Source organism: Kitasatospora sp. NPDC089797, from assembly GCF_040684795.1.
In the GTDB taxonomy this organism is placed as follows: domain Bacteria; phylum Actinomycetota; class Actinomycetes; order Streptomycetales; family Streptomycetaceae; genus Kitasatospora.
The window spans coordinates 269563-324446 of sequence record NZ_JBFBGS010000002.1 but is presented as its reverse complement, the minus strand read 5'-3'; the positions used below and the strand labels follow the sequence as shown (position 1 = coordinate 324446).

Here is a 54884-nt window from a genome sequence, read left to right as displayed (position 1 = left end):
GCTCGCGCAGGTTTCGGTGCCGGGCGGGTTGACCACCGCGCAGGAGCCGCAGCGCAGGCCGACGTCCTCGGCCGCGGTGGAGTCCGCCCTGGTGTGGCCGGGGGCGGCCGAACCGAGTGCCTCGCCGCACAGTTCGCAGGCGGTGACGCCGGGGGCGGCCGGGGTGCCGCACTGCGGGCAGTTGCCGCCGCGCAGCACGGTGGTGGCCTGCGACGGCCGGGGGGCGCCCGCCCCGGCGGCGGCCGAACCGGCCATCGAGCCGGCGCACTTGGGGCAGTCGGCGGCAGCCGGGTCGACCGGGATGTGGCAGGTCGGACAGGAGATCCGCTCGCCGCCGAGCAGCGAGGTGGCGCAGTTGGCGCAGTTGGAGGCGGAGAGGTCACCGGGGGCCCGGCACTCCGGGCACTCCACCTCGCCGACCAGGGCGGACTGCGCGGCCGCGCCGAGCGCCACGCACTGCATCGGGTTGACGCCGCGCTTGATCCGGCGCGGGCCGAACACCTCGCCGAGCCGCCGTTCGACCAGCGGGATCGCGGTCGAGCCGCCGACCAGCACCACCTCGTCGATGTCCCCGACGGTCAGGTTGGCCTGCATGATGGCCTTGTGGGTGAGCTCGATGGTCCGCTCGATCTGGGCCTCGATCAGCTCCTCGAAGCGGGCCCGTTCGAACTCCGTCTCCAGCACCAACTGGCCGGCCCCCAGGCCCGGCAGGATGACCTCGGAGGCCTCCTGGTTGGACAGCTCGATCTTGACGGTCTCGGCGGTGGCGGCGATCTTCGGGCGGTCGCGCAGGTCGGGCTGGTAGTCCGCGCCGTACTCCTCGCGGATGTCCTCCAGCAGCGCGCCGGTGATCGCGCGGTCGAAGTCGTCGCCGCCCAGCAGGTTGTCGCCCTCGATGCCGAGCACCGAGACCGAGCCGGGCACCAGCAGCAGGATGGAGATGTCGAAGGTGCCGCCGCCGAGGTCGTAGACCAGGACGGTCCGGCCGTCCTCGCCCGCGTCGGTGGTGAGCCCGTACGCGAGCGAGGCGGCGGTCGGCTCGTTGATGATCCGCAGCACGTGCAGGCCGGCCATCCGGCCCGCCTCCTGGGTGGCGGCGACCTGCCGCTCGCCGAAGTAGGCGGGGACGGTGATGACGGCCCGGTGGAAGGGCTCGCCGATGCGCTGCTCTGCGTCCTGCTTGAGCCGGTGCAGGATGATCGCGGAGATCTCGATCGGGGTGTAGGAGCGGCCGTTGAACCAGACGTTGACGTCCCCGTCGGTGCCCGCGGTGACCTTGTAGTCGATGTCCTTGAGCGCGGCCTGGACCTGCTGGTCCTTGAACTTGCGGCCCATGAACCGCTTCACCGAGCGGATCACGTTGGCGCCGTCGATGGCGATCCGGCTGCGCGCGGTCGAGCCCACCAGCAGCTCGCCCTTGCGGCCGCTGCCGACCACGGAGGGCGTGGCCTCCTGGTTCTGGCGGTTGAAGATGATCTCCGGCGCGCCCCGGCGCAGGTGCGCCACCACGGAGTTGGTGGTGCCCAGGTCGATGCCGAGTGTGCGGTACATGTCGTTCCCCTCTTGCCCCTCGTGGTCCTGGCTACTTCTTGCGCTTGGCCCGCTTGGCCGGGCGGCCGGTCGCCCTCACCTGCCGCCGGGCCCGGGGCGGAACGGACCGGGCGACGGGCTCGGCGGACTTCTCGGATTCGGCGGATCCGGGCTCCACGGTCGAGGCGGGCCCCGCGGATTCGGCAGAATCGGCGGATCCGGGCTCCACGGTCGAGGCGGGCTCAGCGGGTTCGGCGCGCTCCACCGTCGAGGCGGATCCGGCGGGCGCGCCGGATCCGGCTGCCCCGGCCGCCCCGGCCGGTACGACCCGCGGGTCGCCCGCCGGCGGCAGCGCGGACTCCGGTGCGGCCACCACCACCTGGGCCCGGCGCAGCACCTCCTGCTCCCAGAAGAAGCCGGTCACCACCGTCTGCAGCACGGTCTCCGGCGCCACGCCCGGCCGGACCTCGGTGCCGACGATCTCGGTCAGCGCCGGGTCCGCCGCCAGCCCCTCCAGCCGCATCGGTTTCACCCCCGCCCTGGCGAGCCGGCCGAGCAGCCGTCGACGGGTCGCCTCCAGCCCCGCGCCGCGGCCGTGGGCGACCAGCTCGCGGTCCAGGCCGAGGGCGGCGAGCGCGTCGTCCACCTCGACCAGTACGCCCAGCAGGTCCCGCTGGGCGGCCCGGGCCTGCTGCTTCTGCTCGGCCAGCTTGCTTCCCAACAGGGAGGCCCGGAACAGCAGTTGGGTGAACCTGACCTCCAGGTCGACGGACTCGACCCCCGGCGGGACCTCCAGCGGCCGGTGGCCGGCGAGCGGGGAGGCGGTCGGTGCGTCGGTCATCAGACCTCCTTCGCAAATTGACGACATATCATGTAATGCGTGACGACCTCCCCGGTGAAGCGGGCATACAAGTTCCGCTTCTATCCGACCGACGCGCAAGCAGCTGAGCTGTCGCGCACGTTCGGGTGCGTGAGGAAGGTCTACAACATGGCGCTCGCGGCCCGCACGGAGGCGTGGATCCTGCGCCAGGAGCGGGTGGGTTACAACGCAACGTCGGCGATGCTGACGCAGTGGAAGAAGTCCGAGGAGCTCGCGTTCCTCTCCGAAGTCTCCTGCGTGCCGCTCCAGCAGGCCCTGCGCCACCTGCAAGGGGCGTTCTCCAACTTCTGGCAGAAGCGGGCGAGATATCCGCGGTTCAAGTCGAAGAAGCGATCCCGTGACAGCGCCGAGTACACCACGTCCGCGTTCCGGTACCGGGGCGGACGTCTCACCCTGGCGAAGATGGCCGATCCGTTGGACATCGTGTGGTCCCGTCCGCTGCCCGAAGGGCAATCGCCGTCCACGGTGACGGTCAGCCGGGACGCGGCGGGTCGGTGGTTCGTCTCGTTGCTGTGCGACGATCCGGCCGTCGGACCACTGCCCGCCGCGGGTACGGCGGTGGGGATCGATGCCGGGATCATCTCCCTGGTGACACTCTCCACCGGAGAGAAAGTCACCAACCCCAAGCACGAACGCCGCGACCGCGAGCGGCTGGCCAGAGCCCAGCGGGAGCTCTCCCGCAAGGTCCAGGGCTCGGCCAACCGGGAGAAGGCCTGCGGGAAGGTCGCCCGGATCCACGCGAGGATCGCCGACCGACGCAGGGACTTCCTGCACAAGCTCACTACCCGACTCGTCCGCGAAAACCAAACGGTCGTGATCGAGGACCTCACGGTCCGCAACCTGCTCAAGAACAGAACGCTGGCCCGCGCCATCAGCGACGCGAGCTGGACCGAGCTCCGGACCATGCTGACGTACAGATGCGCCTGGTACGGCCGTGACCTGGTCATCATCGACCGGCGGTTCCCCAGTTCCAAGCTGTGCTCGGCCTGCGGAGCCATCCGCGACACCATGCCCTTGAACGTCCGCGCATGGGCGTGCGACTGCGGCGCAGTCCACGACCGGGATGTCAACGTGGCACGCAACATCCTGACCGCCGGACTGGCGGTTGCCGCCGGTGGAGACGGTGTAAGACCTCAACGGAGCACTCCGGGCGGGCAGTCGTCGGTGAAGCAGGAAGTCGTCCCACCGCAGCGCATCCGCGCGGCGGCTCAGCCGCGAGGCTGAGGGGGAATCCCCTCCCACGGGAGGGGAGGAAGTCAATCGGGGACCTCGATCTGCGGCAGCACGGACAGGTCGGCCGCGTAGCGGGCGGGCACGGGCGGTTCGGGGTCGGCCCCGCCGGGGGCGGGCTCGGCGAAGTCGGCGGCCAGCTCGGCCCGGTGCAGCGCCAGCAGGGCCGGGGCCGAGGGCGGCCCGGCGGGCCCGGACACCGGCAGGGGCTCGGCGAGCGCGGGGGCCAGCAGGTCGGCGGCCTGGTCCACCGGCCCGGGCGGCAGCGGCAGTTGGAGGTCCACCTCCAGGCGCCGGTCCGGGTTGCGGAGCAGCGCCGCGGCGTCCTGGATCTGCTGGCGGCTGTACCGGCCCGCCTTCAGCGCCTTCCCGACCGAGAGGTTGATCTCACGCGTCCCGGCCGTGAGCGGGACGCCCAGGACCTCGTACGGCGACGGTTCGTGCAGTGGCATGGCGGGCGGTCTCTCTCCTCACGGCTCATACGGGACAGCGGGGTTGACGCGGACGCTGCGCGGGCCCGGCGGGCCGGGCCCGCGCACCGGCTACGACGACGACGGCCGCCCGGCGGTTGCCGGGACGGCCCGTCAGCGGCGGCCGAGCTTGTTGATCCGGGCGGCCAGGTCGTGCAGCTCGGTGCTGCGGGGGTTGTACTGGAGGGCCATCTCGACCGCCCCCCGGGCCTCCTGGTAACTGCCCGCATTGGCCAGGGCGACGGCGTAGGAGCGCAGGACGATGCCGAGATCGGCCTTGAGCCCGGTGATGTCCTCCGGGGCGGTGGCGAGTTCGAGCGCCTCCCGCAGCAGGGCCACCGCCTCCCGGTAGAAGCGCTCCTCGAAGAAGGCGACCGCCCGGCTGCGCCAGACGTTGACCATCAACCCGCGGATCTCGGGCGAGTCGTCGTAGGACCGGGCCTTGTGGAGCACGGCGGCCTGCTCCTGGAAGGTGCTCTGCTGCATGGTGTCGATGACGTGGTTGGCGAGCATCACCGAGATCCGGCGGTCCGCCTCGCTCCCGGCGTCGCCCTCCCAGTCCGGGTCCATCAGGAGTGCCTGGAGCATCCGGCCGGTGGCGCGGTCGGGCTCGTCGGCGAAGGCGGCGGAGCGGGCGAGCTGGCGCAGCACGAAGGCCAGGCCCCGGCGGTTCTCCGGGTCGGCGTCGAGGTCGACCAGCCGCTGCCACAGCTCGACGGCCTCGATCAGCTCCGCGTCGGAGGCGTCGACCCGGCTGAGCTCGCTGGCCCGGTTGCCGAGCGCGGCGCGGAGGAAGCGCAGGGCGGTCGGGTCGTCCGGGACGAGGTCGAGGCCCTTTCCGACCAGCTCGATGGCCCGCCGGTAGTCCTTGTCCTCGTTGTTGATCTTGCGGGCCCACTGGGCGTAGGTCGCGCCGAGGTCGCCGCGCACCTCCGGATCGTCCGGGGCCAGTGCGAAGGCCTTCTCGAGCAGCTCGGCCGCGCCCGGCTGGTCGTCCTCGCTGCTCTTCAGCAGGGCGCGGGCGGCCCGGACGCCGGACTCGGCGGCGATCCGGGCGGCGTCGGCGGGCAGCACCGCGCCCGGGACGGCCCCGGCCCGGGTCAGGCAGTCCAGCGCCTCGCGCCAGTCCTGGTGGCGGTGGTGCTCCCGGGCCTGGCTGACCAGCGCCGCACCGAGCAGGTGCTGCCAGGGCCGGTCGCGCCGGGCCTCGGGCACCGCGTCCAGCCCGGCGACGGCGGCGGCCGGCCGGCCCTGGAGCAGCAGGTAGCGCTGGGCGCCGAGCCCGTCGAACACCTCGAGGGCCGGGGCCGGCGGGCGCCCGTCCGGGCCGGACGGCCCCCGGACGTCGGTCAGCGCCTCGTCGAAGGCCCGCCCCCAGCCGGGGAGTCCGGGCTGCGCTCCGAGCAGTCGGTGCAGCGTGGGGCCGAGCACCAGGCGGCGGGCCGGGCGGCCGGGCACCGCGATCATCACGTCCTGCCCGGCGAGGGCGTCGGCGGCGTGCACCTCGATGCCGAGCCGCAGCGTCCAGGCGTCGACCTCGTCACCGCTGCGCCCGGCGGCCCGGTCGAGGCCGCGGAGGTCCTCGCGGAGGCGGTCGACGAGCGCGGTCCGGGCGGCCGCCGTCCGCTGCGGCTCGGCCTCCCGGCCGGTGATCCGGGCGGTCTCGGACCACAGCTCCGAGCGGTGCAGGGCGGCCACCAGGCAGCCGAGGGTCCAGGCCCAGGCCTCCTGGTCGTCGCCGCCGACGGCGTGCCGGTAGCCGGCCAGGCCGAGGGCGTGCAGCAGCCGGGGGTGGGCCGGGTCCTTGAGCAGGAGGTCCCGGTAGGCCAGGTAGGCCTCGCGGTGCCGGCCCTCGGCGGCGTGCTGGTGGGCCTCGTGCTCGGCGAGCGGCACCAGCGCGGCGGCGGCCTGCGGGTGGGCGGGGACGAGGGCGAGGGCCTGGCGCAGGTCGCCGGCCGCCCGGCCGGGCTGTCCGGCGGCGAGGGCGGCGCCGGCCCGGCGGACCAGGACGGCGGCCCGGGCCGGGTGGGCGTCCTCCGGGAGTTCGGCCAGGGCCTCGTCGAGACGGCCGAGTTCGGCGTGCAGCAGGGCGAGGTCCAGCCGGACGGGGGCGGCGGCGGGGCTGTCGCCGAGTGCCCCGGCCCAGGCGGCCAGGACGGGTTCGGCCAGTTCGGGGGTGCCGGCCCGGCGGGCGCAGAGCAGGACGGCGCGCAGGGCGGGGCCGGCGCAGGGTATGCAGCGCGGCGAGCCGGCTCCGGCGGGGGCCGGCAGGTGGTCGGCGCAGGCCTCACGGCCGCAGCCGCCGCAGGCGCCGGTGGCGGGGCGGGGGCAGGAGGCGCACGCCCCGACGGGCGCCGCGGCGGGGCCGGGTGCGGCGAGGAAGTGGCGGTACCAGTCCAGCGCGGCGCCCCAGTTGCCGGCCCGTTCGGCGAGCACGGCGCGCAGCCGGGCGAGCGCCGGGTCGCCGGCCGGGTCGGGGTCGAGCGGGCCGAGCAGGGCGATGGTCTGGACCGGACGGCCCGCCAGCAGGGCGGCGGCGGCCAGGTGGTAGCGGTCCCGGGGCGCGGCGGCGGGGTCCAGCAGCGCGGCGACCGGTTCGGTGCGGCCCCCGGCGAGGGCGAGCGCGGCGCGCAGCCGGGACTGCCGGTGGGTGAGCGCGCCGGGCAGGGTGTCGGCCAGGGCGAGGGCGGTGGCGGCGGCGTCCCGTGCGTCGGCCCGGTCCCGGCCGGTGACCAGCAGGTGGGCGGCCTCGCGCAGGGCGGCCTCGCGCAGCGCGGCCCGGTAGCCGGCCGCGGCGGGGTGTTCGGCGGCGGCCCGCTGCCAGTGGGCGCGGGCGGCGGCCGGGTCGGTGGCCAGCGCGGCCCGGGCGAGTCGGTCGCGGGCCAGGGCCTGCCGGCCGTGCAGTTCGGGGTCGTCCAGCGGCTCCCAGCGGGCCAGGGCGCCGGCCGGGTCGTCGGTGCGGGCGAGCGCGAGGCCGTGGTGGTAGGCGGCGATCCGGCTCCAGCGGGAGTCCGGTTCGGTGTCGGCCTCGGCGCGCAGGACCGGTTCGGCCTCGGCGGCCCGGCCGGCGGCGGTCAGGGCGGCGCCGAGTCGGACCCGGGCGGGGCGCCAGTCGGGGGCGTGGCCGAGGCCGGCCCGGTAGTCGGCGGCGGCCTCGGCGGGCCGCGCGGCCCGCTCGTGGACCAGGGCCAGGCCGAACCGGGCCGGGGCGTAGGAGGGTTGGACGGTCAGGGCGGCGGTGAACTGCTCCCGGGCCCGGTCGTCGGCGCCGAGCAGCAGGGCGAGCCGGCCGAGGGCGTAGCGCGGCCGGGGGTCACCGGGGCTCTCGGTGGCGGCGGCGGCGAGGTCGGCCCAGGCGGCGTCGGTGGCGCCGAGCCGCTGCCGGGCCAGGCCGCGGAAGAGCAGGCTGTCGGTGCGCAGGGCCGGGCCGCGGCCCCACGGGGAGGGTTCGCCGGGGCCGCGGCGCAGCGCCTCGTCGAAGGCGGCGACGGCCGGTTCGTCCCGGTGCAGGGTGAACAGCCGGGCGCCCCAGCGGAACCAGAGTTCACCGCTGCCGGCGGGGGCGGCCGCGGCGAGCAGCGGCTCGGTCTCGGCGGCCCGGTCGGTGGTCTGCAGCAGGGCGGCGCGGGCGAGCACCGGCCAGTCCTGGCCGGGCAGCGCGGCGAGGGCGGCGGCGGTGATGCGCTCGCGCTGTTCGGGGCTGCCCTCCCGGCAGAGCTGCTGGAGTTGCTGGCGGGTGCGGGTGGCGGTGTCGGCCTCCGCGCCGGGTTCGGCGCCGGTGGCAGTGGCCCGCAGGAAGGCGAGCAGCGGGGCGAGTTCGCCGTTCGGGGAGCGCAGTTGTTCGTCGGCGAGGCGTTGCAGGCTCCACCGGGGCAGGTGCCGGGCGGGGTCGGTGAGCAGCGGGAAGGCCTCGCGGTAGAGGGCGAGGGTGGCCTGCTGGTCGCCGGTGGGGATGGTGGCCTCGGCCTGGCCGAGCAGGGCGAGGCCGCGCTGGGGGCCCAGTTCGGCCGGCCCGGTGGCGAGTCGGCGGGCCAGTCGGGCGTAGCGGCGGCGGGCCTGCGGGGCCTTGCCGGCCGTGAGCTGTTCGGCGGCCGCGGCGAGGGCCCTGGTGACTCCGGCCGCGTCCAGGGTCGTTCGTCCACGGGCGAGCGCGAAGACCGTCACCGCGGCCAGTGCCGCCACGATCAGCAGCACCGCGATCAGCAGCATGCACCGTCCCCCTGTGCGTCGAAGCCGTCCCACCCAATGATCAACATTCCCCGTACGACCATGAGTTGACGTGATGTCGTGATGTTGCTCGGGCGCCCATCAGAATAGGCCCTCGCCGGGCCGCCGAACAGGAAGGAGCACTATCCTGGGCAGCGCGCGGGCTGCGCGACGGCCGCGCGTCCACAGTGGTGAGGAAGCGTCGGGGGTCGTGTGTCCGAGTCTCGCTGGGTGCCCGGACTCCGCTTCGGGCCGGAGTTCGACCCCGAACAGTACGAGCTGCTGGAGTTCCACCACCGGGGCGGCGAGGCCGAGGTGTGGCGGGCGGTGCGCACCGGGCACAACGGGATCAGGGAACTGGTCGCCGCGAAGATCATGCTGGAGCGGGATCCGTCCGAGGTGCGGCGCTGGCTGGGCCGCTGGGACGACGTGTCGCACAACGCCCACCGGCTCGGCGTCACCGACCTGGTGGTGCCCAGCTTCCTGCTCGGCCCCTCCCCGCACCGGCCCGGCGCGGCACCCTCCGCCGGGCTGCTCGGCTACCAGATCTCGCCCTGGGTCGAGGGCGTGCCGCTGCACACCTGGGCCCGCGGCCAGCGCGGCGGGCCGGTCGCGCTGGCCGAGGTGCTGGTCCGGCTCTGCCGGATCGTCGACGAGCTGCACCGCAAGCGCTGGGTGCACCGCGACATCTCCCCCGCCAACGTGCTGGTGGACGCCCAGGGCCTGGTCAAACTGATCGACCTGACCTTCCTCGCCCCGCTCGACCACACCCTGACCGTCGCGGTGTTCACCCCCGGGCACGTCCCGCCGGAGGCCGAGCAGGTCGGCGGCTTCCCGACCACCGCCAAGGACCTGTTCGCGGTCGGCACCCTCGCCCGCACCCTGCTGCTGCCCGACCACGGCCGGCTCGACCACCGGCTCGCCGCCGAGCAGGCGCGCGCCGAACTGCTGGCGGCCGGCTACGGCGAGGAACTCGCCCGCTGGGCCTGCGAACCGCTCGCCCGCGAACCCGACCGGCGGCCCGCCCCGCTCGGCCCCTGGGCCGCCCGCGGCCGTGAACTCCTGCGCACCCACCGGCCGGTGGCGCGCACCACGGGCCTGGCTGTGCTGCCCGACCGGTCCGGCCGCCCGCTGGTCGTCACGGCCGGCGCCGACGGCACCGCGCTGGCCGGGCCCGGCCGCCCCGGCCGCCGGCTGCCCGCCGACCAGGGTCCGGGCCCGGTACGGGAGTTGGCGGCGGGCTGGGTCGGACACCAGGGCGAGCTGGTGGTCTGCGCCGAGGACCGCTCCGGCACCCTGTGGGTCGGTACCGCGGCCGGCTGGTGGGAGGCCGCGCGCGGGGTGAGCGGCCTCGCCGGGGCGGTGGGCGCGGCCGGCGAGCTGACCGTGTGGACGGCCTCCGCCGGGGCGGTGCGCTCCTACCGCTGGGCCCCCGGCCGCACCCTCACCGGCCAGGAGCACCCGGGCTGCCCCGCCGACCGGGTCCTCGCCGCCGAGGAGGAACGGCCCGGCGCCTGGCTGCTGTTGGTCGAACACCGGGAGCGCGTGCTCGGCTGGCGCCCGGGCAGCGGCGAACCGCCCGCCCCGCTCGGCCCGCCCGGCGCCCTGCGCGCCGGAGCCCTGGCCCGCGGCTCCGCCGGACCGCAGGCGGCCACCCTGCGGACGGACGGCTCGGTGCAGCTGCACACCGTCGGGTCGGCGGTCTCCGCCGGTACGGAGATCGGTGACGGGGAGCCCGCCCTCGGCGTCGCCATGATCGGCCACCGCGGCGGTCCCACCATCGCCCTGGCCGGAGCCGGCGGCGTCCGCCTGCGGCTGCCGGCCGGCGGCGCCTCCCGCCGGCCCCGCTGGTGGCGGCCCACCCTGCGCCCGGCCACCCGGGTCGCGCTCGCCATGGGCGACGACTGGCGGCTGTGCCTGGCGGCGGTGGTCGAGGGCGAGCTGCAGGTCTGGCAGGAGGACCCGGCGTACCGCTGGCAGGCGGTGGAGCTGCCGGAGGGCCCGTAGCGGCCCGGCCTTCCTGGGGGGCGGAACGTCGGGGCCCCGGAACCGGTGTCGGTTCCGGGGCCTCGGGGGTGGGGCCGCGATGGTGGGGCGGGCTCAGCGGAAGCGGCGCAGCCGGAGGCTGTTGCCGACCACGAAGACCGAGGAGAAGGCCATCGCCGCCCCCGCGATCATCGGGTTGAGCATCCCGGCGGCGGCCAGCGGGAGGGCGGCGACGTTGTAGCCGAACGCCCAGAACAGGTTGCCCTTGATGGTGCCGAGGGTCCGGCGGGAGAGCCGGATGGCATCGGCGGCGGCGCGCAGGTCGCCGCGGACCAGGGTGAGGTCGGCGGCCTCGATCGCGGCGTCGGTGCCGGTGCCCATGGCCAGGCCGAGGTCGGCCTGGGCGAGCGCGGCCGCGTCGTTGACGCCGTCGCCGACCATCGCCACGACCCGGCCCTCGGCCTGCAGCCGCTTGACGGTGGCGACCTTGTCCTGCGGCATGACCTCGGCGATCACGTGCTCCGGGGCGATCCCGACCTCGGCCGCGACCGCCTCGGCGACCAGCCGGTTGTCGCCGGTGAGCAGCACCGGGGTCAGCCCCAGGGCACGCAGCCGGGCGACGGCCTCGGCGCTGGAAGGCTTGACCGCGTCGGCGACCTCCAGGACGGCCCGGGCCTCGCCGTCCCAGCCGACCGCGACCGCGGTGCGGCCCGCCGCCTCGGCCGTGCGCTTGGCCTCGGCCAGCGCCGCCGGCAGGTGCTGCGACCACTCCGCCAGCAGCGCCACCCGGCCGGCCACCACGGCGTGGCCGTCGACCACGCCCTGGACGCCCAGGCCCGGCACGTTCTCGAAGCCCTCGACGGCGGGCAGGTCGCCGGCCCTGGCGGCGGCGTCGGCGACGGCGCGGGCGATCGGGTGCTCGGAGGCGTGTTCCAGGGCGCCGGCCAGCCGCAGTGCCTCGGCCTCGGTGGTCGTACCGGCGGTGTGCACGGCGAGCAGGGTCATCCGGCCGGTGGTGACGGTGCCGGTCTTGTCGAGCACGACGGTGTCGACCTTACGGGTGGACTCCAGCACCTCCGGGCCCTTGATCAGGATGCCGAGCTGGGCGCCGCGGCCGGTGCCGACCAGCAGCGCGGTCGGGGTGGCCAGGCCGAGGGCGCACGGGCAGGCGATGATCAGCACGGCCACTGCGGCCGTGAAGGCGGCCGTCCAGCCCTCGCCGGTGCCCAGCCAGTACCCGAGGGTGGCCACCGCGAGGGCGATCACGATCGGCACGAAGACCCCGGAGATCCGGTCGGCCAGGCGCTGGGCGGCGGCCTTGCCGTTCTGGGCGTCCTCGACCAGCCGGGCCATCCGGGCCAGCTGGGTGTCCGCGCCGACCCGGGTCGCCTCGACCACCAGCCGGCCGCCCGCGTTCACGGTCGCACCCGTGACGGCGTCCCCGACCGCGACCTCGACCGGCACGGACTCGCCGGTCAGCATCGAGGCGTCCACCGCGGAGGCGCCCTCGACCACGACGCCGTCGGTGGCGATCTTCTCGCCCGGACGGACCACGAAGCGGTCGCCCACCGCCAGCCCGGTGATCGGGATCCGCACCTCGGCCCCGCCGCGCAGCACCGTCACGTCCTTGGCGCCCAGTTCCAGCAGCGCCCTGAGGGCGGCGCCGGCGGTGCGCTTGGAGCGGGCCTCGAAGTAGCGCCCGGCCAGGATGAAGGCGGTGACCCCGGCCGCCGCCTCCAGGTAGATGTTGGACGCACCGTCGCTGCGGGCGATGGTGAGCTCGAAGCCGTGCCGCATCCCGGGCATCCCGGCGTGGCCGAAGAACAGCGCCCACAGCGACCAGAGGAAGGCGGCGCCCGTCCCGAGCGAGACCAGGGTGTCCATCGTCGCGGCGCCGTGCCGGGCGTTGGTGAACGCGGCCTTGTGGAACGGCCAGGCGGCGTAGGTGACGACCGGGGCGGCGAGGGTCAGCGAGAGCCACTGCCAGTTGTCGAACTGGAGGGCCGGCACCATCGCCATCGCGATCACCGGGACGGCCAGGGCGACGGCGGTCACCAGCCGTTGGCGCAGCGCGGCCGTCTCGTCGGCGGGCCCGGCCGGCCCGGTGGCGCCCTCGGCCGCCGGGGGCGCGGGCAGCGCGGCGGTGTAGCCGGTGGCCTCGACGGTGGCGATCAGGTCGGCGACCTCCACCTCGCCCTCGAAGGTGACCCTGGCCTTCTCGGTGGCGTAGTTGACGCTGGCCGAGACGCCGTCCATCCGGTTGAGCTTCTTCTCGATGCGGGCCGCGCACGAGGCGCACGTCATTCCGCCGATCGAGAGTTCCACCTCCGCGGAGGCGGGTGCCTGGGTGGTCATCGTTGCTCCTCGTGACTGTCGGTGCTGCGAGGTCCTGACGCGCTCCGGGCGGTCATACCTGGGAGGGGTATCGTCCGGCGCTGAGTTCATTTATACCCATGGGGGGTATCAAACGCAAGGACTCCCGGATACCCCCCACCGGTATTTCGGCCGCCGTCGGGCAACCACCGCGTCGGCACTCCCCCGGCGGGCCCGCCCCCACCGGCGTCCCGCCCTCGGACGGAGACGGCGTCCCAGGCCGCAGGCCCGCGCCGCGGGACGCGTCCCTGGGACCGCTGGGACGCCGGAACACCTCCCGCCCGGACGGCGGGTGGGGCACAGTTCTGCCCGCAGCTCGATGTGTCCACGAGCCGAGACCAACACAGCTCCCCGGGGGAACCACGCCATGAGCCTCACGTCCCGCATCGCCAGGGCCGCCACCGCGACCGCCGTCGCCGGCGCCGCCCTGCTCGCCCTGTCCGGCACCGCCAGCGCCAGCCAGAGCGCGCCGTACATCGGCGACGGCTACGCCAACAACAGCCAGGCCGTGTGGTGCGTCCAGCACAACATCAACCACTTCATCGACATCACGACCAAGACCGACCGCCCCGCGCGGCTGGACGAGGACGGCCTCTGGGGTCCCAAGACCAAGGCCGCCGTCCAGTGGATCCAGGAGGACGCCTACGTCGGCGGCCAGAAGCTCCAGACCGACGGCATCGTCGGCCCGCTCACCGGCGACATGATCGTCGGCGAGGGGTACCCCGACTCGGTCGGCACCTACAACTCCCCGTGCTGGGCGTACATCCCCACCAACTACGGCCCCTGATCGTCCGCCACGGGAGGGCCGAGACATGACCGCGAAGACCCTCGGCCGCGCCGCGGCCGCACTGGCCGCGGCCGGCGCCGCCCTGCTGGGCCTGGCCGGCACCGCCAGCGCCAGCCAGAGCGCGCCGACCCTCGGCGACGGCTACGCCAACAACACCCACGCCGTGTGGTGCGTCCAGCACAACCTCAATTACTTCCTGAACACCACCCACCTGTCCGACCACCCCGCGCAGCTCGCGGAGGACGGGGCCTGGGGCCCGCAGACCAAGGCCGCCGTCCAGTGGCTGCAGGCCCACACCTTCCTCAGCGGCCGGTCGCTCCTGCCCGACGGCTACGTCGGCCAACTCACCGGGAACGCGATCATCAGCGACGGCGACCCGTACTACGTCGGCAGCTCCGACGCCTACTGCTGGCAGTACATCCCCACCACCTACGGCCCCTGAGCACCCGTACCGCGAGGAGCGACAGATGACCGCGAAGACCTTCGGCCGCGCCGCGGCCGCACTGGCCGTGGCCGGCTCGGCGCTGCTGGGCCTGGCCGGCACCGCCAACGCCAGCCAGAACGCGCCGTACATCGGCGACGGCTACGCCAACAACAGCCAGGCCGTGTGGTGCGTCCAGCACCTGATCAACGAAGTCGCCCAGCAGCACGGCCGGGCGACCATCGACGAGGACGGCATCTGGGGCCCGAGGACCAAGGACCAGGTCGTGTGGTTCCAGACCCTCGAGCACGTCCAGCCGGACGGCATCGTCGGCCCCTTCACCGGCGACAACGTCCTCTACCACGGTGACCCGCACTACGGCGGGACCTCCGGGACCTGCTTCCCCTACGTGCCCAGCGACTCGGGCCTGTTCGAGTAGCACCCCTCCGTCGAGACGATCGGGCGTCGGGGGGAGCGGGTCGGTCCGCTCCCCCCGACGCACCATCACGCATTGGGAGAACCCGCTGTGAAGACCCTCCTGCCCACCCGGCGCCGGCTCTCGCTGGGCCTGGCCCTGGCCGCCGCGCTGACCGGCGTCGGCGCGTACACCGCCTCCGCCGCGACCGCCCCGGCCCCGATACCGCTCACCTCCGCCGCCTGCCCGGCCAACATCCAGCAGGGCGAGGCCGACGGCTGCGTCACCCAGCTCCAGCTGGAGCTCAACCTGACCGGCGCCCACCTCACCGTGGACGGGCAGTTCGGCCAGGCCACCGACACCGCCGTGCGCGCCTTCCAGAGCGCGCACCAGCTCACCGCGGACGGCATCGTCGGCCCGGCCACCAAGGCGGCCCTCGACAAGGCGGCCACCACCCCCTCCGGCGGCGTGGACCTGCGCACCCAGTGCGGCACCCTGCAGACCGGTGCCGGCGGCCAGTGCGTCTCCACCCTGCAGACGATGCTGAACACCTTCAACGCCGGCCGCCTCACCGTGGACGGGCAGTTCGGGCCGGCCACCGACACCGCCGTGCGCAACTTCCAGGCCGCACACGCCCTGACCATCGACGGCATCGTCGGCACCGGCGTCAAGACCGCCCTCTACGGCAGCACCCCCGCCCCGCTGCCCAGCGGCCCGGTCAACTCCGCCAAGGTGCTGAACGCGGCCAAGTCCTACCTGGGCGTCCCGTACGTCTGGGGCGGCGGCCACTCGCTGCGCGGCGAGGGCCCCGGCCCGTCGCTGGGCACCTGCGACGGCTACACCGGCTCCATCCAGCCCTGCCCGGCCAACACCACGGTCGGCGTGGACTGTTCGGGCTTCGTCCGGGCGGCCTTCTGGTTCGGCGCCGGCCTCGACCTCGCCAACGGCGGCGACACCACCGAGCAGACCCTGGACAAGCACCTCACCCCGATCGCCGAGGCCCAGCGCCGCCCCGGCGACGTCGAGTACTTCGGGGCCAACGCCCACAACACCACCCACGTCGTCCTCTACGCCGGCACCGACCCCGCCACCGGCGCCGACATGATGTACGAGGCCAAGGAGACCGGCACCGACGTCCACTACGTCACCCTGCGCACCGGCGGCTACTGGTACCACGTCACCGCCTGACCCACCCCCAGCCGCGGGCGACCCCCGTCGTCGCCCCCGCCGGGTCCACCACTCCCACCCGGACCGGAGCCCGCCCCGGGCCCGTCCGCCTGCCCTCCTGAAGGAGAACTCCCATGCGTACCAAGTTCGCCGCCGTCATCGCGGGTGCCGTCCTGCTCACCGGCCTCGGTGTCGGCACCGCCACCACCGCGTCCGCCAGCACCCCGGCCTCGTGCGGCTCCTACGGCTACAACAGCGACAACGAGGCGATGGTCGGCTACGGCGACTCCGGGCCCGAGATCAAGGCCCTGCAGTGCGAGCTCAACTACAGCGTGCGCGGCGCCGGTCTCCAGGTGGACGGGATCTTCGGCAAGAACACCCTCGCCATCGTGCAGAAGTTCCAGGGCTGCGCCGGCCTCAAGCCCGACGGCATCGTCGGCCCGCTGACCTGGGCCAAGCTGGACTACCAGAGCGACATCGACACCGCGGCGAACTACCTCTGCTGACCCGGCCCGCCCAGGTCCTGCCAGCTACCCGTACCGAAGGAAGACCCATGCGCAACAAGCTCGCGGCCGTCGTTCTCACCACCGCCCTGGCCGCCGGACTCGGCGTGACCACCGCCGGCAGTGCCTCGGCCCAGACCTCGGACTGCGGCCAGTACAGCTGGAACCAGCCCGAGCTCAGCTACGGCGACTCCGGCAACGAGGTCAAGTCCCTGCAGTGCGAGCTGGTGAACTCCTCCACCTACTTCAACCCCCCGATCTCCCTGAACATCGACGGGCAGTTCGGCAAGCTGACCCTCGACGCCGTGAAGCGGTTCCAGGGCTGCGCCCACCTCAAGCCCGACGGCATCGTCGGCCCCAACACCTGGAAGGCGTTGGACACCTGGGCCACGCCGTGGAACACCCTCGTCTGCTGACGGGCCGTCGACCAGCAGTGCACCGCAACGCCCGGCCGGGGACCCCGGCCGGGCGTTGCGCGTGCCCGGGCGCCGCCGGGTACCCGACGGCGGCACCCGGAGCGGTTCAGCCCGCGAAGGGGAACGGTGGCAGCACCCCGCACACCGACTCCGGCGGCTGCCCGGGGAGCAGCGGCGCCGGGGATCCCATCCCCGTGACGTACAGCCAGGTCAGCACGGCGGCAGCGGCGAGCAGGACCGGCAGGGCGTAGCGGCGGCTCCCCGACCCGCGCCCCAGCACGGCGCCGAGCAGCACCAGGGCGACGGACATGACGACCCACCAGCCCACCGTCGCCACCGCCATGTTCGGGTCCGGCTCGTGGTCCTGGCCCAGGCAGAACCGCCAGGCCGCCACGATCCGGGTGTTGCCGAACAGCGTGCCGCCCGTGGCCAGCACCAGCGCCGCCGCCACCCGCCCCCAGCGGCCCCGATCCCACCGCTCCCGCGCTGCCCGCATCGCCGCCTCCACGTACTCGTCCGGCCTTCCCGGAACACCGACTCCCGGGTTCCGCTTCCACGATGCCCGCCGGCCCGCGACCGGTTCCCGTCCCGGCTGTCTCACACCGTCTCACATCGCTGACCAGGCCTTTTGAGACAGGAGCGGGATGGTCGCAGGGGTCGTGGGCGATCTAGGTTCGGTCCCGCGAGTCCGCCGGCGAGCCCTGTGCCCCGGCGACGTCGGGCCCCTCGGCCCCACGCTCCCAGCCCCGCACCCTCAGCCCCGCACCCCGCTCCGGCGGGCCGACCTCCCTGGGTGGCGACCATGCCAGATCAGCACGCTCCGCAACCGGAGACAGCACCCCGCCGCACGATCGACGAGGTGGTGGCCGCCGGCCTGTCGCGTCGTCAGGCCCTCACCGGAGGCACCCTCGCGCTGGCCGGCTTCCTCGGCCTGTCCGCGTCCCCCGCCGTCGCCGCCCCCGCACAGCCGGGCGCGGCGGGTGCGGCGTCGGCCCCGCTCGGTTTCACCGCCGTGCCGGCGAGCAGCGCCGACACCGTGACCGTGCCCGCCGGGTACTCCGCGCAGGTGCTCGCCCCCTGGGGGCAGCCGGTGCGCGGGAACGGCCCGACGTGGCGGGCCGACGGCGGCAACACCGCGGCGGAGCAGGCCGAGCAGATCGGCTCGCACCACGCCGGAGTGCACTTCTTCCCCGGCGCCGACGACTCCCGCGGCACGCTGGTGCTCACCCACGAGTCCGCCGACGCCGCCCTCCTCGACGGCCGCGGCGGTGCGACCGTCACGAAGGAGCAGGTCGCCAAGGCGCTCGCCGCGCACGGCGTCAGCGTGCTGGAGGTGCGGCGCACCGGCGGCACCTGGCAGCTCGCCGACTCCCCGCGCAACGTCCGTGTCACCGGTGCCACCCCCGTCACCTTCTCCGGCCCGCTGGACGCCGACCACCCGGCGCTGCGCACCGGCACGCCCGCCACGGGCACGCTCGGCACCGGCGCGCACGGCGTGACCCCGTGGGGGACGTTCCTGACCGGCGAGCGGAACACCGCCGGCTGTTTCGGCACCGACAGCCGGACGTGGCGGGCCGACCGGGCGCAGAAGCGGGCCGGCCTCGGCGCCCGCGGCGACGGCCGCGGCTGGCACCGCGCCGACCCGCGCTTCGACCTCGCGGTGAACGGCAACGAGGCCAACCGGTTCGGCTGGGTGGTGGAGATCGACCCGTCCACGCCGCAGGCACCGCCCGTGAAGCGCACCGCGCTCGGCCGCTTCCAGCACGTCGGGGCCAGCGTCACCGAGTCCGCCGGCCGGGTCGTCGTCTACAGCGGCGACGACGAGAACGGCGGCTACCTCTACAGGTTCGTCGGTACGGACAGCTGGTGGCGGCTGCGCTCCCAGGGCCGCAGCCCGCTGGACCACGGCACCCTGTACGTCGCCCGGTTCGAGGACGACGGCACCGGCCGCTGGCTGCCGCTGACCCACGGCCAGGGCACGCTGACCCGGGACAACGGCTGGGCCGACCAGGCCGACGTGGTGCTGCGGGCCCGGCAGGCGGCGGACGCGCTCGGCGCCACCCCGCTGGACCGCCCCCAGCAGACCTCGGTCGGCCCCGACGGAACGGCCTTCTGCGCGTTCGCGAACAGCCCGGGCCTCGGCCACTGCTCCTCCGGCCCGAACGCCCACCGGGCCGCGGTCAGCCCCCGCGCCGACAACCCGTACGGACACGTCATCCGCTGGCGCGAGGACGGCGACGCCGCCCAGGGCGAGGGCCGGGCCACCGGCTTCCACTGGCAGGTCTTCGTGCTGGCCGGCGACCCGGCCCACGACCGGCAGGTCCACCTGGACGCCGCCGGCGTGTTCGCCTCGCCGAAGAGCCTGTGGTCCGACCCCGACGGCCGGCTGTGGATCGGCACCGGCATCTCGGGCTACGACCGGAACCGGGCCGAGACCGGCCACGAGCACCTGGGCAACAACGCGCTGCTGGCCGCCGACCCGGCCACCGGCGAGGTCCGCCGCTTCCTGACCGGCCCGCGCGGAGCCGAGATCACCGGCGTGGCCACCACGCCCGACCGCCGCACCCTGTTCGTCAACGTCCAGCACCCGGGCGAGCGCACCGACGCCTGGGGCACGCCCACCGCGGACGATCCCCGGGTGGTCGGCAACTGGCCCGACCATGACCCCGCCGGTCGGCCGCGCTCGGCCGTGCTGGTGGTCCGGCGCACGGACGGGGGCGTCATCGGGGCCGCGTGACGCGCCCCTCCCCCGCCGTTCCACTCCCCCGGTCGACGCCGGCCGTTCGACGCCCGCCGGTCCAGCAGGCCCAGCACGAAATCCGGAGAACCCGATGGTCACCATCATCTCGCGCAGTGAATGGGGCGCCCAGCCGCCCAAGAAGATCGACCAGCTTCCCTTCACCCCGTGGCTCGGCGGCATCGTCATCCACCACGAGGGCGGCGGACACAAGTCCGTCGATCCGCACGGCAGTTGCGCCGCACTGGTCCGGAAGATCCAGGACGACGCGATGCACTACGACACCATCGGCGACATCGAGGTCGAATTCGGCCAGAAGGAACCCGAGTACGACGACATCCCGTACAACTTCGTGGTCTGCAAGCACGGTGGCATATACGAGGGCCGCGGGCTCGGCCGCCGGTCCGCCGCCAACGGGACCGAGATGCCCGGCGCCAACAGCAACTACTACGCCGTCATGGGCCTGCTGGGCTCCGACGACGACGTGACCCCGGAGATGGCCGCCGGCATCAGGTCGCTCTGCGGCTACCTGCAGAACGAGAAGGACGCGGGCTTCCGGCTGGTCGGCCACCGGGACGTGCGCCCCAAGACCCACACCGACTGCCCCGGGAAGCTCTACCCCTACGTCCAGCGCCACGACTTCGAGGTGCCGGGCTCGGGCACCGGCGCCGGGCCCAACGGCGGCACCGGTACCGGCCCCGACGCCGGCACGCTGTCCATCTACACCCGCAGCCAGTGGGGCGCCCGCCCGGCGAAGGACATCACCCCGGTGGACATCGGCGCCCGCACCGGCTTCACCGTGCACTACTCGGACGGGCCGACCACCCAGACGATCCGGTCGATCCAGAACTACCACATGGACTCGAACGGCTGGTCCGACATCGGCTACAACTTCCTGGTCGACAGCAGCGGCCGGATCTTCGAGGGCCGCGGCTGGTACCTCCAGGGGGCACACGCCTACGGGGCCAACACCACCCACATCGGCGTCTGCTTCATCGGCGAGAGCGGGGACGCCACGGACATCGCGCTGGCCGCGATCCGCTCGATGTACGAGAAGGCCTGCGACATGACCGGCCACACCCTGGCCAAGACCTACCACGGCATGCTCCCCGGCAACTCCACCGACTGCCCGGGGGCGCAGCTGCGCGCCTGGGTGCAGAACGGCATGCCGGCGACGGTCCACCCGCTGCAGTGGGCGGGCTCGGACTACACCCCGCCGCCGACCGACTCCAGCGGCGCGAGCGGCGGCGGGATGACCCAGGTGCGGTCGGTCTCCGCCCAGCAGCAGGCCGTCAACAGCCTGGGCTACAGCCCGGCGCTGGCCGTCGACGGCGCCTGGGGGCCGCTGACGGACGCCGGCGTGCGCTGGCTCCAGGGCAAGGTCGGTACCACCGCCGACGGCCTGTGGGGGCCCGGCACCGAGTCGGCCTTCAAGGCGTTCGGGGGCGGCGGTTCGTCCGGCGGCGGCGCGATGACGTCCGTGCGGTCGGTGGCCCGCCAGCAGCAGGCGGTCAACGACCTGGGCTACAGCCCGGCGCTGGCCGTCGACGGCGCCTGGGGCCCGCTGAGCGCCGCCGGCGTGCGCTGGCTCCAGGGCAAGGTCGGCACCGCGGCCGACGGCCAGTGGGGGCCGGCCACCGAGTCGGCGTACTTCGCGTACATCGACGACGGCGCCGGCCTCACCGTCGACGGCGTCTTCGGCACCCTGACCATCATGGCCGTCCAGCGGGTCTGCGGTTCCACCCCGGACGGCCAGTGGGGGCCGGACTCCAAGCGCTCGCTCCAGCACCACCTCAACGTGTGGGGCAACGCCGGGCTCGTCGAGGACGGCGACCCCGGCCCGGCCACCTACAAGGCGCTGCAGACCTTCCTCAACGCCACCGGCGCCGGCCTCACCGTCGACGGCCAGTGGGGCCCGGCCACCATCACGGCCCTGCAGAACGCCCTGAACCAGGGCAGGTTCTGACCGTCCGGCACCCCCGGTCCGGGCCGGCCCGTCGCTCCGTCGCGTCCCTCAGCGGAACGCGGCGACGTGGCGGGCCGCCCAGTCCGCGAAGGTGCGCGGATCCCGGCCGAGGACCCGCCGGACGTCCGGACTGACCTGCAGCTCGGCCGGGTTCGGGGCTCCGATGATGTCCAGGGTGTCGTCGGCGAGCTCCACCGGCATGGCCTGCGCCATCGCCTCCCGGGCCTCCGCGCGGGTGAGCTCCTGGAAGCGCACCGGCGTGCCGAGCGCCGCGGCGAGGGCCGCCGCCTGCCCGCGCGGGGTGATCACCTCCGGGCCGGTCAGCTGGTACGCCGCGCCGGTGTGCCGGTCGTCCAGCAGGCAGGCCGCGGCGACCTCCGCGATGTCGGCGGGGTCGATGACCGGCACCCCGATGTCGCCGAACGGCGCGGCGACGAGCCGCTGCGCGCGCACCGACTCCGCCCACCACAGCGCGTTGGAGGCGAAGCCCCCCGGCTGCAGGACCGCCCACTCCGGGACGGACCGCTGCAGCGTTTCCTCCAGCGCGCGCATGGCGATCCGGGTCGGGCCGAATGGCCTGGTCACCACCCCCTGGGAGGAGAGCAGCACGACCCGGCGGACCCCGGCCGCGGCCGCGTCGGCGATCAGGCCGGCGGGGTCGGCCCCGGCGCCGTGGAGGTCTCCGGACAGCATCAGGTACAGCGCCTCCGCCCCGGCCAGCACCGGCTTGAGGGCGCCCGGTTCGGCCAGGTCCGCCACCACGTGCCGGACGCCGTCCGGCACCGCGGCCGCGTGCCGCGACACCGCCGTCACCCGCGCCCCGGCCCGGGCCAGCGCCTCCGTCAACGGCCGGCCGATGTTTCCGGTCGCCCCGGTCACCACGATCATGTTCAGCTCCTCGTCGGATGTCCTTCTGTGCTCCGCACGTTAGGAGCGGTGACCGGCGATCCGTAAGGACGAACCCGAAGGTAAGCTCATGACATGACGGAAGGTTTGCTGCCCAGCCCGGCTGCCACCGGGACCCGGTATGACGTGTTTCACACCGACTGCCCGGCCCGCGACATGGTCGACCACGTGACCAGCCGCTGGGGCATCTGGGTGCTGATCTCCCTCCGGGGCAACGACCTCCGGTTCTACGAACTGCGCGAGAGCATCCAGGGCGTCAGCGAGAAGATGCTCTCCCAGACCCTGCGCGCCCTGGTCGGGGACGGCCTGGTCCGGCGGCACGTCGAGCCGACCAACCCGCCCCAGGTCACCTACGGGCTGACCGAGTTCGGCCACGAGGTCAGCGAGCCGCTGACCGAACTCTTCGACCGGATCACCGACCGGCTCTCGCTGCTCGGCCTGCGCCGCCCCACCGACGACCGGACGACGGCGGCCCGTGCGACGGCCGGCAGGGCGCCCGCCGGAGCGGACGCCCTGTCCTGACGGTCCTCGGGGCCGGGCGCGGTCGGCCTAGTTGTAGCCCCCGAGGTACCAGCGCTGGTCGAGGTAGCCGCCGCACGGCCACACGTTGATCGGGGCGAGGTCCTTCTGGTCGTTGCCCGGCACCGAGACGCAGTAGCCGTTGGCGTAGTCGATGTACTCCGGGTAGGCCTGGCCGTTGACCCAGTACGTCCCCGTCGCCCAGAGCTGGGACTGGCTGCCGTTGTTGCCCTGGTAGCCGCACCAGTTGAGGGTGAGCTGGTTGGTGGTGCCCGGCGTGTAGGTCAGGCAGTAGTTGTTGTCCTTGCCGTTGTAGAGGTAGAACCAGCCCGGGTGGCTGCCCGAGTTGGACACCCCCCAGCCCTGGTCCGCGGCGCCGATGCAGCCGTACTCGAGGATGGGCACGCCGTTGGAGATGTTGCCCCAGTTGCCGACGGCCATGCACTTGCCGCTCCAGCCGTTCTGGAGGATGCTTCCGGCGTCGGCGCTCGCGGTGCCGCCGAGGCCGACGGTGGTGGCGGCGGCGAGCGCGACGGTGGCTGCGGCGAGCGCGACGGCGCGTCCGGGGTTTCCGAGTCTTCCGGGTTTTCCGGGTCTTCCGATTCCGAGCATGGGTGTCCCCCCTGGGTGTGGACGGCGGCCCCGATGGAACCGCCCGGACGTCCCCCGCGGTTCGTCCTGACGTCAGACTGCTCCTGCGCCGTCCGGCCGGGAAGGACGTTCGCCGGACGTTGCCCGGACACTTCACCGCAGGCCGGGCGGCCGCGACCGGGCACGGGGGCCGCATTGACCGCATATGGTTTAGACACCTAAACTGGATCCATGACCGCAGCCCCCGCAGACCCGAAGAGGCCGCTCCGGTTCAAGATCGGCGTCGCCTTCCTCCTCCTCAGCGCGCTCCTGTACCTGACCGTGCTGGTCGCCTTCTTCCTCCCACTGGACGGCACCACCAAGACCGCCGCCATCAGCGGGATGGTCGTCACCGCCGAGGTCTCCTTCCTGGTCGGCGCCGCCGGGGTCGGCAAGGAGACCGTCCGGGCGGTCAAGGCCCGACTCGGATTCCGCAAGCGCGACCGGCAAGGGGCCCGCGACGGCGTCGACGAGAAGGCCCCGGCCGCGGAGTGACCGCCGAGCTGCGCGCCCGCGGCGCCCGGATCAACCAGCTGTTCATCGACCTGTGGCTCCTCTCGGAGCGGCGCGGCCCCCACTACGACGACTTCGGCCTCACCGCCCAGCAGCACATCGTGCTCGGCCGGATCGTCGCCGACCCGACCGTCACGCCCAAGGAACTGGCCGAGGCCCTCGACGTCTCGAAGGGCGCCGTCAGCCAGCACCTGGCCCGCCTGGAGAAGGACGGCTACTTCTCCCGGCAGCGGAGCCCCGAGGACGGGCGGGTCCACGTCTTCCGACTGGCCGACCGCGGCATCGCGTACCGGCAGTCCCTGCACCGCTACGACGAGGAACTCCAGGCCGCCTACGCCGCGAAGCTGTCGGCGACGGACATGGCCGAGATCGAGACCGACCGGTCCACGCTTACGCGCTTATTCGTGTACTGACGCCCCCCGCGGGGCACGTCGGCCCGGCCGACTTCCCGCGCACGCGGGGGCCGCGCCGGCGCGGCCGCGGGTCACGCCGGGCCGGGCGGGGCCTCGGCCAGGGTGCGGTGGACGGCGGCCCGGATGCCGGGTTCGAGGTGGCGGGCCCAGGTCGGGTCCGGCTCGCCGCGCAGGCGGGCGCAGCGGGCGAGGGCGTGGGCGAACTGGTCGGGCGTGAGGTAGCCGAGGCGGTGCACGGTGTCGTTGCGCGACGCGCCGTTGAGGGTCCGGCTGGTCAGGTCGCCCATCGGCAGGACGGTGTAGCCGCGTCGGAGGGTGGCGTAGCTGTGGGCGGCGTTGGCGGTGAAGACGCCCATGCCGAGGTAGACGGTGACCAGGTCGGTCAGCTTCTCCTTGTCGGAGTGGCTCCACGGAGCCCGCAGGCGCCCTTCGCCGGTCAGGCGCAGATGGCCGAGTTCGTGGGCGATGAGCCCGGCGAGATCGGCGGGGCGCTCGACGTACTCCAGGTCGACTTCGATGACGTCCCGCCCGTCGGTGCGGTGGTAGCGGCCGACCGTTTGGCTCCGGCCGGCGTGGTCCGGGTCGAGGGCGCCGGGGGCGAACACCCGGAGGTCGACGTCCCGGGTGTCCGCGCCCATCACGGCGCCGATCCGGTCGACCAGTTCCAGGATGCGGGCGCGTTGGTAGCGGCCGGTGAGGACGGTCAGGTCGGTCGGCAGGAAGCCGGCGGTCGGCACCGCGAACTCGCGCCGTACGGCCTGCTCCCCGAACTCGGCCGCGCACCAGCGGAGGCACTTGTCGACCCAGGAGCGGTCCCTGGCGGCCGCGCGCTCGTCGCCGTCCTCCCGGCCCGAGACCGAACCGGCCGCCCGCGTCCAGGGTTTGACCCCGTCGAGGTCGATCCCGCCCGGGGCTCGCCGCCCGGACTGCCCACCGCCGAAGAACCCCGAGAACCCTGAAAACCCTGAGAACCCCGACATGTCAGCCCCCCGCTGCCGCTCCCGTGCTCCCCTGCCCGCCACTGTAACCACCCGGCCGGTCCGCGGGCAGGGCGCCGGCCGGAGCGACCGACCGGCGCCCGCCGGGCCTCCGCGGTGGGTTCAGCCGGTCGACCCGGCGCGGTGGGTTCAGCCGGTCGACCCGGCGCGGTGGGTTCAGCCGGTCGAGCCGGCGCTCCGCCGCCTCCCGTCAGGCACGGCTGCCGATCAGTGCGCGGGCCGGGGTGCGGTCCAGTCCGAGGTTGCGGTGGATCTCCAGTGCGGCGGTGGAGCGGTTCAGGGTGATGAAGTGCAGGCCGGGCGCCCCCTCCCGGAGCAGCCGCTCGCCCATAGCGGTCGCGTGCTCGACGCCGATCCGGTGCGCGGCCGCGCGGTCGTCGCGGGCGGACTCCAGTGCGCGGGCCAGGTCGGCCGGGAAGGTGGCACCGCTGAGCTCGGCGAAGCGGACGATCTGCCGCACGTCGGTGGCGGGCATGATCTCCGGGATGACCGGGGTGTCGCAGCCCGCCGCGGCCAGCCGGTCGCGCAGCCGCAGGTAGTGCTCGACCTGGAAGAACATCTGGGTGAGGGCGTAGTCGGCGCCCGCCCGGCACTTCGCGGCGAAGTGCCGGATGTCGGCCTCCCAGTCCGCCGAGCGCGGGTGGCGCTCGGGGAAGGCGGCCACGCCGACGGTGAAGGCTCCGCACTCCTTGACCAGCCGCACCAGGTCGGCCGCGTGCCGCAGTCCCTGGGGGTGCGGCTGCCACACCCCGTTGGGGTCGCCGGGCGGGTCCCCGCGCAGGGCGAGGACGTCGCGGATCCCGACGTCCGCGTAGCGCCGCAGCACGGCCTGGAGTTCGGCGGTGGAGTGGCCGACGGCGGTCAGGTGGGCGACCGGCCGCAGGGTGGTCTGGGCGGCGATCCGCTCGGTGGTCCCGATGGTGCGGTCGCGCGAGGAGCCGCCGGCGCCGTAGGTGACCGAGACGAAGGTCGGCGCGACCGCCTCCACCCGCCGGATCGCGTCCCACAGGGCGCGCTCGCCGGCCTCGTCCTTGGCCGGGAAGAACTCGAAGGAGTACGTGCGCTCGCCCGCGGCGAGGATCTCGCGCAGCCCTCGCGGGCCGCGCCGGGGGGTCTGGTCCATGGGTGTCACCTCGTGTGGTGGGGTACGCCGGCCGCCGCTCGGGCCGATCGGGCCATCCTGCTCATGGAGCGCAACAGGACTGCCACCAGAAGGACTTGAGGACCGGCAGGGCGCGGCTTCCGGCGGGGGCGGGGCCGCCTCCGCAACCCTTCCAAGTACCCTAGGGGGGTATGGTATGTTCGAAAGCGAAGCGGCCACCGGGGGCATCCCGGAAGGCGTCGCCCGCACCGACGACAGGAGCACACCATGAGCGAGACCACCGTCACCGTCGAGTCGTCCGCCGCCGAGGCCGAGGCCGCCGGCGGCTCCTGCTGCGGCTCGTGCGGCACCGGCACCGGAACCGGCACCGACGCCGCCCAGGCCTCCGCCACCGAGCGTGCGGTCTTCCAGGTGGAGGGCATGACCTGCGGCCACTGCGTCGGCTCGGTGACCGCCGAGCTGACGAAGCTCACCGGCGTCACCGAGGTCACGGTCGACCTCGCCACCGGCCGGGTCACCGTCGACAGCGCCGCGCCGCTGGCCGACGGCGAGGTCGCCGCCGCCGTCGACGAGGCGGGCTACGACCTGGTCGGCCGGCTCGACGCCTGACCACCCGCCGGCCCGCCGGCCCACCGGCCCGGGCGTCAACTCCCGTACGTCCGGGCCGACTCGCCTCCCATCGCCCCCGGTAGAGTGGGTGAACTCCTCACCGCACGGGAACCGGAGACGGCCATGGCCAGCTACAGCCCCCACAAGGACGACTTCCTCAAGCGGCTGCGCCGCGTCGAGGGCCAGATCCGCGGTCTGCAGCGCATGGTCGAGCAGGACACCTACTGCATCGACGTCCTCACCCAGGTCTCGGCCGCCAGCCGCGCGCTCCAGTCCTTCGCCCTGCAACTCCTGGACGAGCACATCGAGTGCTGCGTCCGCGACGCCATCGCCGAGGGCGGCCAGGAGGCCGACGCCAAGATCCGCGAGGCCAATCAGGCCATCGCCCGCCTGGTGCGCTCCTGAGCGCACCGGAGCACGTCGGGCCGCGGTCGGGCCGCCGTCGGGCCGCCGTCGGGCCGCGGTCGGGCCGCGGTCGGGCCGCCCGCGATCCTCCGCGGTACGGGGTAGGGGTATCAACGGGTGGGGGGTATACCGGCGGGAGGGCCAGGCCGAGGGGGCGTCCCGCCCGGGCGGTTCAGACCCGGTCGAGCGGCCGGTGCGGCCCCGCCGGCAGTTCCACGGTGATCGCGTCACCGGGCCGCACCGGCCCGCCCGCCAGGACCACGCCCATGATCCCGGCGCGCCGCACGATCGTCCCGTCGGCCGCCCGCCGGACCACCTGCTTCAGCAGCCCCGGCCGGAAGCCGTCGATCTGCAGGCACGGGTTGCGCAGACCGGTGACCTCCACCACCGCCTCCGGCCCGATCCGCAGCACCGCGCCGACCGGCAGCCCGAGCAGGTCCACGCCCTCGGTGGTGATGTTCTCCCCGAGGGCGCCGGGCGCCACGTCGAAGCCGGAACCGTCCAGCTCGGTGAGCAGTTCACGGTGGATCAGGTGCACCTGGCGCAGGTTGGGCACGGTCGGGTCCTTGGCGACGCGGGAGCGGTGCCGGACCGTCACCCCGGCGTGCACGTCGCCCTCCACCCCGAGCCCGGCGAGCAGCGTGATCCCCGCCCGGTTCGGCTTGCTGAACGAGTACTCGGCGTTGCTGCTGACCGCCACCACGGTCCCGCCCATGCGCGTCGACCTCTCTCTCCGGACCCCTGTTCGACCCGCGCCGGAGTCTAGGCCACTCCCCGGTCCCGCACCGGAGCCCGGAGCAGCGGGAGCACGATCTCGTCCAGCACCTCGGCGATCACCTGGTCGGAGGGCACCTCGCCATCGATCATGAAGGCGTCGCGCAGCAGGTCCAGCGGTAGTGCCACCACGCGCGGGGTGAGCCGCGCCGGGTCGATCTCGCCGCGCCCGGCGGCCCGCCGCATCATCACGCCGAGGGTCTCCACCGGCCCCTGGTGGGTGAGTCCGGCCCGGAAGACGCAGCGCAGTTCGGGGTCGCGCATCAGGTCGACCAGGAAGCCGTGCACGCCCTCGACCGGCAGGTCGTCGAAGCGGTGCAGCAGGCTCCGCAGGAAGCGGTACAGGTCGGTGCGGAGGTCGCCGGTGTCCGGCGGCTCCTGGTAGTCGGGGGCGTTGCGGCCGAGGGCGGCCACCACCAGTTCGACCCGGTTCGGCCAGCGGCGGTAGAGCACCGGCTTGCTGGTGCAGGCGCGGGCGGCGATGCCGTCCATGGTGAGCCGGCCGTAGCCGTGCTCGGTGAGCTCGGCCCAGACCGCGTCGAGGATCGCCCGCTCCAACTCGTCCCCGCGCCGCCGCGGGGCGCCCGTTCTTCCGCTCACCACAGGCCCTGGCACCCGACCTTCGTAGATACGTTGCGTTTCTTACGAAGGGCAGTCTACAGTCGAGAACAGGAAACGCGCCGTATCTTATGGCCGAATGGACAGGGGGCGTCCGCCATGCGCGCTGCACGCACGAACGACTTCAGCACCGTCACCGCACCTGCCACCGCACCCGTCACCGCACCTGCCACCGTCACCGCACCCGCCGACCCACCCGCCACCGACGTCCTGGTGGTCGGCGCCGGCCCGGTGGGCCTGGTGCTCGCCATCGAGCTGGCCCGGGCCGGCGTCGACTGCCGGATCATCGAGCGGGACCGGGAGTTCCGCACCGCCGGCGTCCGCGGCAAGGGCGTCAACCCGCGCACCCTGGAGGTGTTCGACGACCTCGGGGTGGCCGAGCAGGTCCTCGCCCGGGGCGCCCACCTCGGGGTCCGCACCTACGAGGGCACCCGGCTGGTCGAGGACGTCGACCCGTCGGCGACCAACCCGCCGACCCCGGACCGCCCGTACGCCGGCATGCTGCTGATCGCCCAGCACCAGACCGAGGCCGTGCTGCGCGACCGGCTCGCCGAGTTCGGCCGCAAGGTCGAGACCGGCACCGAGCTGGTCGGGTACACCGAGGACGCCGACGGCGTGCTCGCCACGCTCCGGCAGGACGACCGGACGGTCACGGTGCGCGCCCGCCACCTGGTCGGCTGCGACGGCGGCCGCAGCACCGTCCGCAAGCTGGCCGGCATCCCCTTCCTCGGCGAGACCTGGGAGGAGGAACGTTTCATCATGGCCTCGATGGACCTCGACGGCCTGGACCCCGGGCACATGCACATCTGGAACCACCCCGTGTTCGGCGCCGCCGCCATGACGCTCGTCCCGATGCGCCAGGACGACAAGTGGGCCGTGCACGCCGCCGCCGAACCGGACGGGCACGGCGAACTGCCCGCCCCCACCCTGGACACCTTCCGCCGGCTCTTCGCCGAACGGGCCGGACTGCCCGGGGTCCGGATGCACGAGCCGATCTGGTCCACCGTCTGGCGCCCCACCGTCCGACTGGTCGAGCGCTACCGCGAGGGCCGGGTGCTGCTCGCCGGGGACGCCGCCCACTGCCAGTCCGCGGCGGGCGGCCAGGGCATGAACACCGGGATCCAGGACGCCCACAACCTCGCCTGGAAGCTGGCCGCCGTGCTGCGCGGGGCGCCCGAGGCCCTGCTCGACAGCTACCAGGAGGAACGGATGCCGGTCGCCCGGGCGAGCCTCGCCGCCACCTCCGCCCACCACAAGGCGGCCTTCGGCGGCGGCCCGGACGGCGGCGCCGGCGTGCTGACCGCCCAGTTCCGCACCATGACCGCCCACGGCGTCGACCTCACCGGACTGTCCGTCGGCTACCGCGGCGGCCCGCTCGGCCGGGACCTGGGCACGGCCACCGGCATCCGGGCCGGCGACCGGGCCCCGGACGCGCCCTGCACCACCGCGGACGGCACGCCCATCCGGCTGTTCGACCTGTTCCGCGGGCCGCACTTCACCCTGCTCGCCTTCGGCGACCGCCCGCTCCCGCCCGGCCTCACCGACCTCCCCGGCCTGCGGGTGGCCGCCGTCCGCGACCCCGACGGCCACGCCGCCCGCGGGTACGGGCTGCGCGGCGACGCCGTGGTGCTGGTCCGTCCGGACGGCTACGTCTCCCTCACCGGCGCCACCGCCGACCGGGCCACGATCGCCGCACACCTGCGGGCCTTCGGGCACTGACCGCACGGACACCCCGCCCGAAGCCGCCCGACCCTGCGCGGACGGCTCGGGGCGGACGGTCAGGGACGGACGGTCAGGGGCGGACGGTCAGGGGCGGGCTAGCGGGCGGTCCGGGCGTCAGCCCCGGGCCGCCCGCTCGTCCGCCCCCGCGAGCCCGAAGTACACCGGCGGAAGCCCGAGTTCGACCGCCATCAGCACCAGCTGGAACCAGTGCGGCCGCCCGTCCACCGCGAGGCCCAGCACCCGGGCGAGCCCGCCGAGCAGGAGGATCCCCGCCAGCCACCGCACCGCCCACGCGGGCACCGGAGTCTGCCGGACGGCCCAGATCCAGGCCGCGCCGTAGCCGGCGAAGACCGCCCCCATGAAGCGGGCGAAGCTGTCCACCGTCGGCCCCGGATCCGCCGTCCCGGGCAGCGCCGCCGCCCCGGCCAGCAGGTGTTCGAGGCCGATCGCCACGCAGGCGACCCCCATCGTCCACGCGAGCACCCGCAGCACCTTCGCCATGAGCCGTCACCCCGTCCATCGCCGGCCGTTGGTGGACACGCGTCTACCAAGCCCCCGCCACGGTAGCGCCCACCGGTTGACACGTGTCAAGTAACCTGTCCGGCATGCCCGTTCCCGAACACCGCCGACGGCTCACGCCCGCCGAGCGCCGCGCCCAGCTGCTCGCCGTCGGCGCCCGGGCCTTCGCCGCCAGGCCGTACGAGGACGTGCTGATGGAGCAGGTCGCCGAACAGGCCGGGGTCTCCCGCGCCCTGCTCTACCGGCACTTCGCGGGCAAGCGCGAGCTGTTCGCGGCGGTCCACCGGCAGGCGGCGGACGACCTGCTGGCCCGGACCAGGTTCGACCCGGCGGACACCCTGGTCGAGCAGTTGGCCGAGGGCATGGACGCCCACCTCGACCACTTCGTCGCCAACCGGCACGCCGTCCTGGCCGCCAACCGCGAACTGGCCGGGGACCCGGTGATCCAGACCGTCATCGCCGAGGAACTGGACGCCCTGCGCGGGCGGTTGCTCGCCGTGCTGCCGCTCGCGGACGAGGAGGCGCGGCTCGCCGTCTCCCAGGTCCTGCGCAGCTGGCTGGTGTTCGTGCGGGTGCTGGTCGTCGACTGGCTGACCGAGCCGAGCTGCTCCCGGACCGAGCTGCGGGACGCCTGCATCGGCGCCGTACTGGGTGCGCTGCGACCGTTGCTGCCGGTCGACCCGGCGCCGGAATGGGGGCGTTGAGCACCCCGACGGAGGGTTCGGCGGCGTACCATCGGGCGATAACGGGAGAACCGCCCGAAGGTTCCAATTCCCTCAGAAAATATGACAGTTGGATGCCCGTGTCCCGCGTCCCCGCCGACTCCGGCCACCCTCCCGGAGGGCCCCGCGCCCGTCCGACCCACCCCTGTCCGGCCCGCACCCGACCGCCCCGCCCCCGGCTGACCCGCCACCCCCTGCCGCGACGCCCGCCCGGCCCCCGACGGCCCCCACCCCACCCGGAGCGGCCCGCCCGCGCCGCCCGCGCCGCCGATCGCCGACGACCGACAGGACGACGATCGACCGGACGACGGCGGACCGGACGACGACGACTACGCCCACAACCCCTCGCCCAGCGCGCCGCCCTCCGGCGCCCCCGGCAGCACGTACGCCACCGCCGAGGCGGTGTGCACCAGGAACGGGTTGAGCGCGTCCTTGGCCGCCAGCCGGTTCTGCACCCGGGTGAACTGCTCCGGGTCCCGCACGAAGGCGCAGAACAGCAGGCCCCGGTCGTCCGGGGCGTCGTCGTAGCTGTAGCCGCGCCGCAGCATCCGGGCGCCGGAGTCCAGCCGGGGGCTGGTCAGCCGCACATGGGCGGAGTTGGGGATGACGTACGAGCCGTCCGGGTTCTTGGTGTAGATGTCCGGGTCGTCGTGCTCGGCCGTGCCGGTGAGCGGGGTGCCGTCGACGAGGCGGCGGCCCATGGCGAGGTCCCGGCGGTCCTCGGGCAGGGCGGCGAAGCCGGCGGTGTCCATCCGGATCCGGCGGTACACCAGGACGGTGCCGTGCTCGTACGGGCCCGGCGGACCCCAGACCCACTGCTTCGCCTCCGCCTCAGCCGGGTTGGCGGTGCCGTCCTTGTAGCCGAAGAGGTTGCGCGGCGTGCTGCCCGGGGGCGTGCGCGGCAGGAAGCCGGGCTGGGTCCAGCGGACCGTCGCACCCGCCGACCGCGCTGCGGCGCCCAGGAGTTCGGCGACCACGGTGGGCGGCCAGCGGTCCGCGGCACACAGCTGGACCACCAGGTCCCCGCCGCCGCGGGCCGGTTCGAGCCGGTCCCCGGGGAAGGCCGGGAGCTCCGCCAGCGCGGGCGGAACGTTCAGCCCGAGCCTGGCCGCGAGCCCGGGGCCGACCCCGACCAGGCTGCTGAGCTGCGCCGGCTCCCCGCCGCGCAGCCGCGGGTCGGCGGCCGTCCCACCCACCGCCTCGGCCAGCACCCGGCTCAACTCCCCCAGCAGGGAGCGCAGTACGCCCCGGCCGTCGGAGACGGCGGCGGGCGCCAGGTCGAGGGCCAGCAGCAGGGTGGCCGGCTGCTGGGGTGCCGTCACCCCGGCCTGCCGCTCCCCGTGGAAGGGCGGCGCGGCCGCGACGGCGACCGGCGGGGGCGGGGCGGCCGACCGACCGCGCGTCAGGGCCACCGCCCCCGCGCCGACCCCCGCGGCCAGCACCGCACCGCCGCCCGCGATCAGCGCCCTCCGGTCCACGCCGTTCCTGGCGGCCCCCGGCCGTTCCTGTGCCTTTCCGGTTTCGGCATGCATGACCGACATTGGAGACGATAGAACACCCCGTATGCAACTTTTGACCGTCCGTCAACTCGCCGACGAAGCGCCCGCGCCACCACCACCCCGCCGCGCCCGCCCGGCCCGCGACCGCTCCGCACTGCCCGCCCTGGCACTCGCCCTGCTGGTCGCCGCCGCCCTCGCGCTGTCCGGCTGCTCCTCCGCCACCGGCTCCTCCTCCGACGCCCACCACCCGGACGGCACCGTCGTCCGGGTCCCGCAGGACGCCCCGACCATCCAGAAGGCCGTGGACGTGGCCCGCGAGGGCGACACCGTGCTGGTCTCCCCCGGGACGTACCAGGAGAGCGTGCGGATCACCAAGCCCCGGATCGTGCTGCGCGGCACCGACCGCAACACCGTGCTGCTGGACGGCGGCGTCCGGCTGGTCAACGGCGTCACCGTGACCGGCGCCGGCTCGGTGGTGGAGAACCTCACCGTGCACGGCTACCTCGCCAACGGCGTGCTGTTCACCGGCGTGACCGACGAGAAGCTCCAGCAGCGCGGCGGTGGCGGCTCCGCCTACAACCCGCTGGACACCGCCCGCTTCCCCGCCGTCCAGGGCTTCCGGGCGACCAGGGTCACCGCCTACAACAACGGCCTGTACGGCATCTACGCCTTCGACGCCCGGGGCGGGATCATCGAGGACTCCTACGCCTCCGGCGGCGCCGACTCCGGCATCTACGTCGGCCAGTGCAAGCCCTGCGACACTCTGGTCCGCGGCAACACCGTCGAACGCAACGCGGTGGGCATCGAGATCACCAACGCCTCCGACAACCTCTGGTTCCTGGGCAACCGGGTGACCGGCAACCGGGTCGGCGTCACCGTCAACTCCAACGACCTGGAGGCCCTGGCCCCGCAGCACGGCGCCGTGATCGCCGGGAACGCCGTGACCGACAACAACGCCTCCGACACCCCCGAACAGGCCGACGGCGGCTTCGGCATCGGCATCGGGATCGGCGGCGGCACCGCGAACCGGGTGGAGCGCAACCTCGTCCGGGGCAACCGCTCGGCCGGCGTCATCATCACCGACCCGCCCGGCCACCCGGCGGCCGGCAACCGGGTCCGGGGCAACCGCACCGAGGGCAACGGCACCGACCTGGTGCTCGCCTCCGCCGACCCCGGCAACTGCTTCACCGGCAACCAGCCCACCGGCCAGAGCCCGGACGGCCTGGAGGCCGCGGCCCCCTGCGACGCCGGGAGCCGCAGCCCGCTCGCCGCCGGCCGGGCGACGCCGGTCCAGGCGCCGCCCGGTGTCCCGTTCAACCAGGTCAAGGCCCCGCCCGCGCAGCCCTCGCTGCCCGACGCCGCCACCGCCCCAGGCCGCCCGGCCACCGACCTGCCCGGCCCGGTCGACCCGGACGCCTACCCGCTCCCGGCGACCGCCGAGTCCGTGCCCACCCCTGCGGCCACGGCCGCGCCCACCGCCCCGGCCGCCCCCTGACCGACCCCGGTCCAGTGGCCGTGGCCGAGTTCAACGGCCGCTGCCGGGTGGACGGTTCACCTCCTGCGTGGACCGTCCACCCGGCAGCGGTCCTTTCCGTTTCCGTTCCCCGTCCTTGACCCGAGTGCGACCCGGACGTGCGGCATGATCGGTACCGATCAACCCCCGACCGAGGAGCCACCGGATGAACCGCCCCGCGCGCACCGCCGCCCTGGCCGCGCTGGCCCTGCTCACCGCCGCCGGCTGCGCGACCACCCCCGCCCGGGCCCGGGCCCATCCGACCGCCACCCCCGGCACCGCGTCCGCCGCCCCTGCTTCCGCCCCCGCCGACGACAGCGCGGCCGCCCCCGCGTCGAGCGGCGCGGCCGCCTGGACCGGCCGGTTCAGCGGCTACGGCACCCCGCAGTGGCAGCACGCCTGGGGCGTGGCCGGCCAGGGCGCCTGGGGCGCCGACGACTTCGGCGCCGTCGCGGACCCGGCCGCCCCGGGCGGCGGCCCGGCCCTGAAGGTGACCTACGGCGCGGGCTCCTCCGCCAACACCTGCACCGACTGCCCCAACCCCGGCGGCGGCCAGTTCTACACCGACCTGAACACCCTCGGCCTGTCCGCCCTCGCCCAGGGCGCCACCCTGGACCTCAAGTACGCCGTCCGTTTCCCGGCCGGCCGCGACTGGGGCAAGGCCGGCAAACTGCCGGGCCTGTACGGCGGGAAGATCGGCCAGGAGTCCGGCGGCACCCACGGCGCCGGCTGGTCCACCCGCTACATGTGGCGAGCCGCCAAGGGCAGCCCCGACAACGGCGAGGTCTACCTGTACACCCCGAGCAACTCCGGCCCGACCGGCTACGGCGTGGACGAGGGCCTGGGCGACTGGCACTTCCAGGCCGACGACCGCTGGCACACCGTCGAGCAGTTGGTGAACCGCAGCACCGGCGACATCACCGTCTGGTACGACGGCCGCCAGGTGCACGCCGCCAAGGGCACCGCCTCCGGCATCGGCTCGATCCCCTTCGGCGGGGTGCTGTTCTCCACCTTCTACGGCGGCCACGACACCGGTTGGGGCCCGGCGAGCACCCAGCAGGCGTACTTCGCGGACTTCTCGCTCGCCGCGGGCGTCCAGCACTGATGGGCGGCTGGCCCGGCGAGCTGCTGCTGGGCCTGGTGGTGCTGGTCGGCGCCGCCGTCCAGCGGCTGGCGGGCCTCGGCTTCGCCCTGGTGGCGGCCCCCGTCCTGGTCCTGCTGCTCGGCCCGGGCGGCGGGGTGGCACTGGCGAACCTCGCCTCGCTGGCGATCAGTGCGGTGGGGCTGGCCGGGAGTTGGCGCCTGGTCCGGCCCCGGACGATGCTGCCGCTGCTGGCGGCCGCCGTCTGCACCGTCCCGGCCGGGACGTGGGCGGCGGCGACCGTCCCGCCGCCCGTGCTGCTGACCGGCATCGGCCTGCTGGTCACCGCCGCCGCCCTGCTGGTGATCCGGGGCGTGCGGGCCGCCGCGCTGCGCGGAACCGGCGGGGCGCTGGTCGCGGGGGCGACCAGTGGACTGATGAACTCCGCCGCCGGGGTGGGCGGCCCGGCGGTCTCGCTCTACGCGCTGAACTCCGGTTGGACCGCCGGGGAGTTCGTGCCGAACGCCCAGTTGTACGGTGTGGTGGTGAACGCCTGCTCGCTGGCGGCCAAGGGACTGCCCGAACTGACCGCACCCGCCTGGGAGTCGGTGACCGCGGCACTGGCCGCCGGGGCACTGGCCGGCCGGCTGCTGGCGGCCCGGGTGCCGGAGCGGCGGGCGCGGACGGTGGTGCTCGGACTGGCCCTCGCGGGCGGCCTGACCACACTGGTCAAGGGGGTTTCCGGACTCTGAACCCATCGACTGGAATTGCTCCGTGAAGGGGCGGTCAAAGATGTAGCGGTCATGCCATACTGCGTCGGTGACCTCAGCCAGCCTAGCGACTCCCCCAGACCGCACCAGGCCCCAACTGGGCCGGAAATTCACCCTGCTGTGGTCGGCGTCGTCGATCTCAGCCGTCGGGGACGGCATGCGGGACTCCTCGCTGCCGCTGCTCGCGCTGGCCATCTCGGACTCGCCGTCGGCGGTCTCCGTGGTCGCGGTGGCCGGATCGCTCCCCTGGTTGCTGATGGCCCTGTTCGGCGGCGTCATCGCCGACCGCTTCGACCGCCGCCGGCTGATGTGGACCATCGACTTCGGCCGCGCCGCCATCGTGCTGGGCTTCGCCGCCTGCGTCTTCGCCACCACCCCGCCGCTGGCCCTGCTCGCCGCCCTGGCCTTCGTCCTCGGCTGCGGCGAGACGGTGTTCGTCAACGCCGCCACCTCGAACATCCCGGACGTCGTCCGCCCCGACCAGCTGGACGTCGCCAACGGCCGGCTCCAGGGCGGCCTGCTGGTCGGCCGGATGATCGGCCCGCTGGTCGGCACCACCCTGTTCGCGGTCGCGGCCGGCTACCCGTTCACCGTCGACGGCCTCTCCTTCGCGGTCGCCGCCGCCCTGGTCGCCGGGGTCGGCCGCTCCGGCGCCCCGGCGGCGAGGACCGAGCGCCGGGTCATGGCCGAGGTCCGCGAGGGCGTCCGCTGGCTGTACCGGCACCGGCAACTGCGCCTGGTCGCCGGGCTCTCCGCGCTGGCCGGCGGCGCCTCGGCGCTCGGCATCACGATGATGGCGCTGCTGGTCACCCGGACCCTGCACGAGCCCACCTGGGCGTACGGCCCCGTGCTCGCCGCCGGGGTGGCCGGCGGCACCGCGGCCAGCATGGTGGCCGGGCGGCTCGGCGAGCGGATGGGCCGACGGGCCCGGATCACCCTCTCCTTCGCCCTGATGGGCTCGGCACTGCTGCTGATGGGCCTCAGCCCCTCGGTGTTCCTGGTGGCACCGCTGTTCGCCCTCGGCAACTTCGGCGTGGTCATCTGGAACGTCCAGGCGATCTCGCTGCGCCAGCAGACCGTGCCGAAGGAGCTGCTCGGCCGGGTCAACAGCTGCTACCTGATGCTCACCCGGATCGGGATGCTGGTCGGTGCCGGCCTCAGCGGCTGGATCGGCGCGACGGTCAGCATCCGCACCCCGATCGTCATCTCCGGCGCCCTGATCCTCGCCGCGCTGTTCGTGATCCCGGGGATGGGCGACCTGGAGCCCGCCCCGGCCCCGGCCGCCGACGAGCAGCCGGCCGGACAGCCGTCCCGCTGACGGCCCGCTGGGCTGGGCCCGCTGACTGTCCGCCGGGCCCGCTGACGGCAGACTGACCGCCCGCTGACGACCGGCTGACGACCCGCCGGAGATCCGCCGGAGATCCGCCGGCCGCGCGGGCGGCCCGGCGCCGACGGCCCGCCCGGTTCCGTCCTCGTGTGCGCACCCGTGCACCCTCGGCCTACCATGGCGGGATGAGCTCCGGCACCGAAGTGGCAGATGCGCACCGCTCGCAGCAGCGGGCCGAGGCGCGGCTCGACGAGGCCGTGGCCGTACTCGCCCTGCTCGCCGACCGCACCCGGCTGGCGCTGCTGGAACGGCTCGGCCGCGGCGAGGCGGACGTGACCACGCTGACCGAGGCGACCGGCGCCGCCCGGCCCTCGGTCAGCCAGCACCTGGCCAAGCTGCGTCTGGCCGGGATGGTGACCACCCGCAAGGACGGCCGGCGGGTGGTCTACTCGCTGCGGCACGGGCACCTGCGCCGGCTGGTGGACGAGGCGCTGAACGTCGCCGACCACCAGATCGGGCACCTTCCGCCGCACGACTGACCCCGGCCGGCCCTGACCGACCTGGCCGACCCTGACCGACCCGACCGGCCCGCCTGACCCCGGCCCGCTCTCCGCGCACCGGGGTCGCCCCATCAATAGGTGCACAGGTATGCACATATTGACTATGATGAGGCCGATCCCACTCCCCCACGTCCCGGGACGGGCCGATGCCGACCGTGCTGCGCAACCGCACCTACCGCCACCTGTTCGCCGCCCAGGTCGTCGCCCTGGTCGGTACCGGACTCGCCACCGTGGCGCTCTCCCTGCTGGCGTACTCGATCGCCGGGAGCGACGCCTCCGCGGTGCTCGGCACCGCCCTGGCGATCAAGATGGTCGCCTACGTGACCGTCGCCCCGGTCGCCGGAGCGCTCGCCGGGCGGATCCCCCGGCGCACCCTGATGGTCACGATGGACCTCACCCGGGCCGGGGTCGCACTCGGCCTGCCGTTCGTCGACCGGGTGTGGCAGGTCTACCTGCTGATCTTCCTGCTCCAGGCCGCCTCGGCCGCCTTCACCCCGACCTTCCAGGCCACCATCCCGGACGTCCTGCCGGCCGAAGGCGACTACACCCGGGCGCTGTCGATGTCCCGGCTGGCCTACGACCTCGAATCGCTGTTCAGCCCGGCCCTCGCCGCCCTGCTGCTGTCGGCGCTCTCCTACGGCTGGCTGTTCGTCGGGACGACGGCCGGGTTCCTCGCCTCCGCCGCCCTGGTCGTCTCCGCCGTCCTGCCCAAGCCCGGGCGGAGCCCCGACGCGGAGCCGGGCGCCGAGACCGGGCGGGGCGTCGAGACCGTGCGGGGCGTCGACACCGGGCGGGACGTCGAGACCGGGCGGGTCGCCGAGGCCGGGCTGGTCCGTCGCACCGGCGGGGTCTACCACAAGGCCTCCTTCGGCACCCTGCTGTTCCGGGCCACCCCCCGACTGCGGGCCCTGCTCGCGCTGGACCTCGCCGTGGCGGCGGCCGGTGCGATCGTCTTCGTCAACACCGTCAACGTGGTCCGCGATCACTTCCACCGCCCGGCCGGCGCCGTCTCACTGGCCCTCGGCGCGTACGGCGTCGGCTCGATGCTCACCGCGCTGCTGCTGCCCCGACTGCTGGCCCGGGTCAGCGACCGCGCCGTGATGCTGCCCGCCGCCTTCGCCCTGCCGGGCATCCTCGCCGTCGTCGCCGCGATCACCGCCGCCCCGGCGGGGCCGGGCAGTTGGCTCGCCCTGCTGGCCGCCTGGGCCCTGGTCGGCGCCGCCGGCTCGGCCGTGCTGACACCGGGCGGCCGGGTCGTCCGGCGCTCCGCCGCCGACCCCGACCTGCCCGCCGCCTTCGCCGCCCAGTTCTCGCTGTCGCACGGCTGCTGGCTGCTCACCTATCCGCTGGCCGGCTGGCTGGCCGCGGGCGCCGGCCTGCCGGTCACCGCCGTCGTCCTGGGCGCGGTCGCGCTCGCCGCCGCCACGGCCGCCACCGCCCTCTGGCCCGCCCGGGACCCGGACACCCTCAGCCACCTCCACACCGACCTGCCGCTCGGCCACCCCCACCTCGCCGACGCCCGCCCGACCGGCGGTGGCGCCTGGCGCCACGGGCACCACTACGTCATCGACCAGCACCACCACCGCTGGCCCCGGCTGCCCCGGCCCACCCCCGACCGAGCCTCCGGCTGAGGCCCCGGCCGTGGGAGCCGGCAGGGCCCCGCGGACCTTTCCGGCCAACTTCACGGCATGTCCACGGCGCGTCTATTGGATCGTTCCAACCATGCGTAGGCTCCCACCAGCTCCACAACACCCGGGCCCCGCACGGCCGTTCGTGCGGGGCCGGCCGGACTTGTCGATGGGACTGGTGTGAAGTGATCAGAAGGCAGCACCGACTGCTGAACCGTTCGTCCCGGGCCGCCCTCCCGGGCCGGCTCGCCGCCCTGGTGGGCGTGGTCGCCCTGCTGGCGGCCGTCCTCACCGGCACCGCGGCGGGCACCGCCGCCGCCGCGCCCGCCCGCGCCTCCGCCTCCGTCTCCGCTTCCGCCTCCGTCTCCGCTTCCGCTTCCGCTTCCGTCAAGGCGGCGGGCCCCGGATGGATCTGTCGCGGCACGCCCGCCACCCCCGGCTACGTGTTCACCATGCACACGAACAACGGCTGCAACGGCGCCGGCATGTGGTGGCAGACGCCCGTGAAGGACGGCATCTGGACCTGCGCCACCTCGCCGATCCCGTCCGGCTACGTCCTCTCCATGCACACCCCCAACGGCTGCGACGGCTTCGACTCCTGGTACATGCGGCTGCCCGTCGACGGCCTGTGGACCTGCGGCACCTCGCCGATCCCGCCCGGCTACGTGCTCACCCAGCACGCCGGCGCCGGCCGGTGGGACTGCACCAACATCGACGCCTGGTACATGCAGAAGGTCCGGGACGGCCTGTGGACCTGCGCGGGCTCGCCGATCCCGCCCGGCTACGTCAACACCCGCCACGACAACACCGCCGCCTGCAGCGGCGGCATCGGCGCCTGGTTCCTGCAACTCGCCCGGCCCTACCTGTGGATCTGCCCGTACCAGCCGGTGCCGGCCGGGTACCACACCACCACCTTCGACTACCGGGGGTGCAACGGCGTGGGAGCCTCACTGCTCCTCCGCAACTGAGCCCGATGCGGCACCCCGGCTGATCGTCGGCCGCCCCACCCGTTCCCCGGTGGGGCGGCCGACGCGCTCCCGCGGCGCTAACCCCGGGTCACCGGGATCCGGTGCTCGGCCATCGCCGCGACCAGCCGCCCCGGCTCGTCCGGGGTGATGACCGGCTTCACCCGCCTCCCGAGGTCGACGACGAAGGCGACGCTCTTGTCCACCCGGCCCAGGTCGAGGTTGAAGTAGTGCACGAAGTCCCCGGAGCCCCACAGCCGCCAGCGCCCGCGCAGCCGGGTCAACGGCACCTGCCGCAGCCCGCGGATCCGCTCGTACGGGATGCGCTTGGCGGAGGCCAACGGGAAGTAGTACCGGCGAATCACGAGCTCCCGGGCGGTGCACGCCACCAGACCGTCGTTGTACATGCGGGCCAGGCTAACCCCGGCCCCCGCCGTACGCCCCGCCATCGGAGGCCGGTCCGGACAGGTCCGCCCGGACGCCGCATTGGGGGGACTACCTGGTGATACGCATTCCGCCGCCAGGAATCTGACGATCATGTGAACACCTTTCGAACGGCATCTCACGCACCACCAAGGGCCACAAGGCCCGTGCCCGGCAAGGCGATCCGCGGCGCCACGGGTCGGCCGCGGCCGCCGTCCGATCCGGAGGAATGTGCGAATTGACAGGCCGTGGGACCACCCCGTCTACTGTCCGTCGCGACTCCTCGTTCGGTGAGGCGTCTGCACGGATACAGGCCACTGATCCCACGACGTCGAGAGACGCCCAGGGTCAGGACAGGTCTCCTCGGCTCAAGGGGTGACCCGAAGTGGCTTCCCGGCCGTCCCCGACGGAGGGGGATACGCCGTGCAGTGCCGAAGCTCTTACGTGAGAGGGGTCGTCGTCATCGTCATGCGACAGCCCTGCCCGGCCCCCGCGCCGGTGCCCGCGCCGTCCACGTCCGTGCGCGACCGAAGGGGGTGGGGCGCGATGAAACCCGGTCATAGTACGCGCTTCCGTCGCACCTCCTCCGCCACCGGGCACCGCTGACCCTCCGGCGTTCGCCGACGTGCACCGACTCCCCCGCGCAGGGCGCCCGTTCGCCGCCCCCGGGGCGCGGTCCGGCACGTCCCGACGCCGTGGGCCGGGGCGCCCGCCGCACACCCCGCGAGACACCCATGCTCCCGTCCCGTCACCCCTCGCCGCGTTCGGCTCTAGGCCAGCAACAGTGCCGCGTCCCAGGGCAGTTCGCCGTCACCGTGGCCCTCGCCGTCGTCCGTGCTGCCGCACTGCGCCAGCAGGGCCAGCGCGACACCGGCCGCACCCTCCAGGAAGCCCGCCCGGTCCGGACCCCGCTCCCGGGCCGGATCCTGTTCCCGGGCTCGCGTACCTCCCCCGCGCCCGCCGACCGGCGGGGTGGGGAAGCCGAAGGCCACCGCCCCGTCGTAGGACGCCAGCACCTCCCCGACCAGCCCGGGCAGCCGCGCCGCCAACCGCGCGTCACCGCTGTCCCGGGCCACCCGGCCCGCCACCTGGAGCAGGCCGGCCGTGCCGTGGCAGAGCATGGCGTCGTCCAGTCCCCACCGCTCGCGCGGGCGGTCGAGCGCGGCGTGCAGCGCCCGGACGGCCTCCGCCTCCCACTCCGGTACACCGAACGCCCGGCCCGCCAACTGGAGCGCCCGGGCGATCCCCGGCGATCCGTAGCACCAGGCGATCCTGGCCGGGGCACCCCCGGAGACGGCCGCCTCTCCGTCTGCGCCGATCACCGGCTCGGGGCCGACCGCCCTCCCACGGCCGACCGCCGCCTCGGGGCCGACCACCGCCGGCCAGTCGGACTGCGGCACGCCGGCCGCGTCCCGGAGCCGCTGCCCGAGCAGCCACCCGGCGATCCGGTGCGCGGCCCCGGCCGCCCCCGGGACGTCCACCCCCGCCAGCCGGGCGAGCGACAGCAGCGCCAGCGGCCCCGGGATGCCGTGCGCGAGGCCCAGGTTGAGGTGCCCGCCGGGGTACCGCGCGGCGACCGCGGGCGACGGCGGGCCGGGCACCCACCAGCCGGGCAGCTCCGAACCGTCGATCCGCAACGGCCGGCTCAGCGCCACCAGGTGCTCCAGCAGCGCGACCAGCAGGGGGCGTTGCCCCTCTCCGCAGGCCAGCAGGTAGCGGCCGAGCCCGGTCAGACCACCGACCACGTCGTACCCGGCCATCGCGGGGCCGGTCCGCGCCGCGTCCAGCCGCTCCCGCTCCAGCCGCAGCAGGGCACCCGTCCGGGCGGCCACCCGACGGTCCAGCGCCGCGAGCAGCCCGGCGTAGTCACCGGGACCGGCCACGGCGCGGCGCACCGCGAGGGCGAGCGCCGGGGCACCGGAGAACAGGCTGTCCGTCGGCCCGCCCGCGCCCAGGGCGGCGACGGCCGAAGACAGGTGCGCGTGCGTCACCGGACGCCAGGACCGGTCCCGCCGGGCCAGTTCGGCGTACAGCAGCGCGACCCCCGGATGCCCCTCGCCCAGCGAAGCCGCTGACCACGGGCTCGCGCCGGTACGGGCGTCCTCGTTCCCGGGACGCGCCGCGATCGCGCGCACCCGCTCGGGGTCGCGCAACCGCTCGGCGACCGCGGCCACCGCCGTTTCGGCATTCCGCATGGCGCACACCACTCCTCCGGCTCGTGCATTTCGGCAGGCCGGGGACACTCTGCCACAGAATTCGAAAGATTTCCCCGGTGAATCCGAGTTGACGTCGCTCCGGAAATCGATCTAACGTTTTGCCCAGGTCGAAAAGCCCGCCGAGCGGGTGATCCGGCCGAAATTCGCAATACCCTGAACCGAGTTTTCCATCCCCTATTCCCTGGGAGCAGACCATGCAGAACACCGCTTTCATCGAGGCCGCCGAGCTGCAGTTCGACGCCTTCGACCTGGACCTCCAGGAGACCGCCAACCAGGCCGGCGAGACCGCCCAGGTGCAGCACCCCTCGCTGGCCACCTGCTTCTGCACCTACTCGCACTGCCACTGATCCACGGCTCCACCAACGCTCCGGGCGGGTGCACCGCCCGCCCGGAGCGGCATTTTCCGCACGCCCGAAGAAAGGTTTTCCCATGCCTGCACGAGAGATTTTCCGGGAGCCTTTCCGAGGAAATAGAGCGCGGCTTTTCCGGTGTACGGACACCGCCCTGCTGCGGGCCCCCGCCCTCCCCCGGAACCGATTCGACACCACCCGCACAGAATTCCCCGAGAATGCCCCCGGGGAATCCGCGGAACTGGTCCGACTGCTCCACCGACTCGGCGCCGACCAGGAGCTGCGCGACGCCGTGGCACTGGCCAGCCCCTCGCTCGACCGGCTGCTGACCGAGGTCGGGGAAGGCCGTCCGGTCGAGCCGAAGCGGCTGTGCAAGGCCCTGCTCGCACTGAGCCGCTACCTGCTCCGGGCGACGTCCAGGCCCACGCCCTTCGGCCTGTTCTCCGGCGTCGCCGCGGTCCGGATCGCCGACCGCCCCACGACCGGGCCCGGCTCAGGCTCCGGCTCCGGCTCCCGTGCCGCCTCCGAGGCCGGTGCGGCCCCCGGCTCCCGTACCGACTCCGAGGTCCGCGCCCGGCTCGGCGGCGCCCACCGGGTGGCCGTCCGCCCCGACATGGGCTGGCTGACCGCCGTCCTCGCCGAGCTGGAGCTCCGGCCGGACACCCTCACCGAGCTCCGGATCACCGCCAACGACCTCGCCTTCGTCCGCGGCACCCGCCTCGTCCTGCCCTACGTGCCGGAGCGCCACGGCACCGCCCAGCAGGCCGGCGGCACCCTCGTCGAGGTCTCCGTCCGCTGCACCCCCGCCGTCCGGGCCGTGCTGGAGCTGACCGAGCGGCCCGTCCGGTACGCCGAGCTGGCACAGCGCCTGGGCGAGCGCTTCCCCGGGGTGCCGGCGCAGCGCGCGGCCGACCTGCTCCGGCAGTTGGTGGAGCGCGAGTTCCTGCTCACCGACCTCCGCCCGCCCGCCACCGCGACCGACCCGCTGGCCCACGTCCTGGAACGACTGCCGGCCGGGCCCGCGCGCTCCGAACTCACCGCCCTCCGGCGGGAACTGGAGCGCTCCGGGACGGCCACCGACCGCTCCGCCGCCCTCGCCCGGATGCGCCGCCTGCACGACGCCGACCGCCCGCACCACGCCGACCGCCCGCACGACGCAGGTCGGCTGCTCCAACTGGACCTCGCCCTCGACGCCGAGGTGACCCTGCCCGCCGCCGTCGCCGCCGAGGCGGAACGCGCCGCCGAGGTGCTGTGGCGCACCTCGCGGGCCCGGGACGTCCCCCATCTCGCCCAGTACCACCGCGACTTCGTCGAGCTGTACGGCACCGACCGGCTCGTCCCGCTCACCGAACTGCTCGACCCGGACCGCGGCCTCGGCGCCCCCGCCGGCTACCTGCTGCCGCCCAGCGAACGCGAGCGGCCGGCCCCGGCCGGCCCCTCCCCGCAGGACGCGGTGCGGATCGAACTCGCCCAGGCCGCCCTGCTCGACGGCCACCCCGAGGTGGTGCTCGACGAGGCCCTGATCGCCCGCCTCACCCCCGACTCCACCCTGGCACCGCCGCGCTCGCTCGACCTCTACGCCCGTGTCCTGGCCGGGTCCACCGAGGAGTTGGCGGCCGGCCGGTTCCGGCTCTGGCTCAGCCCGGAGAGCGCCGCCGACCACGCCGGGGCGACGGTCGGCCGCTTCTCCCACCTCCTGCCCGAGGCCGCCGAGCGGATCGCCGCGGCCGGCCGGGAGGCCGAGGGCCGCGGTGCCGACACCGCCCAACTGGTCCTGCGCGCCGCGCACTCACGGTCCGCCAACCTCGACCGGGTCCGCCGCCTGCACGACCGGCGGATCACGGTCGGCGCCTTCACCGACCGCACCGACCCCGGCACCGTCCCGCTCGCCGACCTCGCCGTCGGGGCCGACCTCGACGCGCTGCACCTGACCCGGCTGAGCACCGGCCGCCGGATCGTCCCGCTCGCCTGGAACATGCTCAACCCGCAGGCCCAGGCCGGGAACACCGGCCGCCTCCTGCGCGAACTCCGGCTGTCCGGCGTCCGCCCCGGCTTCACCTGGGACTGGGGACCGATGGAGCAGGCGCCGTACACCCCGCGGGTCCGCTACGGCCGCACCGTGCTCGCCCCCGCCCGCTGGCGCCCCACCGCACCCTTCTTCACCGACGCCGCGCTGACCCCGGAGCAGTGGCGCCGCGACCTGGACGGCTGGCGGGAGCGCTGGGCCGTCCCCGACCGGGTCCTGCTGTGCGTCGCCGACCGCGCCCTCGAACTCGACCTCACCGCCGGGCTGCACGTCCGGCTGCTCCGCCAGGACCTCGCCCGCCACCCGGACGCCGTGCTGCGCGAGGCCCCGACCGGCGCGGAGGCGTACGGCTGGCTCACCGGGCCGCAGGGCGCCCACACGGCCGAGGTCGTCTTCCCCCTGCTCGCCGACCTCCCGGCCGACCGCACCCCGACCGCACCGCCCGCCCCCGAACCCGCACCCCGCCTCCAACCCCCGGGCGGCGCCTGGCTGTACGCGAAGCTCTACACGTCGAGCCGCCGCCAGAACGAGATCCTGGTCCACCGACTCCCGCAGCTCCTGGCCCAGTTGCCCGCCGCCGTCGACCACTGGCACTTCGTCCGCTACCGCGACCCGCAACCGCACCTCCGGCTCCGCTTCCACGGCGAACCCACCGCCCTCAACGGCGAGTTGCTGCCGACGCTGCACGACTGGTCCGCGGACCTGCACCGCGCCGGCCTGGCCGGCCGGCTGGTGCTCGACAGCTACGAACCCGAGTGGGAGCGCTACGGCGGCCGCGCCGCGACGAGCGCCGCCGAACAGGCCTTCCACGCCGACAGCACCGCCGTACTCGCCCAGCTCACCGCCCTGGAGTCCGGCCTGCTCACCCTGGAACCGGCCCTGCTCGGCGCCCTCAACCTGATCGACCTGCTGCGCCAACTGCACGGCGAGGACCACTTCGCGGACCGCCTGCTGACCACCTACCCCCGCGCCGCCGCCCCGCGCGGGGCCCGCACCGCCGCGATCCGCCTCACCGACCCGGCCGCCCTCCGCGCGACCCCCGGCGGCCCCGAACTGCTCACCGCCTGGCAGCACCGCGCCGAGACCCTCCGCCGCCACGCCCCCACCCTCGCCCCCGCCGCCCCCTCCCTCATCCACATGCACCACAACCGCCTCCTCGGCATCGACCCCACCACCGAGTCCCGCGCCCACGCCATCGCCCGCGCCACCACCGAAGCCCTCCACCACCGCCCCTGACCCACCGCCTGGGCCCGGCCCACGACCCGGCGGCCCCTGCTTCCTCGTCGGGCCGTCTCCCCTTCCCCCAACCGAGTTGGCACGTACGATGACCACATGTATGCCAGCCGTCACAGGCATACCGGGGGCAGGGGGACACATGAACGACATCCACGTCCGTACGGACGTACTACGGCAGTCCGCGAGCGATCTGAAGGATGCCGCTGCGGCCGTCGGGCCGGACGGGCACTGGCTCGACAACAGCTTCACCGCCGCGGCCACCATGACCGCCTGGGAGTCCGGGCCCGCGCTCAAGGACTGCGCCACGGCCTGGCAGACCCACATGAAGTCGGCCGTCGACCAACTCCACCGCTACGCAGAGCAGTTGCACGGTTCGGCGCACTCGTACGACCAGGCCGAACAGGAAGCCAACCGCCGGCTCGCCGCCGCACTCACCGATCTCCAAGGGGCGGGAGGACCGGGGCAGTGACCATGACCATCGCAGCGCTCAAGGCGGCCCGCAGCATAGACGTGGATGCGGCCGCAGGCTCCTGGTTGGCCCTGTCCAAGCAAGCCTGGCAGGCCGTCAACGACATCCATGCCAATGGTGTCGACCCGCTCAAGGAGAACTGGAAGGACCGCGTCGGCGAGGCCGCCGGCCGCAAGCTCGAGGAACACGCCCGGATCCTGGAGACCGGCGCGGACATCATGCGCGGCGTCGTCATGGTCCTCGACGCGCTCAGCACCGCCATCACCCGGGCGAAACTGACGATGAACTCGGCCCTCGACATGGCCAAGGAGCACGGACTGACCGTCGATGAGGTGTCCGGTACGGTCCGTGCCGCCTCGGGTGGCGCGGACGGCTCGACGGACACCGCCGTCCAGGAGATCGACGCGATGCTCCAGGAAGCCCTGCGCGAAGCCACCCAGGCCGACGGGCTGGCAGCGGCCGAGCTCCGGAAACTCGCCGCCGCCACCTGCGAGACCGATCCGCAGAAGGCCCTGGACATCCTCCAACGCGAGGCTTCCCAGGTCGAGTTGAACATGTACACCGGAAGCATCCCCAGCGGTGACGACCCCCGCCTGGTCGCCGATTGGTGGAAGGCGCTGACCGACAACCAGCACAAGCAACTGATGCTCTCGGACCCGGTCACGCTGGCCCACCTCCCCGGCATCCCGGAGGACGTCAAACTGGGCCTCCGCGGAGGCCCCGGCGCCAAGTACGACCGCGTCAAGACGGTGCAGTGGGCGCTGGAGCACTGGGACGACAAGAGCATCGACGTCTTCGGCGACAACTGCACCAACTTCGCCTCGGAAGCCCTGCGTCAGGGCGGCCTCCACGCCAAGTGGGACGGGCTCTGGGGCTGGCGGGGCGACGACACCTGGGGGCGCAGCCAGGACGCGGGCGGCGACTGGCTCTCCCAGCGCGTCGACTACTCGAAGAGCTGGGCCGGCGCGCAGAACATGCACGACTTCATGGTGCGCCACGGCGGCGAGGAGATAGCGGCGGATCAGGTGAAGCCCGGAGACCTCGTGTACTACGAGGAGGACTCCGACCACGACGACCAGGACAAGAAGGGCGTGGTCCACCACACCGCCGTGGTGACGGCGGTGACCCCGGACGGGGACATCCGCTACACGCAGCACAGCGGCGGCCAGAAGAATGCGAGCCTCGACGGGCGGATCGACAGCTTCCAGGAGCAGCGCGGCCACCAGAAGATGCACTTCGTCCGCGTCCACCCGGATTGGTACTAGGCCGGTGCCCGAAGAACAGCGCTCCCGCCCCCGCTTCCAAGGCTCCGGCCCGTTGCTGCTCGCCCTCGCGGGCTGGGCGTGCGCCCTGCCGACCCTCGCGGCAGACGACGACGTCCACGCGCTCGTCAGCCGGTGCCACGACAGTCCCGGCGCCCCGGGTTACGTACTTCCGCTGGCCTGGGCCGGCCTGACGTTGGGAGTCGGCGCCCTCTGCTGGGGCGGGCGGCAGGTCGTCGTCGCCTACCGTCGACGATCGGCTCGGGCCCGTCCGGTTCACCTCCTGCTCCTCGTCCTGCTGCCCGCGGTGGCCGTCGGCCTCCCTTTCCAGTACGCCCTGGCGCAGACAGCCGTCCACGACACGGGCCGGCAGCGGAGCAGTTGTTTCGGGCACGACCGCCTGACTCCCGCGCTCGATCCGGCAGGGTCCCTCCGGGCCGGCCCGAGGGTCTGACGCCGCCGCTCGGCGAGTGGAGGTCAAGGTGCCCGACCGCGGCCCGGTGGCCACGGTCACGGAGTCCTCCGTCGCGAAGTCTCCGGTCGCGGACGTCGGCGCGGCCGGCTGCCCCACGGCCCGGCGTCGTCGCCCTGGTTACGCTGCCGGTATGGCCGAACAGGGAAGTCATCGTCGCGAATCCGCTCGGGTGCTGTTGATCGACGAGCGGGACCGCCTGCTCCTGCTGAAGTTCCACGTCGACCCGGATGCGCCCGGGAGCGGTCACGGTTGGTGCACGCCCGGCGGCGGTGTCGAGGACGGGGAGGGCCTGGCAGCGGCGGCAGCCCGTGAGCTCCGGGAGGAGACGGGCCTCGCGGTGGCGCCGGAGGCCCTGGGAGCGCCGGTCGCGGAGACCTCCGGTCATGCGGATCTCGGGTGGGCCGCGGGCTTCTTCCGGGACGTCTTCTTCCACCTCCGCGTCACCGGCCACCAGGTCGACGTGAGCAGCCAGGAGGCGCACGAGAGCAGGTACCACGCCGGGTACCGCTGGTGGCCGGTCGCCGACCTGGCGGCCACCGACGAGACGGTCCATCCGTTCGGTCTGGCCGCGTTGACGGCCGACCTGGTGGCCGGGCGGACCCCCGCCGATCCGGTCCGACTGCCCTGGCACCACTGAGCCCGCCCCGAAGCCCGCACCCCCGGGCGTCGGGGCGGCCTCAGCGCTCCCGCCCGCGCGGCTTCAGCGGCAGGTCGGGCAGCTCCGGCGCGGCCAGGCGGGCGCCGGCGTAGCCGTGGACCTCGCCGAAGCGGTCGCCGGTCGTCCAGGCGGTGCGGGCCTCGGCGATCTCCTCGGTGGTGCGGCCGATGAAGTTCCACCACATGACGATCCGCTCCTCGAAGGGCGCTCCGCCGAGCAGCAGGACGGAGGCGTCGGAGTGGGCGCGGAGCGGGAGTTGGCGGCGGCCGCAGCCGAGGTAGAGCAGCGAGCCGGGTTCGACCGGGACGCCGTCGACGTCGATCCGGCCGGTCATGGCGAGGACGGCGTACTCGAACTCGGGGACCAGCGGGAGGGCGGGGGACGCGCCCTCGGTGAGGGCGAGGTCGGCGCCGACCAGGGGGGTGTGGGTGGTGCCGGGCGAGGTGGCGGTGTCCAGGGTGCCGAGGATGACGGTGGCGCGCAGGCCCGGGGCGGTGACCAGGGGCAGCTCGGGGTGGTATTCGAAGGCGGGCGCGGTGTGCCGGTGGGCGTCCGGGAGGGCGACCCAGAGCTGGGCGCCGTGCAGGTAGCGGGCGTGCGGGCGCGGGGACTCCTCGGAGTGGGAGATCGCCCGGCCGGAGGTCATCAGGCCCAGTTCGTACGGCCGGACGGTCTGCAGGCTGCCGAGGCTGTCGCGGTGCAGCACCTCGCCCCGGTGCAGCCAGCTGACCGTCTGCAGGCCCATGTGCGGGTGCGGCGGGACCTGCATGCCGGGCTCGTCGGCGATGTCGTCCGGCCCGTAGTGGTCCACGAAGCACCAGGCACCGACCATCCGGCGGCCCAGGCTGGGCAGCAGCCGGCGGACCACCGTGCTCTCGCCGAGACGGACTTGACGGCCCGTCAGCAGATCCCGGACCGGGCCGCCCGCGGCCTCCCCGCCGCAGCTGGTCGGGGCGGGCCTGAGGTCGAGGTTGCTCATCGCGGTTCCACCACCGTACGGAGAGGGGGCCGGGCCGGGCGAAGGGGGCCGGGTGAAGGGCGTTCGCACCGATCATCCGCCACGGTGCGGGGTTCCTCCACCCGTGCCCGGCCATCCGGCGGTGCCACGGGGAGCGGGCGGTGCCTCAGTGCTCGCAGGCCCACCAGGCGTCCGCCGAGGCCCTGGTGGCCAGGTCGCGCAGGTTGCGGACGGCCTGGGCCGGGTCCTCCGCCCCGTACACCGCCGAGCCGGCCACGAAGACGTCCGCGCCGGCCTCGGCGCAGCGCTCGATGGTCGCCGCGGAGACGCCGCCGTCGACCTGGAGCCACAGCTCCAGGTCGTGCTTGGCGATCAGCTCCCGGGTGCGGCGGATCTTCGGCAGCATGATGTCCAGGAAGGCCTGGCCGCCGAAGCCGGGCTCGACCGTCATGATCAGCAGCATGTCGAGCTCGGGCAGCAGGTCCTCGTACGGCTCGATCGGGGTGCCGGGCTTGAGCGCCATCGAGGCCCGGGCGCCCTTGGCGCGGATCTCGCGGGCGAGCCGGACGGGCGCGGCGGCGGCCTCGACGTGGAAGGTGATCGAGCCGGCCCCGGCCTCGACGTACTGGGGGGCCCAGCGGTCCGGGTCCTCGATCATCAGGTGGCAGTCGAGCGGGATGTCGGTGGCCCGGGCGAGGGACTCGACGACCGGGACGCCCAGGGTCAGGTTCGGCACGAAGTGGTTGTCCATGACGTCCACGTGCAGCCAGTCGGAGCCCCGGACGGCCTCGGCCTCGTCGGCGAGCCGGGCGAAGTCGGCGGAGAGGATGCTGGGGCTGATCTGGGGCATGGCCGACTACCTTCGTGCGGGGGCTTGCGCGGGCTGGGCGCCCGCGGGCGGACGCCTCGGCACCCGGGGCCGGGCGCCTCGCCCCATCATCCCGCGCCGGGCCCCCGGCGGCCGCACCCCGCGGGCGCCGGGTGACGGTGATCACACCCCGGGCGGGTTGCCGGAACCGCCCCGGCGGCGGTCAGCTCGTGGGCGGTTCGCGGCGACGAGAGCCCGGCCGAGCCCCGCCAGGAAGAGGAAGGTGCCCCGATGTCCGACCCCGCCGTTCCCGCCCCCGTCCACCCCGCCCGCGCCCTGTGGTGGCTCTTCGAGCCGGTGTACGCCGTCACCTTCCTCCAGCCCGAGAGCCGGGCAGCCTTCGAGGCGATCGGGCTGGACGGCGGCTGGCGCGGCTACTTCGCGGCCCGCTCGGCCCCGCTGGGCGCGGCGGACGCGCCGACGGTGACGGCCGCGTTCTTCAGCTTCGCGCCCGCGCTGGTCGGGGAGGCCCTTCCGGAGGTGTGGACGCACGCGAGCCCCGAGCAGGCGCTGGCCGCCCGGGCCGCGGGTTCGGCGGCGGTGCTGGCCCGGCTGCTGGCGGCGGTGCCGCCGGCCCGGGTCGAGGAGGCGGCGACCGCGCTGGAGCGGGCCGCGGCCCGGGCGGACTGCGCCGGCCGGGTGCTGGCCGCCGCCAACGCCGCACTGCCGCGCCCCGCGGACGCGTACGGACGGCTGTGGCACGCCGCGACCGTGCTGCGCGAGCACCGCGGGGACGGCCATGTGGCCGCGCTGGTCGCGGCCGGCCTGGACGGCTGCGAGGCGTCGGTGCTGCACTGCGCGACGGGCGCCGTGCGCCGGGTGCTCCAGCCGATGCGCGGCTGGACGGACGCCGAGTGGGAGGCCGCCGGGGACCGGCTGGTCGACCGCGGCTGGCTCACGGCGGCCGGGGCGAAGAAGGCGGCCGGGGCGAACGGGACGACCAGGACGGCCCGGGCGACCACCGAGCTGGGCCGACTGCGCCACCGGGAGCTGGAGGCGGCCACCGACCGGGCCGCCGGCCGGGTGTGGGAGGGGCTCCCGGCCGGCGAACTCGACCGGCTGACGGACGCGTTGACGCCACTGGCGGCGGTCTGCCGGGCGCAGATGCCGGTCGACCCGCTCGCGATGCCACCGGTGCGCGGCTGACCGGCGCCGCCGCGCCGCCGGGGCACTGACCGGCCGTCACGCCCAACCGCTCACGCCCAACCGCTCACCACTCACGCCCCCACCGCTCACCACGCCCGACCGCTCACGCCCGCCCCGCGCCCGCGGACCGGCCCGAGTGACCGTCATCACACCCCCTCCGGGGTTACCGGGACCACCCCCGTGGTCATCAGCAGTTGAACGACCCGCGCACCCGCCCGGGCGGCCCACACCCCGCCGCCCGCGCGACCGCCGGGCCCGTGCCGTCCAGCCGAGCTCCCCGCCCCCGCCCGGAGCCCCGTCCGAGGAAGGTCTCCCGATGGCCGATCTCGTCCATCCCGCCCGCGCGCTCTGGTGGCTCTTCGAGCCGGTGCACGCCGTCACCTACTTCCAGCCCGAGGCCCGCAACGCCTTCGAGGAGGCCGGGCTGCGCGGCTTCTGGCGCGGGTACTTCGCGGGCCGCTCGGCGCCGCTGGGCGCGGTGGACGCCGCGCCGGTGACCGCCGCCTTCTTCAACTTCGCCCCGGCGATGGTCGAGCGCGCCCTGCCGGCGCTGTGGTCGCTGGCTAGTCCGGAGGAGGCGCTGGTCGCCCGGACCAAGGGTTCGGGCGCGGCGCTGGCCCGGCTGCTGGAGCACGTGGACCGCGCGCAGGTCGAGCGGGCGGTGGAGACGCTGGAGCAGGCCGCGGCCCGGCTGGACTGCGTCGGCCGGGTACTGGCCGCCGCCAACGCGGCGCTCCCGGCGCCGACCGGGGTGTACGAACGGCTGTGGCAGGCCGCCACGGTGATGCGCGAGCACCGCGGCGACGGCCACGTGGCCGCGCTGGTGAGCGCCGGACTGGACGGCTGCGAGGCGCTGGTGGTCCGCTGTGCGATGGACATGCGGCGCGACCAGCTCCAGCCGGTGCGCGGCTGGAGCGACACCGAGTGGGACGCGGCCGCGGCGCGCCTGGTCGAGCGCGGCTGGCTGACCGCCGCCGGCACGGTGACCGAGCTGGGCCGGATCCGCCACCAGGCCCTGGAGGCGGCCACCGACCTGGCCGCGGCCCGGGTCTGGGAGGACTACCAGCGGTCCGAACTCGACGCCCTGGCCGCGGCGTTGAAGCCGATCTCGGCGCTCTGTCGCAGCAGCATGCCGCCCTACCCGGTGGGGCTGCCGGACAACACCTGACCGACGCCCGCGCCGGGCGGGCCGAGCACGATCCCCCGCCCGGCGTAGAACGGCCCGAACGAGCGCCACGGCACCCGGGCGAAGGCCTGGGACTCCCCCGGGAAGCCGGAGGGGTTGTGGATCAGCAGCGCCGTGTCGGTGGCGCCCACCGCCAGCACCAGGTGGCCGCCGCGCCGGACCGGCTCCGGCCCGTCCGGCTCCCGGATCGACGGGTGCACCGACAGCATCACCAGCCGCCCGCCGGCCACCTCGGCCGCCACCTCGGCGGGCGTCAGCTCCGCCGCCCGGGCGGCCAGTCCCCAGCGCCGCCGGGCGTAGTCGGCGAACGGCGCGTGGACCAGCCCGCGCAGGCTCTCGCCGTCCCGGACGTACGCCCCGGCCTTCAGGCACTCGGCCGCCAGCGCCATCGCCGCCGGGGTCACCCCCCACCAGTGCTCCAGGGCCATCCGCAGGCAGGCCACCCCGCACAGCCGCCAGGACCACCACGCGTACTCCTCCGGGGTGGCCGCGCCCGACTGGCCCCAGCGCGGGTCGCGCGCCGCGTCCAGCCGCCCGTCGACGATGTCCCGCACCAGCTCGGCGGACTCCCACTGCGCCCGGTACGGCACCTCGTGCACCACCCGCGCCGGTCGCACGGCGCCGTCCTGATCGACCATCCCCGAACGCTCCCACACCGGGGCGGCCGCAGGGACTCACGACACTCCTGGCGCCTCCGCCCGGGCGTCCGCACCGGTCACGGCACCGCTCGC

The 54884-nt window shown here is 74.7% G+C and carries 51 protein-coding genes and 1 riboswitch (2 of these 52 only partly in view); of the genes, 31 read left to right on the top strand and 20 right to left on the bottom strand.

All coding sequences use genetic code 11. The features are described from left to right. Both AB0O91_RS03160 and grpE read right to left on the bottom strand, forming a co-directional pair. Positions 1-1551, bottom strand: the 5' portion of a protein-coding gene (locus AB0O91_RS03160; protein WP_363427374.1) for an Hsp70 family protein. It extends 1020 nt beyond the left edge of the window; 1551 of the gene's 2571 nt are visible here — the first part of the coding sequence; it begins with the start codon at positions 1549-1551; the stop codon falls past the left edge of the window. Positions 1552-1582: 31 nt separating this feature from the next. Then, positions 1583-2371 (bottom strand): nucleotide exchange factor GrpE, encoded by a 789-nt coding sequence (grpE, locus tag AB0O91_RS03155; protein ID WP_363427373.1) that lies wholly within the window; start codon positions 2369-2371, stop codon positions 1583-1585. A 39-nt stretch (positions 2372-2410) separates the two neighbouring features. Between grpE and AB0O91_RS03150 the strand changes: the two genes are divergently transcribed. Beyond that, positions 2411-3634 carry a transposase gene (locus tag AB0O91_RS03150; RefSeq protein WP_363427372.1) on the top strand — a complete coding sequence of 408 codons (1224 nt, stop codon included), beginning with the start codon at positions 2411-2413 and terminating at the stop codon, positions 3632-3634. Between the two features lie 32 nt (positions 3635-3666). Here the strand turns inward: AB0O91_RS03150 and AB0O91_RS03145 are convergent, their stop codons facing one another. Together AB0O91_RS03145 and AB0O91_RS03140 are read right to left on the bottom strand one after the other, a co-directional pair. Next, the gene (locus AB0O91_RS03145) at positions 3667-4092 is read right to left on the bottom strand and encodes a hypothetical protein (protein ID WP_363427371.1); all 426 of its coding nucleotides are present in this window, start codon (positions 4090-4092) and stop codon (positions 3667-3669) included. 132 nt (positions 4093-4224) lie between these two features. After that, entirely contained in the window at positions 4225-8319 is a 4095-nt protein-coding gene (locus tag AB0O91_RS03140; protein ID WP_363427370.1) for a hypothetical protein, read from the bottom strand. Between the two features lie 228 nt (positions 8320-8547). On the opposite strand from AB0O91_RS03140, the gene AB0O91_RS03135 reads away from it, so the two are divergent. Further along, complete coding sequence (locus tag AB0O91_RS03135) at positions 8548-10323, top strand: protein kinase (protein ID WP_363427369.1); 1776 nt, start codon at positions 8548-8550, stop codon at positions 10321-10323. 93 nt (positions 10324-10416) lie between these two features. Here the strand turns inward: AB0O91_RS03135 and AB0O91_RS03130 are convergent, their stop codons facing one another. Beyond that, positions 10417-12657: a heavy metal translocating P-type ATPase gene (locus tag AB0O91_RS03130; protein WP_363427368.1), complete on the bottom strand. Its 2241-nt coding sequence runs from the start codon at positions 12655-12657 to the stop codon at positions 10417-10419. A gap of 385 nt (positions 12658-13042) precedes the next feature. Here AB0O91_RS03130 and AB0O91_RS03125 point away from each other — a divergent pair, with 385 nt between their 5' ends. The 6 genes from AB0O91_RS03125 (at position 13043) to AB0O91_RS03100 (ending at position 16384) form a co-directional block, all read left to right on the top strand. Then, positions 13043-13462, top strand: coding sequence for a peptidoglycan-binding domain-containing protein (locus AB0O91_RS03125; protein ID WP_363427367.1), 420 nt, complete (start codon positions 13043-13045; stop codon positions 13460-13462). Positions 13463-13487: 25 nt separating this feature from the next. Further along, a complete protein-coding gene (locus tag AB0O91_RS03120) occupies positions 13488-13904 on the top strand; it encodes a hypothetical protein (protein WP_363427366.1) in 417 nt (138 codons plus the stop codon). Between the two features lie 25 nt (positions 13905-13929). Continuing rightward, positions 13930-14322: a peptidoglycan-binding domain-containing protein gene (locus AB0O91_RS03115; RefSeq protein WP_363427365.1), complete on the top strand. Its 393-nt coding sequence runs from the start codon at positions 13930-13932 to the stop codon at positions 14320-14322. Between the two features lie 87 nt (positions 14323-14409). Beyond that, a complete protein-coding gene (locus AB0O91_RS03110) occupies positions 14410-15486 on the top strand; it encodes a peptidoglycan-binding protein (protein WP_363427364.1) in 1077 nt (358 codons plus the stop codon). Between the two features lie 113 nt (positions 15487-15599). Then, on the top strand, positions 15600-15971 hold the full coding sequence (locus tag AB0O91_RS03105) for a peptidoglycan-binding domain-containing protein (RefSeq protein WP_363427363.1): 372 nt from the start codon (positions 15600-15602) through the stop codon (positions 15969-15971). A 47-nt stretch (positions 15972-16018) separates the two neighbouring features. Continuing rightward, complete coding sequence (locus AB0O91_RS03100; protein ID WP_363427362.1) at positions 16019-16384, top strand: peptidoglycan-binding domain-containing protein; 366 nt, start codon at positions 16019-16021, stop codon at positions 16382-16384. Positions 16385-16490: 106 nt separating this feature from the next. On the opposite strand, the gene AB0O91_RS03095 is transcribed toward AB0O91_RS03100, so the two are convergent. Next, complete coding sequence (locus AB0O91_RS03095) at positions 16491-16880, bottom strand: hypothetical protein (protein ID WP_363427361.1); 390 nt, start codon at positions 16878-16880, stop codon at positions 16491-16493. A 306-nt stretch (positions 16881-17186) separates the two neighbouring features. On the opposite strand from AB0O91_RS03095, the gene AB0O91_RS03090 reads away from it, so the two are divergent. Beyond that, the gene (locus tag AB0O91_RS03090; protein WP_363427360.1) at positions 17187-19121 is read left to right on the top strand and encodes a PhoX family phosphatase; all 1935 of its coding nucleotides are present in this window, start codon (positions 17187-17189) and stop codon (positions 19119-19121) included. Positions 19122-19215: 94 nt separating this feature from the next. Further along, a complete protein-coding gene (locus AB0O91_RS03085; protein WP_363427359.1) occupies positions 19216-21087 on the top strand; it encodes an N-acetylmuramoyl-L-alanine amidase in 1872 nt (623 codons plus the stop codon). 48 nt (positions 21088-21135) lie between these two features. Here the strand turns inward: AB0O91_RS03085 and AB0O91_RS03080 are convergent, their stop codons facing one another. Further along, a complete protein-coding gene (locus AB0O91_RS03080) occupies positions 21136-21975 on the bottom strand; it encodes an NAD(P)H-binding protein (RefSeq protein ID WP_363427358.1) in 840 nt (279 codons plus the stop codon). A gap of 93 nt (positions 21976-22068) precedes the next feature. Between AB0O91_RS03080 and AB0O91_RS03075 the strand changes: the two genes are divergently transcribed. Beyond that, positions 22069-22515 (top strand): helix-turn-helix domain-containing protein, encoded by a 447-nt coding sequence (locus AB0O91_RS03075; protein WP_363427357.1) that lies wholly within the window; start codon positions 22069-22071, stop codon positions 22513-22515. Between the two features lie 27 nt (positions 22516-22542). Here AB0O91_RS03075 and AB0O91_RS03070 read toward each other — a convergent pair whose 3' ends face one another. Next, on the bottom strand, positions 22543-23124 hold the full coding sequence (locus AB0O91_RS03070; protein WP_363427356.1) for a hypothetical protein: 582 nt from the start codon (positions 23122-23124) through the stop codon (positions 22543-22545). A gap of 210 nt (positions 23125-23334) precedes the next feature. Between AB0O91_RS03070 and AB0O91_RS03065 the strand changes: the two genes are divergently transcribed. Then, positions 23335-23637 (top strand): transporter suffix domain-containing protein, encoded by a 303-nt coding sequence (locus AB0O91_RS03065; protein WP_363427355.1) that lies wholly within the window; start codon positions 23335-23337, stop codon positions 23635-23637. Then, positions 23634-24068, top strand: coding sequence for a MarR family transcriptional regulator (locus AB0O91_RS03060; RefSeq protein ID WP_363427354.1), 435 nt, complete (start codon positions 23634-23636; stop codon positions 24066-24068). Before AB0O91_RS03065 ends, AB0O91_RS03060 begins: the two co-directional genes overlap by 4 nt. A gap of 71 nt (positions 24069-24139) precedes the next feature. On the opposite strand, the gene AB0O91_RS03055 is transcribed toward AB0O91_RS03060, so the two are convergent. Both AB0O91_RS03055 and metF read right to left on the bottom strand, forming a co-directional pair. Beyond that, entirely contained in the window at positions 24140-25048 is a 909-nt protein-coding gene (locus tag AB0O91_RS03055; protein WP_363427353.1) for a hypothetical protein, read from the bottom strand. Between the two features lie 208 nt (positions 25049-25256). Beyond that, positions 25257-26189: a methylenetetrahydrofolate reductase [NAD(P)H] gene (gene metF / locus AB0O91_RS03050; protein ID WP_363427352.1), complete on the bottom strand. Its 933-nt coding sequence runs from the start codon at positions 26187-26189 to the stop codon at positions 25257-25259. A gap of 246 nt (positions 26190-26435) precedes the next feature. On the opposite strand from metF, the gene AB0O91_RS03045 reads away from it, so the two are divergent. Together AB0O91_RS03045 and AB0O91_RS03040 are read left to right on the top strand one after the other, a co-directional pair. Continuing rightward, positions 26436-26777: a cation transporter gene (locus tag AB0O91_RS03045; RefSeq protein WP_363427351.1), complete on the top strand. Its 342-nt coding sequence runs from the start codon at positions 26436-26438 to the stop codon at positions 26775-26777. A gap of 123 nt (positions 26778-26900) precedes the next feature. After that, positions 26901-27182 (top strand): metal-sensitive transcriptional regulator, encoded by a 282-nt coding sequence (locus AB0O91_RS03040; protein ID WP_363427350.1) that lies wholly within the window; start codon positions 26901-26903, stop codon positions 27180-27182. 172 nt (positions 27183-27354) lie between these two features. Here AB0O91_RS03040 and AB0O91_RS03035 read toward each other — a convergent pair whose 3' ends face one another. After that, positions 27355-27897, bottom strand: coding sequence for an MOSC domain-containing protein (locus AB0O91_RS03035; RefSeq protein WP_363427349.1), 543 nt, complete (start codon positions 27895-27897; stop codon positions 27355-27357). Between the two features lie 47 nt (positions 27898-27944). After that, positions 27945-28556 (bottom strand): TetR/AcrR family transcriptional regulator, encoded by a 612-nt coding sequence (locus tag AB0O91_RS03030; RefSeq protein ID WP_363427348.1) that lies wholly within the window; start codon positions 28554-28556, stop codon positions 27945-27947. A 117-nt stretch (positions 28557-28673) separates the two neighbouring features. On the opposite strand from AB0O91_RS03030, the gene AB0O91_RS03025 reads away from it, so the two are divergent. After that, positions 28674-30293 (top strand): FAD-dependent oxidoreductase, encoded by a 1620-nt coding sequence (locus AB0O91_RS03025; RefSeq protein WP_363427347.1) that lies wholly within the window; start codon positions 28674-28676, stop codon positions 30291-30293. Positions 30294-30410: 117 nt separating this feature from the next. Here the strand turns inward: AB0O91_RS03025 and AB0O91_RS03020 are convergent, their stop codons facing one another. Next, on the bottom strand, positions 30411-30797 hold the full coding sequence (locus tag AB0O91_RS03020) for a DUF4345 domain-containing protein (RefSeq protein WP_363427346.1): 387 nt from the start codon (positions 30795-30797) through the stop codon (positions 30411-30413). Positions 30798-30901: 104 nt separating this feature from the next. Between AB0O91_RS03020 and AB0O91_RS03015 the strand changes: the two genes are divergently transcribed. Then, positions 30902-31519 (top strand): helix-turn-helix domain-containing protein, encoded by a 618-nt coding sequence (locus AB0O91_RS03015; RefSeq protein WP_363427345.1) that lies wholly within the window; start codon positions 30902-30904, stop codon positions 31517-31519. Positions 31520-31866: 347 nt separating this feature from the next. Here the strand turns inward: AB0O91_RS03015 and AB0O91_RS03010 are convergent, their stop codons facing one another. Then, entirely contained in the window at positions 31867-33069 is a 1203-nt protein-coding gene (locus tag AB0O91_RS03010; protein WP_363427344.1) for a Dyp-type peroxidase, read from the bottom strand. A gap of 31 nt (positions 33070-33100) precedes the next feature. On the opposite strand from AB0O91_RS03010, the gene AB0O91_RS03005 reads away from it, so the two are divergent. The 7 genes from AB0O91_RS03005 to AB0O91_RS02975 all read left to right on the top strand — a co-directional run bounded on the left by AB0O91_RS03005 (position 33101) and on the right by AB0O91_RS02975 (position 40883). Continuing rightward, entirely contained in the window at positions 33101-34531 is a 1431-nt protein-coding gene (locus AB0O91_RS03005) for a right-handed parallel beta-helix repeat-containing protein (RefSeq protein ID WP_363427343.1), read from the top strand. A gap of 184 nt (positions 34532-34715) precedes the next feature. Then, a complete protein-coding gene (locus AB0O91_RS03000) occupies positions 34716-35654 on the top strand; it encodes a polysaccharide lyase (protein WP_363427342.1) in 939 nt (312 codons plus the stop codon). Further along, positions 35654-36382 (top strand): TSUP family transporter, encoded by a 729-nt coding sequence (locus AB0O91_RS02995; RefSeq protein WP_363427341.1) that lies wholly within the window; start codon positions 35654-35656, stop codon positions 36380-36382. Before AB0O91_RS03000 ends, AB0O91_RS02995 begins: the two co-directional genes overlap by 1 nt. Positions 36383-36449: 67 nt before the next feature. Further along, complete coding sequence (locus tag AB0O91_RS02990) at positions 36450-37718, top strand: MFS transporter (RefSeq protein WP_363427340.1); 1269 nt, start codon at positions 36450-36452, stop codon at positions 37716-37718. A 194-nt stretch (positions 37719-37912) separates the two neighbouring features. After that, complete coding sequence (locus AB0O91_RS02985; protein ID WP_363427339.1) at positions 37913-38266, top strand: metalloregulator ArsR/SmtB family transcription factor; 354 nt, start codon at positions 37913-37915, stop codon at positions 38264-38266. A 167-nt stretch (positions 38267-38433) separates the two neighbouring features. After that, on the top strand, positions 38434-39918 hold the full coding sequence (locus AB0O91_RS02980; RefSeq protein WP_363427338.1) for an MFS transporter: 1485 nt from the start codon (positions 38434-38436) through the stop codon (positions 39916-39918). Between the two features lie 182 nt (positions 39919-40100). Next, positions 40101-40883, top strand: a complete 783-nt coding sequence (locus tag AB0O91_RS02975; RefSeq protein WP_363427337.1) for a hypothetical protein — start codon at positions 40101-40103, stop codon at positions 40881-40883. A gap of 77 nt (positions 40884-40960) precedes the next feature. Here AB0O91_RS02975 and AB0O91_RS02970 read toward each other — a convergent pair whose 3' ends face one another. Together AB0O91_RS02970 and AB0O91_RS02965 are read right to left on the bottom strand one after the other, a co-directional pair. Further along, positions 40961-41287 (bottom strand): hypothetical protein, encoded by a 327-nt coding sequence (locus tag AB0O91_RS02970; RefSeq protein ID WP_363427336.1) that lies wholly within the window; start codon positions 41285-41287, stop codon positions 40961-40963. A 291-nt stretch (positions 41288-41578) separates the two neighbouring features. Next, a riboswitch (M-box (ykoK) riboswitch) is annotated at positions 41579-41761 on the top strand. 312 nt (positions 41762-42073) lie between these two features. Then, positions 42074-43498, bottom strand: a complete 1425-nt coding sequence (locus AB0O91_RS02965) for a lanthionine synthetase C family protein (protein ID WP_363427335.1) — start codon at positions 43496-43498, stop codon at positions 42074-42076. A 215-nt stretch (positions 43499-43713) separates the two neighbouring features. Here AB0O91_RS02965 and AB0O91_RS02960 point away from each other — a divergent pair, with 215 nt between their 5' ends. The 5 genes from AB0O91_RS02960 to AB0O91_RS02940 all read left to right on the top strand — a co-directional run bounded on the left by AB0O91_RS02960 (position 43714) and on the right by AB0O91_RS02940 (position 49974). Further along, positions 43714-43866, top strand: a complete 153-nt coding sequence (locus AB0O91_RS02960; protein ID WP_363427334.1) for a hypothetical protein — start codon at positions 43714-43716, stop codon at positions 43864-43866. 82 nt (positions 43867-43948) lie between these two features. After that, positions 43949-47131, top strand: coding sequence for a lantibiotic dehydratase (locus tag AB0O91_RS02955; RefSeq protein WP_363427333.1), 3183 nt, complete (start codon positions 43949-43951; stop codon positions 47129-47131). 139 nt (positions 47132-47270) lie between these two features. Further along, positions 47271-47600, top strand: a complete 330-nt coding sequence (locus AB0O91_RS02950; protein ID WP_363427332.1) for a type VII secretion target — start codon at positions 47271-47273, stop codon at positions 47598-47600. 2 nt (positions 47601-47602) lie between these two features. Then, entirely contained in the window at positions 47603-48865 is a 1263-nt protein-coding gene (locus AB0O91_RS02945; RefSeq protein ID WP_363427331.1) for an amidase domain-containing protein, read from the top strand. A gap of 602 nt (positions 48866-49467) precedes the next feature. Beyond that, a complete protein-coding gene (locus AB0O91_RS02940) occupies positions 49468-49974 on the top strand; it encodes an NUDIX domain-containing protein (protein WP_363427330.1) in 507 nt (168 codons plus the stop codon). 40 nt (positions 49975-50014) lie between these two features. On the opposite strand, the gene AB0O91_RS02935 is transcribed toward AB0O91_RS02940, so the two are convergent. Then, positions 50015-50974, bottom strand: coding sequence for a pirin family protein (locus tag AB0O91_RS02935; RefSeq protein ID WP_363427329.1), 960 nt, complete (start codon positions 50972-50974; stop codon positions 50015-50017). A 145-nt stretch (positions 50975-51119) separates the two neighbouring features. After that, positions 51120-51803 carry a ribulose-phosphate 3-epimerase gene (gene rpe / locus AB0O91_RS02930; protein ID WP_363427328.1) on the bottom strand — a complete coding sequence of 228 codons (684 nt, stop codon included), beginning with the start codon at positions 51801-51803 and terminating at the stop codon, positions 51120-51122. 249 nt (positions 51804-52052) lie between these two features. Here rpe and AB0O91_RS02925 point away from each other — a divergent pair, with 249 nt between their 5' ends. Together AB0O91_RS02925 and AB0O91_RS02920 are read left to right on the top strand one after the other, a co-directional pair. Continuing rightward, positions 52053-52967, top strand: a complete 915-nt coding sequence (locus AB0O91_RS02925; RefSeq protein WP_363427327.1) for a hypothetical protein — start codon at positions 52053-52055, stop codon at positions 52965-52967. A 316-nt stretch (positions 52968-53283) separates the two neighbouring features. Then, complete coding sequence (locus tag AB0O91_RS02920; RefSeq protein ID WP_363427326.1) at positions 53284-54135, top strand: hypothetical protein; 852 nt, start codon at positions 53284-53286, stop codon at positions 54133-54135. Here AB0O91_RS02920 and AB0O91_RS02915 read toward each other — a convergent pair. Both AB0O91_RS02915 and AB0O91_RS02910 read right to left on the bottom strand, forming a co-directional pair. Then, positions 54105-54791, bottom strand: coding sequence for a C39 family peptidase (locus AB0O91_RS02915; RefSeq protein ID WP_363427325.1), 687 nt, complete (start codon positions 54789-54791; stop codon positions 54105-54107). The two genes, AB0O91_RS02920 and AB0O91_RS02915, sit on opposite strands and share 31 nt — an antisense overlap. 36 nt (positions 54792-54827) lie before the next feature. Next, a protein-coding gene (locus AB0O91_RS02910; RefSeq protein WP_363427404.1) for a DUF4188 domain-containing protein crosses the window boundary here: on the bottom strand, positions 54828-54884 show its end. Its footprint extends 543 nt past the window's final position; the window shows 57 of its 600 coding nt (coding positions 544-600); its start codon lies beyond the right edge, outside the window; the stop codon is at positions 54828-54830.

Bases quoted from the DNA above. Each gene is read 5' to 3' on its own strand.
- grpE (WP_363427373.1), bottom strand. From the start codon at position 2,371: ATGACCGACGCACCGACCGCCTCCCCGCTCGCCGGCCACCGGCCGCTG.
- AB0O91_RS03145 (WP_363427371.1), bottom strand. From the start codon at position 4,092: ATGCCACTGCACGAACCGTCGCCGTACGAGGTCCTGGGCGTCCCGCTC.
- AB0O91_RS03140 (WP_363427370.1), bottom strand. From the start codon at position 8,319: ATGCTGCTGATCGCGGTGCTGCTGATCGTGGCGGCACTGGCCGCGGTG.
- AB0O91_RS03130 (WP_363427368.1), bottom strand. From the start codon at position 12,657: ATGACCACCCAGGCACCCGCCTCCGCGGAGGTGGAACTCTCGATCGGC.
- AB0O91_RS03125 (WP_363427367.1), top strand. From the start codon at position 13,043: ATGAGCCTCACGTCCCGCATCGCCAGGGCCGCCACCGCGACCGCCGTC.
- AB0O91_RS03120 (WP_363427366.1), top strand. From the start codon at position 13,488: ATGACCGCGAAGACCCTCGGCCGCGCCGCGGCCGCACTGGCCGCGGCC.
- AB0O91_RS03115 (WP_363427365.1), top strand. From the start codon at position 13,930: ATGACCGCGAAGACCTTCGGCCGCGCCGCGGCCGCACTGGCCGTGGCC.
- AB0O91_RS03105 (WP_363427363.1), top strand. From the start codon at position 15,600: ATGCGTACCAAGTTCGCCGCCGTCATCGCGGGTGCCGTCCTGCTCACC.
- AB0O91_RS03100 (WP_363427362.1), top strand. From the start codon at position 16,019: ATGCGCAACAAGCTCGCGGCCGTCGTTCTCACCACCGCCCTGGCCGCC.
- AB0O91_RS03095 (WP_363427361.1), bottom strand. From the start codon at position 16,880: ATGCGGGCAGCGCGGGAGCGGTGGGATCGGGGCCGCTGGGGGCGGGTG.
- AB0O91_RS03090 (WP_363427360.1), top strand. From the start codon at position 17,187: ATGCCAGATCAGCACGCTCCGCAACCGGAGACAGCACCCCGCCGCACG.
- AB0O91_RS03085 (WP_363427359.1), top strand. From the start codon at position 19,216: ATGGTCACCATCATCTCGCGCAGTGAATGGGGCGCCCAGCCGCCCAAG.
- AB0O91_RS03080 (WP_363427358.1), bottom strand. From the start codon at position 21,975: ATGATCGTGGTGACCGGGGCGACCGGAAACATCGGCCGGCCGTTGACG.
- AB0O91_RS03075 (WP_363427357.1), top strand. From the start codon at position 22,069: ATGACGGAAGGTTTGCTGCCCAGCCCGGCTGCCACCGGGACCCGGTAT.
- AB0O91_RS03070 (WP_363427356.1), bottom strand. From the start codon at position 23,124: ATGCTCGGAATCGGAAGACCCGGAAAACCCGGAAGACTCGGAAACCCC.
- AB0O91_RS03065 (WP_363427355.1), top strand. From the start codon at position 23,335: ATGACCGCAGCCCCCGCAGACCCGAAGAGGCCGCTCCGGTTCAAGATC.
- AB0O91_RS03055 (WP_363427353.1), bottom strand. From the start codon at position 25,048: ATGTCGGGGTTCTCAGGGTTTTCAGGGTTCTCGGGGTTCTTCGGCGGT.
- metF (WP_363427352.1), bottom strand. From the start codon at position 26,189: ATGGACCAGACCCCCCGGCGCGGCCCGCGAGGGCTGCGCGAGATCCTC.
- AB0O91_RS03045 (WP_363427351.1), top strand. From the start codon at position 26,436: ATGAGCGAGACCACCGTCACCGTCGAGTCGTCCGCCGCCGAGGCCGAG.
- AB0O91_RS03040 (WP_363427350.1), top strand. From the start codon at position 26,901: ATGGCCAGCTACAGCCCCCACAAGGACGACTTCCTCAAGCGGCTGCGC.
- AB0O91_RS03035 (WP_363427349.1), bottom strand. From the start codon at position 27,897: ATGGGCGGGACCGTGGTGGCGGTCAGCAGCAACGCCGAGTACTCGTTC.
- AB0O91_RS03025 (WP_363427347.1), top strand. From the start codon at position 28,674: ATGCGCGCTGCACGCACGAACGACTTCAGCACCGTCACCGCACCTGCC.
- AB0O91_RS03020 (WP_363427346.1), bottom strand. From the start codon at position 30,797: ATGGCGAAGGTGCTGCGGGTGCTCGCGTGGACGATGGGGGTCGCCTGC.
- AB0O91_RS03015 (WP_363427345.1), top strand. From the start codon at position 30,902: ATGCCCGTTCCCGAACACCGCCGACGGCTCACGCCCGCCGAGCGCCGC.
- AB0O91_RS03010 (WP_363427344.1), bottom strand. From the start codon at position 33,069: ATGCATGCCGAAACCGGAAAGGCACAGGAACGGCCGGGGGCCGCCAGG.
- AB0O91_RS03005 (WP_363427343.1), top strand. From the start codon at position 33,101: ATGCAACTTTTGACCGTCCGTCAACTCGCCGACGAAGCGCCCGCGCCA.
- AB0O91_RS03000 (WP_363427342.1), top strand. From the start codon at position 34,716: ATGAACCGCCCCGCGCGCACCGCCGCCCTGGCCGCGCTGGCCCTGCTC.
- AB0O91_RS02995 (WP_363427341.1), top strand. From the start codon at position 35,654: ATGGGCGGCTGGCCCGGCGAGCTGCTGCTGGGCCTGGTGGTGCTGGTC.
- AB0O91_RS02985 (WP_363427339.1), top strand. From the start codon at position 37,913: ATGAGCTCCGGCACCGAAGTGGCAGATGCGCACCGCTCGCAGCAGCGG.
- AB0O91_RS02980 (WP_363427338.1), top strand. From the start codon at position 38,434: ATGCCGACCGTGCTGCGCAACCGCACCTACCGCCACCTGTTCGCCGCC.
- AB0O91_RS02970 (WP_363427336.1), bottom strand. From the start codon at position 41,287: ATGTACAACGACGGTCTGGTGGCGTGCACCGCCCGGGAGCTCGTGATT.
- AB0O91_RS02965 (WP_363427335.1), bottom strand. From the start codon at position 43,498: ATGCGGAATGCCGAAACGGCGGTGGCCGCGGTCGCCGAGCGGTTGCGC.
- AB0O91_RS02960 (WP_363427334.1), top strand. From the start codon at position 43,714: ATGCAGAACACCGCTTTCATCGAGGCCGCCGAGCTGCAGTTCGACGCC.
- AB0O91_RS02955 (WP_363427333.1), top strand. From the start codon at position 43,949: ATGCCTGCACGAGAGATTTTCCGGGAGCCTTTCCGAGGAAATAGAGCG.
- AB0O91_RS02950 (WP_363427332.1), top strand. From the start codon at position 47,271: ATGAACGACATCCACGTCCGTACGGACGTACTACGGCAGTCCGCGAGC.
- AB0O91_RS02945 (WP_363427331.1), top strand. From the start codon at position 47,603: ATGACCATCGCAGCGCTCAAGGCGGCCCGCAGCATAGACGTGGATGCG.
- AB0O91_RS02940 (WP_363427330.1), top strand. From the start codon at position 49,468: ATGGCCGAACAGGGAAGTCATCGTCGCGAATCCGCTCGGGTGCTGTTG.
- AB0O91_RS02935 (WP_363427329.1), bottom strand. From the start codon at position 50,974: ATGAGCAACCTCGACCTCAGGCCCGCCCCGACCAGCTGCGGCGGGGAG.
- rpe (WP_363427328.1), bottom strand. From the start codon at position 51,803: ATGCCCCAGATCAGCCCCAGCATCCTCTCCGCCGACTTCGCCCGGCTC.
- AB0O91_RS02925 (WP_363427327.1), top strand. From the start codon at position 52,053: ATGTCCGACCCCGCCGTTCCCGCCCCCGTCCACCCCGCCCGCGCCCTG.
- AB0O91_RS02920 (WP_363427326.1), top strand. From the start codon at position 53,284: ATGGCCGATCTCGTCCATCCCGCCCGCGCGCTCTGGTGGCTCTTCGAG.
- AB0O91_RS02915 (WP_363427325.1), bottom strand. From the start codon at position 54,791: ATGGTCGATCAGGACGGCGCCGTGCGACCGGCGCGGGTGGTGCACGAG.